Source organism: Nocardia sp. NPDC051321, from assembly GCF_044455225.1.
In the GTDB taxonomy this organism is placed as follows: Bacteria; Actinomycetota; Actinomycetes; order Mycobacteriales; family Mycobacteriaceae; genus Nocardia.
The window spans coordinates 342,527-399,937 of the sequence record NZ_JBITEM010000001.1 but is presented as its reverse complement, the minus strand read 5'-3'; the positions used below and the strand labels follow the sequence as shown (position 1 = coordinate 399,937).

Below are 57,411 nucleotides of genomic sequence, written 5' to 3'. Positions count from 1 at the left end.
CGAAGGAGCGCTCGACGGCGTACTTGATGTCCTGCGACTTGATCGGCGTGCCGTCGGCATATTTCATGCCGTCCTTCAGCGTGTACTTCCAGGTCTTGCCGCCGTCGGAGGCCTCACCGGTATTGGTGGCCAGGTCGCCAACCAGCACCATCGTGCCGTCGTCGTTCTGCTTCAACACGGTCAGGCGCCGGTGCATCAGCCGGAACGCCTCGTCGTCCGGTGCCGTGTATACCTTTGCCGGGTCGTAGTCCGGGAAGTCGTGCCGCCACGTCAGGTTGAGCGTGCCACCGCTGCGGCTACCGGCCACATCGGCGGCCGGGCCGTTGGACTGCTTGCCTTCCGGGTCAAGGGTGAGCTTGTTCGTCGTGGACCTCGGCTGGTCACCACTACCCACGTTGGTGCCGCCCGCCGAGCAGCCCGCAGCTGCCAGCAGCGCGGCCGCGGCCAGCGCGGCGGCCTGCGCCAGATACTTTCTCTTCATTCCAGTTCCTGCCTCCTCTTGCCGCCGAAAAGCCCGGCGACCCAACGGTTATCGGCTTCCCTTCGGGTCAAGGGCGTCGCGCACCGAGTCCCCGAGCAAGTTGAACGCGAGCACGAAAAGGACCATCCCGATACCGGGGAAGACCAGATAGGTGATGTCGGAGGAGATCAGGCCGGATCCGTTTTGGACCATCACGCCCCAGTCGGGCGTCGGATCCTTGATGCCGACGCCGAGGAAGGACAGCGCCGCCTCCGCCGTGACATACGCGGGCAGGTCCAGCGTCGCAAGCACCAGGATCGGCGTCCACAGATTCGGTAGCAGTTCCCGGACGATGATCCGCCGGGGACCGGCTCCGGTCACCTTGGCCGCCTCGATGAACTCGCGCTCCCGTAGGGAGAACACCTGGCCGCGCAGCAGCCGGGCGTTGCGGGTCCAGCCGAACAAGGTCAGCAACCCGATCAGGCTGGCCGCCCGTACCCAGGGCGGAACCTCCTGCCCCGTTGCCTGGTAACCAGCCCAGGCGACCGGCATGAAGGCGAGGATGAACAGGGTGGACGGGATGGACAGTAGGACGTCGATGACCCGGCTGATGAGATAGTCGGTCCGACCGCCCACGTATCCGGCGGTCACCCCGAGCACGGCGCCGATGATCGTCGTCAGTAGTACGACGGCCAGCGAAATCAACAGGGAGGTACGGATTCCGTACACCAGCACGATGAGCACGTCGCGGCCGGTGTGCGGCTCGATGCCGAACCAGAACTGGCTATCGATACCGCCGTTGGGCTTGATCGGGAAGCCGGTGTCGGTGAGCAACCCGTTACTGGTCGTGGCGTACGGCGTGTTCGGGTCCTTGCCATACACCAGGGAGATCAGCGGCGCGCCGAGGCCGATGACGAAGAAGAACAACACGACGGCACCTGCCACCAAGCCGGTCTTGTCCCGCTTGAACCGCAGCCAGGCGAGTTGCCGGGGTGAGCGGCCGAGCGGGCCACCCTTGGCGGTGGGCACGACGTCGGGTGAAAGCTCCTCCGTGAGCAGTGTCGCCACGCTTTCCCCTTTGATCACCCCGAATCAACAATGGGCGAAACGTACGGCCCGTACCCTCCAACGTCAACCCTGACGCACGTTTACTTAGCAAAGTGTGCATATAGACCGGGCGGTCGCCGCACCGACACCACAAACAGACCACCATTGCGTCGGTTTTTGTACCAGAGGCCAAGTCGGCCGAGTATCCTTTCACCCACCACTGTGCCGAAACCACCTGACCCTCAACAGTTCTCAGCAGGGAGCTCGCAGCGGTACGGCTGCTGTCGTCCGGCGGATCCAACTGGGTATTTCCCCAGTTGCGTTTCCCTGCTAGTGCTCGCGCCAGTAATTGATGGGCGCCAGAGCTCGGGCCTTAGTCTGTCTGCCGATCGTCTCGAAGTGCCTGGTGCAATTCTTCGTTGATGCGCTGGGCGTCGGCGAGTTGGTCTTCGAGAATGACGATGCGGCAGGCGGCATCGAGCGGGTTGCCGTCGTCGACCAGTCTTCCACTACACCCCTCGGGGATTTCATGCCTACAGGCCCCGGCGCGGTGAGCGCCGGGGCCTGTGGTCGATATTTCTGTTGTCTCAATTCCGACTATCGGCCGGTAAGGCCGGTGTCGCACACCACGTCCGGACATGTTCACAGGGACGCGAAGTGCGTATGTATTTGCTCGTAGACCACCTCCCGGCTCGTAGGGTGCGCACCCCGCGCCAACTAGCGGCGCGGCCCCGCGTGGACGCTCATCGTGACGCCTCCAGCGCATTTCTTGCGGGGTTCTTCGTCCCCTCCGGCGGTACAACCATCTACTACTTCAACTACACCCCAGCCGGAGGGGACGGCCGAACCTAACATCTTCCGGGCAGTTCATCTCTGCCTCGGCCACCGGACTTCCTACTCTCTGAACAACAGCGACATTACAACAGCCCGCACCAGTTGTCTACACTAGCGACTACAGATTTTTTGTGTCGCCAACTCGTGCCGCGTCAGCCGCTAGCCCTGCCCCTGGTCGATCAGGATCGTTGGGCCAGGCCATGCCGCACGAGGCTCATCAGGTAGTGAGAGTCGGCGCCGTCGCCAGTAGCAACCGGACGCGCGCTTGATGCCGCTGTCGCCGGACCATCGCCGTGGCCGCTGTTCAAGGTCATCCCCTGCCCGGCGATCGACCCGGACGGGTTCGTCCACCACGGCCTCGCCGAGGTGCGTCAATCGTGCCGACGCCGAATTCGTCGGGCATGTCGAGACCGATTTGGCTGTCGACCCCGCCGATCGGGAAGCAGTCGCTGGCTGGGCAGATGCCATCTTTGCGGGAACGGTCGAGGAGAACCTGCACACCGAGGTGCCGGAGGGCGGATTGCCTGAGACCCAATGTCGGTCGCGAACGAACTCGAGGGGCAGAGAGTTGACCAGCATCGCCTCGATCAACGCCACCGGCTTCATCGTCGGGTGGTGGTTCGCATTCGGCTTGTCGAACTCGAGCATCCGCAGCATGTTTCGTTGAACGATCTGCTATTTCTTGGGTGGCTGTAGCCCGAATCCTGCCATGCACTTGTCGGATTGCCGGAAGGAGAAGATGATCTGGGCCGCTGGTCGATAGGAACTCATTTCGACCGGTTGACCCGGCGCTTTGCGTTCAACGGCGCCGGTCGCCTTTAGGTCCGGATACCGTTTTTTAACGTCATCTTGCGTTATGCATTGCCCGCTCTTGGTGTCGAACGACGCGAACCAGTCGTCACCGCTGCCCGCGGCGGTGATGTTCGTGATCTCGACTCCGGACAGCGTGACCGGCCCCCCTGAGTTGCGTCGCGGGTTCTGTTCTTCTGGTTTCAGCTCGATGCCAAGCAGTTTCGAGACCCGGTCGGGAGTCAGCGGAGTGTTCTGCTCGGCGAAATCGACGAACTGCCACAGGTCCATCGACCGCACGTCGTTCGGCTGCTCCTTGCCGTCGCTGTTTCCACATGCAGTCACGGCTATCACCACCACCCCTGCGATCATGGTCAGGCTGGACAGTGCTCTGCGGGGCCGTGTTCGACTCGCCATCAGCAGCCCTCCTCGTAGTACTGCCGATAGGTTTTCGCAGCACATGTTGATGGGTGCACATTATCGGCGTACCAATTACCGATCTTCTGCGCAGCCTTGTCGTGAGCGTCCTGGGTGTAGCCGCTCTTGGCGTATTCATCGTAGGCATCGTTGAACATTTGCACCACTTCGGGTGTGTCGGCTCCAGCGATCGTGATATCCGGGCCGCCGGCTGCCAGGATTTCGCGCTGGACGCGGATGTTGTTTAACGTGGCTGCACCTTCGCTTTGCAATCGACTATCCACACTGTCCCCACTCGGATACAAGACATGACCGAATTCGTGCGCCAGCGTCTGAACCAGGACTGGGCCTGCGTCCTTTTCGCTCGGATCTACGACGATCGTCTTGGTTCGATATTCGGTGTAGTCGCCGCCACCCGGGTCGCCGTATTTCACCTGCCACCCTGATTTGACGAGTTGGTGCCATTGGTCGCTCAGGGTAGGCGAAAGCTTCGCTGTCTCCCATGTCTTCGGCCCGACCGGGATTTCAGCCGGTAGCGGGGGCGGCGGAGGAACGGTGTTACCCGGTTGCAGGACCGGCCCCGGTTGGTTCACGTCCGGACCCGGCTGATTCACTTCCGGCCCCGACGACTGTGGTGTGGGAGCGCCTGCGCGGGCGCCACCGCCGCCACTCGCGGAACATGGTGCCACAGGCGCGTTTCCCGGCAATGCCGGAGGCACGTAGTCGGTGACGGGCACGATCGCCTGACACGGGTCGGGCGGCGGGAGCAGCGGCGGCGGGGTCAGTGCCGCGGCAGGCGGTGGCGCCGGCGGGGCGGACGGCGGGCCGGTGGGCATCGAGGGTGTCGATGGCAGCGTGGGGGCTGTTGGTTCTTCGATCTCGGGGAAGTTGCCCCAGCACGGCCAGCCGGGATGCATTTCCTGCCATTGTGGGCATGGCACGTTCGGGTTGATCGGTTTGGCGTCCGCATCGGGAGTTCCGTTCGCGGCGACTATCAGGCCGATACCGGCGGCCAGGGCCGTGACCGCGACGACGATGCTGACGCGACGTCGGACCGACGCGCGCCGCATGGCTGTCCTGTGGGGTGACATCGGTTGTCTCACAGGTAGATCGGGTCGCCGTAGACGGCCAGGGAGTTGTCCGCGGTGGGGGTGGAGATGTTGACTTGTGCGTAGGAGCGCAGGCTCACCGGGCCCATACAGCCGTCGATTTTGAGGTGGACCTGGTCGGAGGTGATCGAGCCATGGGGTCCGGCCAAGGGCTTGGTGGCGAACGGAATGGTGGTGATGGTGCCGGGTTTAAGGTTCACCGTCGGTGCGATGCTGGCACTACCGCCCACACCAAGAGTGGTAATGCCGATGCTGATGTTCGGGCCGATAGCCAATCCGATTGTCAGACCGTTGGTTACGTCGACTTGGCAGCCGATCTGATAACCAAGTGAGATCGTTCCGGTGTTCACCGGTGCGGTACCCGTGCCGTCGATGTCGGTGATCGCTTTGAGGCTGACGAATCCTTCCCTGGTGAACGGTGTGGCGGCGAGATTTGGGTATCTGTCGAGGTTTTCGTCGGTTTTGCTGATCCGGATCTGCCAGCCGTCGTCGGTGGTGGTCTCCCGTGACTTATCCGCTAGCGGTTCGGCAGCGGCGGTGCCGCTACCTATCGCGCTGACCATCACGCAAATCAGCAATCCGAAAAGTCCTGCCTTTGAGCTGCGAATACGCATGAACGCCCCCGTGCGCAGATTATCGAGCAATCAAATGAAATCGAATTGGCCTGAGCCACAGGCAAATTCGCCAGAAGGCCCCCCCTTAGGAACCCACGCCAGCACTCTAGCATGAATATGATTCGTGTCCATATTATTGTCGCGTCAAGATAATTGGGTGGCCTCTATCTCCCGCTCATCCGCGAGCCAAGGAGATGCACGTCGGGCACCTGACAACCGGTTAAGCACCAAAAGTGGGCCAGACTCACAATGACGGACGAAACCAGGCATCACCTGACAAACTCCAAGGCACGTACACCTCAGACAAAGCTGTCCCACTCGAGAGGCGTGAACACCGGCTTCGTGCCGACAGCGTCCCGCAGGACAGTTCCATCATCGATGAGTCCTGACACGGCTGCTGACTCGTGCCGGCCGCGGCAGCATCGGCCGATCGTCGCGGCCGTCGCCCATGCGGCCGCGACTATCGGCGACAGCACACCTACAGCAGACCCGCCCGATCATCGGTCTGACCTGCCATTTGTGGATGTTGTACGTGCCCCCAGTCGGACTCGAACCGACACTCGATGGATTTTAAGTCCACTGCCTCTGCCAATTGGGCTATGGGGGCGTCCGAGACAGCGTACCGAGTCGTACGGGTGTACCGGAATTCCGACTGTTCAAGCTGTGCAACGTGTCGGCATCCTCCTGGAAAATGTCGGGCAGTTGACCAAAAGGGTGGTGGTGCGGCGGACGTTCGGGGGGAGGATGTTATCGCCTGGGCGGCAGCGGGATTCGGGCGAGGTCGGTGGCTACGTGGATGGCGCCGGTGAAGTGTCGCCTGGCTTCGGCGAGGTGGTCGGACAGGTCGCGGTAGCGCTGGGAAAAGTGCGTGAGAACTAGCGTGCGTGTGTGCGCGTCGGCGGCGACGCGGGCCGCTTGGCCCGCGGTGAGGTGGCCGTACTCGGCCGCGAGGTGCGCGTCGGCGTCGAGAAAAGTGGCCTCGATGACGAGCATGTCGGCGTCGGCGGCGAGTTTGCGGACGCCGTCGCAGAGGCGGGTGTCCATCACGAAGGCGAAGCTCTGGCCGGGGCGCGGGGCGCTGACCTCGTCGAGAGTGACGGTGCGGCCGGATATTTCGAGGTGACCCTGCTGTTGTAGCCGAGTGATGATCGGACCGCTCAGTCCGTAGGCACGTAGGCGGTCTGGCAGTATGCGGCGGCCGGGTGGTTCGGTGAGCCGGTACCCGAAGGTGTCGACGGGGTGCGAGAGCCGCACCGCCGAGACGGCGAACGGCGCGCCGGGGAAGTCCACCGGGCCCGCGCGATCAATAGGGCGAGGGCGCAATTCGGCCCGCCGGTAGTACGAGGTGGCGTTGACGAGCCGGTCGTAATATTCGGCACCCGAGGCGGGGAAGCACACGTCGACCGGATGCGGCACCTGGTCGAGATTGATTCGCTGGACCACACCGGCCAGCCCGAGGCTATGATCCCCGTGGAAGTGGGTGATCGCGATCCGCGTGATGTCGGTCGCCGAAACCCCGGCGTAGGTCATCTGGCGCTGCGTCCCCTCCCCCGGATCGAACAGCACCCCCTCGTCCTCCCACCGCAGCAGATACCCATTGTGATTGCGCTGCTTGGTCGGCACCTGGCTGGCAGTCCCGAGGACGATAAGTTCCCGCTGCGACACGTTCGCCACGCTACCCCGCGGGCCCTGCCGCAAAGTACCTGCAAAGTTCGGATTCTCGCTGGATGCCGGGACGCGGAAGAGCGCGGGAGGTTTGCCGGTGCGCAGCGTAGGCGCCTGGGGTCTGCTCACGCAGGGTTGCCGTGGACCTTATGCGGCATCGCCACCGAAATGACAAGTCACCAAATTTCACTCAATTGTGTGCCGACTCTTTGCTACCGCCTTCGCGCACCGTACTGCGCCTCGACGCCCGCATCTCGATGTAAATAGTTAGCGAACCGAGTACGTTCGGAAAATAAATCCAACGCGTTCAACTTGCTTGACATGTAGTGCCAGAGGTTACATAGTGGAGCCAACATCTATCCGATCAATCAGATCCAATTCAGCGTGCTCATCAGCCCAATGGTCGGGCGCGCGACCAGCACTGTACAGCCGTGACAAGATCGACCGGATGATTCGATAGGCCGGTAAGCAAGGGGGCGCGTTGCAGTACATGACTACGGTGCCGATCGCGGCGGGGTGGCCGAATTATTCACGCACGTAAACGGCATCATCTCGATGTGCGAGGAAAGATTGCAGTACCGCGAATCGTGCCGTCGAAGCGCGCGAGCCGCGGGTCGCAGCCGACCTCGAGTAACAGCATAATCTGCTGAAATATCCCAGCGCCAACAATTCTTTCGAATACCTCACGGTCGCACCATAATGGCGCGCGAGATTGGATCTCAAAGGAGGTGAATGGCGTGGAATACGGTCACTGAATTAGTTTTGCCAGCGCCACCCGACTGCACCGTGTCGTCGGGTGGCACCGGCCAACGCAGAGGCATACGAACGGGGGACATTTGAAATTCGAGCCGTTGTCACCGAAATGGCTGGACGACCCATACGTATTGTATTCCCAGATGCGTGACACTGCGCCGGTGATCCGCGACGAGCATCTCGACGCGTACCTGCTGACCCGCCATGCCGAATGTGTCGAGGTACTTCGAAACGCGGCCGATTACGCCACCGATCCGAGTCGGCTCGCCAAGGAGTTCCCGGCCATCAGGAAGAGTATTCAGCTGATCGATCCGCCGGAAAGCACGGCGCTGCGGAAGGCGATCGCAGCCTCGGTCCATGCCGGGCTGTCCGCAATGGCTGCCACCGTCGGCAGCCTCACCGACATCGTTGTTCAGACACTTTCCGGCTCAACCCGCGCCGACCGGCCGGTCGATCTCATCAAGGAGTTCTCCAGGCCGTTGTCCCTGCGGGTGATATGCGCCGTGCTCGGCGTCCGGCAACCGGATCCGGCGTGGTTCGCCGAGGTCAGCGACCGCCTCATCTGCGGAATGGACTACGGGTTCCGGCCCGAGGCACTGGAACCCAGCCTGGCCGCCAGACGCGAACTGTCCGAACTCACCGACTCATGGCTGGACAAGTATCAAGATTCCGCGTTCTTCAGTACCCTGCTCGGGAGTGTCGCGGCCTATCCGCACGACGTCCTCGCGAATACGGTGCGGGTGGTTCTGCACGCCGGATACTCTTCCATCAGCGGACTCGTCGAGAATCTCCTCCTCCATCTGCTGGTCGAACGCGACACATTCGAAAAACACCGGGAACGGCTGCTGGCCGCCAAGAGCGCGCGCGCCACCGCGGTCGACGAGGTCATCCGGTACGACAGCCCGGTGCAGGTGACAAAGCGGCTCGCCATCCGAGACCTGGAATTAGCCGGTATCGAGGTGCCGCGCGGCGCGACCGTACTGGCACTGGTCGGGGCAGCCAACCGGGACCCGGCAACCTTCGCTGACCCGGACCGTTTGACTTTGACCCGAACACCGAACCCGCACCTCGGCTTCGGTCGAGGCCCGCACACATGTCTGGGCGCCAACCTCTCCATAGAGCTGGGTGCCGTTGTGCTCGAGACGTTCCTGACGGAGCATCCGCACGCGACGCTAGCCGCCCGCCCGGTCCGCCGGGAGACCGCGAGCATCCGGGGTATCGCCAGCTTGCCGGTGCGGTTGGGGTGACGACGTGATGTGTTGGAAACCCGGCACTTTGACCGATCCGCCGCAGCGGCTTACGAGCGCGGCACCGGGTCGTGGCTATGTCTACTGAGACCGTCCAGCCTGCCGCCACCCAACCCGGCACCGACCACGTCACCTACTGTCGCGCGGTACGTGCCCGCTTCCCACTCGGCCGGGAGGGGCGGCACGGCCTGCCGACCTTCCGGCGCGCGGTCGTCATCGTCGCCTCCTCGCGAGGCGGCAGCAGCCTGCTGTATGAACTGCTGCGCTCCACCGGAGCCTTCCTCAGTCTGGGCGGCGAGCACAGCGTGCTTTACAAGCTGCACGGGCTCGGCTTGCCGGATAGCGCGGACGTCCACGACGGTTCGATCACCGACCGCGCCGACCTGGCCGCCTTCCATGCCGACCTCGCGGCGAATGTCACGACCGGACCCGAGCCGATCCTGATCCACCCCAGGGACTGGGATCCCGCGACACTTGCGGACCGATTCGTACGGGTGCTCGCCCAGCAGTGGCCGCACTGCCCGATGTCCGTCGAGACCACATGGGAGATCGCGTACGACGCGATCGCGCGGCGACTGCGGCAGGGGGCCGTGAGCCGATCCCAGCTGCTGATGACGACCGTGCACGCGCTACGGATGACCGGTTGGCCGATCGACCCTTGGTATTTCGACACGGACCCGATGATCGTCGCTGCCGCGTTTCGCAGGCTGACGCCGCCCGCGGGCCCACCGCCAGGACTCGCCCAGACCGTGGAGGCGCCACCCTTCCTGGTGCCGAGCCTCGCCGCGCTACCCGGCCCGGCCGATCTGGAGCGCCCGCTGTTGCTCAAGGCGTCCATGGATGCCTACCGGCTCGCCGCGTTGCCGTACTTGCTCCCCGGGTCCGAACTGACCGTCATCCACCTGGTCCGAAACCCGGCGGCCGCGGTGAACGGCTTGATCGACGGCTGGCTCGACCGAGGTTTCTTCTCCTACAACCTGAGTGCGCGTGCCGAGCTGCGCATACCCGGCTATTCACGAGCAGCAGGCTGGACAACGAAGTGGTGGAACTTCGACTTACCGCCCGGCTGGCGGGACCTGGTCGACCGGCCACTGCCCTGGGTGTGCGCGAAACAGTGGAGTGCCGCGCACACGCACATCCTCGACGCGATCGAAGCTACCGCGCTGCCCGCGCTGCGCGTGCGGGCCGAAGACATCATGGGCGAGGCCACCCGGCAGGCGACCATCGACGCGATCCTTCGGCAGTGCCACCTGCGGGCCCGGCAACCGGCGCGGGCGGGGGTAATGATGGCGAGCCAGCGACCGGAACCGGGCCGGTGGCGCAGGCGCCATGCCGTGCTCGCGCCGATTATCGACAGCAGCGAGGTCCAAGCCTGCGCGCTGCGCTTGGGATACGACCCAGCGGCCAGCAACGGGTGGAGATAACGGACCACGAGAGGAGACAGCTGTGAAAGTACTACTGGTCTCGATGCCCTGGAATCTGCTGGAGACTCCGTCGCTGCCGGTGGCTACGCTGCGGGTCGTCTCCGCCCAGCGGTGCCGCGGCACGCACGAGGTCAGCGATGCCTATCTCAACCTGGCGTGGGCCGAGTATTTGCGCAGCGCCACAGACGGTCGCATCGGAGTACCCGAATACGATTACGTGGCCAACGTCGGGGTCTGGCACGGCATGGGTGACTGGATCTTCACACCCGCCCTCTACCGCACGCCCGACTGGCGGCGCGACCGTTACGAGGCCTATCTGAAACGGCGCGGGGTGCACCCGGGCGCGTCCTTGGAGATGGCCGAGCACACCAGGGCGTTCATCGAACTACACGCCAAGCGGATCGCCGAGGAAGCGCCGGACCTGGTCGGCTTCAGCAGTACCTTCCAGCAGAACATACCGTCGCTGGCATTGGCCAAGGAGCTCAAGCGACTCCGGCCACAAACGACCGTCATCATCGGCGGCGGCAATTGCGACATGCCGATGGGGCCTGCCATTCACCGCAACTACCCGTTCATCGACTACGTGATGAGCGGCGAAGCGGAACAGTCCTTCGTGGATTTCCTCGACCACCTCGACGGTGAGCTGCCGATGAGTGAAGTGCGCGGACTGTCGTGGCGCGCTTCGAACGGCACCACCGTCACCAACCCACCCGCACCGTCGCCCGCTATGCACACGGTCCCAGCACCCGACTACACCGAATGGTTCGCCGCGCTGAACGCCAGCCCGTTACGCGACACGGTCCGGCCCCGACTCGTGTACGAGGCGGCCCGAGGTTGCTGGTGGGGCGAGAAGCACACCTGCACGTTCTGCGGACTCAACGGGCTCACCATGAAATTCCGTTCCAGGCCTGCCGAGCAGGTCCTGACCCACCTGCACGATCTGGTCGACAGGCACCGGGTGCTTGACATCGTGGCCGTCGACAACATCCTCGACATGGAATACCTGCGCACGCTCCTGCCGCGCCTTGCGGAGCTGAATTGGGACCTGCACTTCTACTACGAGGTGAAGGCAAACCTACGCGAGGACGACATCCGGCTACTACGCCGTGCCGGGCTGGTACATATTCAGCCCGGCATCGAGAACCTCAGCTCCCGAGTGCTCTCCATTATGGAAAAGGGTGTGCACGCTACCCAGAACGTCAAGCTGCTGCGCGACTGCGAAGACCATGACGTGACGGTCGATTGGAACTATCTCTACGGCTTCCCGGGGGAAACCGAGGACGACTACGCCGTTGTCCTACACCAACTTCCGGCACTCGCCCACCTGCAGCCACCGGGCGGCAGCGTGCGGATCCTGCTCGAGCGATACAGCCCGTACTTCCAGCGCCCTGAGCTGGGATTCCAGGAACGTCGTCCAGCCGCCCTGTACGACCACGTATACGACCTGGACCGCGACCAGCTCGAGGACATCGCGTACCAGTTCGACGCGACGCAGTGCGGCATCGGCACCGACTACGAGCGCACAGTCCGGACCGCGATCGCTTCGTGGCAACAGGTGTACCGAGCGAGCAGCCTGGTGGCACGGGAACTGCCGGACCGCACATTGATCATCGAGGACCGCCGAACAGGTTGGCCTGCACGCGATCTGAAGATCGAAGCGGGGCCGGCGGCGGAGCTGTTCCGGCATCTGCGCACGCCGCACACCATCGCGGGCGCCGCCCGCGCGACCGGGCTTACCCCGCAGATAGCCGGTGGCCTCGTCGACGAGTGGGAGCGCCAGGGCCTGGTGTTCCACGAGGGGGGCCGAGTCGTGTCGCTGCCTACCCAACGCCCAAGCATCAAGTCCGTGACCGATCGGTAGGCCACATGCTCCCAGCACAAACAACACCCGGAACCTTGGTCCACATCAATGTGCACCACACCGACGAGTTCCTCGCCTTCGTAAGAACTTTGCGCGACATGACCGCCCGGGGTGAGTCCATACGGTGGACCTGCGACGCTGCGCCGGCCGTGCTGTCCCCGCTGTACCACCTGGCGCCGCCGTTGTACCTCGAGTCCGGACTCCCGCCGACGGCATGGCGCGCACAGCACCGGCACTGCCAGTTCTATTACCGGCGCGGACCCGGGTTCGTGGTCATCTACGACGGACGTTCAGGCACCGACGTCGAGACCGTCCTTGACGATCCGGACCAACTCGCGCTCTTCGAACGGTTGCACCGTCCTGGAGTCGTGCCACCCGGGACGGCCGCGTCGGCGCTACACGCGGCAGGGGTGCTGTTCGAACTGAGCGGCAAAGCGGTCACCTTGCCGTATCGCCTTGCCCGCCTTGCACTTCCGACCGAACTGCTGTGATGCGACATGACAACACCGAGGCGGCACCGACCGATGAGTAGTTCCAGCGTGACAAACACCCTGACCTTCAGAGCCGGACCGGCAGCCTCGGCCGCGGAAATAATCGACATGATCGGCGCGGACGGGTACGCCTACGTCGACGGTATTCCGAACGATTTCGACCACCTGTCGCTGCTGTCGCTCATCGGTATCCCGGTACCGCAGTATCAAGGTGAACTCGTCCGGGACATCAAGCCGGATCCGCAGATGCAGGAGTTCGAAGTCTCCGCGCTGAACATGAAGCCACTGGTTCCGCACACCGAGCTCTTCGAGTTCGCTGGCTTGCCGCCGCGCTACATCGCGCTCTGGGCGGTTGTTCCAGCACACGGACCGGGCGGGGAGACAACTCTCACCGATGGGTACGAGTTGCTGCGGACCTTCACGCCGGAGGAGCGGGCGGCACTGGAGGCGCGTGAGTTCGAATGGCGCTCACCCGCGAGCCTGACGGCCGAGGGGGTGCAAAGGGCCGCGTACCACCCGATCGCTGAGCGCACGCCGTGGGGAACCGTATTGCGCTACTCCGGCCGGGAGATGCGCTGCCGAGGGCTTGGCGGCGAGTATGTGGATGACCCGCTCTTGACCGAATACCGGGACCGCGGGCTCCGCTTCTTCGAGCAGGCCTGCCACGCCGTCAAGATCGCCCGAGGCGCGCTCCTGGTGTGGGACAACTGGCGAATGTACCACTCCCGCAGCGGTTTCTGCGACCCTCGCAGACACCTGCGCCGAGTGATGCTCGACCAATTCGGAGCCGGTGACGCCAATGAGCTTTCTCGTGCCGGGTGACCAGGAGCCGCGCCCGGCAGCCACCGACCACGAGGCCGACTTCAATCGCTGGCTGAAGGACCATCGGGCAGACGCACAGCACTATTTCAACATCGACCCGTCCCGGCCCGGAGCCGCACTGGCAGAGATGGCCGAGTTGGGTGTGCCACTCGATACCTGGCCGTTCGTGCTGACTCCGCAGTTCCTCTCCCGCGGCACCCTCGCTGCCTTGCAAACAGCCCTGACCGCGATCTTCGATGGGATCGACACCGTGCTTCGGGAGAAGTTCCAGCACGATCCAGGCCGGATCTGCGAAGCGCTCCGGCTGCCACGGCGGGATCTGCACGGCATCGCCTCGGGTCAGGACTGGGCGCGCATCGCGCGACCCGACGTGGTCTTCGACAGCACGGGTAGTCCCTGGTTCGTGGAGCTCAACGCGGGGACACCACTGGGCGGTTTGGCAATGGGCACTGTGCTCGCGCGGATGTACGGCGCATGGCCCGCGGCCGCGGCGTATCTGCGCCGCGCGGGCGCGTCCCATGTCGATACCGTGCGGGCACTGGCCGAGCATCTGGCCGAGGTCGACCGTGTGGACCGGTCGTGCCTGATGGTGATCGGGTACTGGGGACACGAGGACGACAACATGCCGCCGCACTCGTACCGCGGCCTCGTCGACGCGCTGGGCCGGTTCGGCATCACCGCCGTGGCCGCGGCGGTCGAGGACCTCGACCTGGAAGGCGAGCACATCAGATATGACGGGAGGCGAGTCGATGCCATCTATCGCTTCTTCGATGAGAGCGACGGCTCCGCGGGTGTCAAAGACGATCTCTGGCGGCAGCTGATGGAGCATGTGTGCCGTGACTCGGTCTCGCTAATCGGCAAAAGAGGGGGAGATGTCTTCCTGGACAAGGCAATGCTGGCGATGCTCTCCGAGGCGGCGGGGTCTGATCGCCTCGCGTCCTCGGCGGCTCGACGAATCAACGCCGCTCTGCCCTGGACCAGAATGCTCGACGAGGTTGCCGATACGATCGTCCGGCAGCGAACCACGTCCGTGTTGAAGCCTGCCGACGGCTGTTGCGGCGAAGGTTTGATCTTCGGCCCGGTCACCGAGCAGCGCGCCTGGGAGCAAGCCATCGAGGACGCCGTTGCGGGAACGGGTCGCTGGGTGGTGCAGCGGGTGGTGCCACCACCGATCGCGCACCTGGCCAGTCCCGGCCCGGATAGTGTGGCGTTTTCCGAATACTCAACGCAGACTGGAGTTTTCGCCATCGGCCGGAGGTTCGCCGGAGCAATCCGGCGGTGTAATTCGACCCTCGGCCTGAACGTGACCCCGTCCCTCGGAGCGGCCCAGGGAAGTGTCCATGTCCTCTGAGAAGTGGTCGGTGACCCGCCCGGCCGACGCCCCCGCACGGTCGGATTTTCCGCTGGAACTGCACACCTATGCTGAGGATTTCGTCCAGTTGATGCTCGAACTGGTGCGGCAGCGAATGGCGAACGGGCCTCGGCCGCTGGGAAGTCCGGGCGGCCGGTCGGAGCTGGCGGCAGCGCTGGAGGGCGTGATCGGCGCAACCGGACGTGACCCCCGGGACGTGCTGCGAATCTACCAAGAGGTACTGGAGCCGACCTTCGTCGCGATGGACAATCCGACGTTTCTCGCGTTCTTCCAGGGAGCGCCGAGTCAGGCCGCCACGCTCTTCGACATGGTGGTCTCCAGTGTGGCCCTGCGTGGCGTCACATGGCTCGGCGCGTCGGGCGCGGTGGCCGCGGAAAACCAGGTGTTGAGCCTGCTGGCCGCGCGCGCGGGACTGCCGGAAACCGCGGGGGGATGCTTTCTCAGCGGTGGTTCGGTGGCCAATCTGTCCGCACTGGTGGTGGCCAGGGACACCGCTCGCCTGCGACTCGGTCTGGACGATTCCCAGCAGGTGGGTATCGCCGTCAGTGACCAGGCGCATCCTTCTGTGCTGCATGCCATTCGGATAATCGGCGCCCGGCCGATCATCGTCAGCACGCCGAGCCATCGACTGACGGCCGCCGGACTGCAGGATGCGCTGCGGGAGTGCGCGGTGCCACCGGCGGCTGTCGTCGCGACTGCAGGCACCCCCAACGCCGGGCTGGTCGATGACCTGACAGGGATCGCGAACATCACGTCGCGCTCTGGTATCTGGTTCCATGTCGACGCGGCATACGGCGGCGGAGCGGCGCTCTTCGATCCGGATTCCCGAGCGCTGTTCGCCGGGATCGAGCGGGCGGACTCGTTGGTCGTAGATCCGCACAAGTGGCTGTTCAGTCCCTATGACTGCAGTGCGCTGATATACCGTCGGCCGGAGTCGGCCCGCGCCGTGCACACCCAGCGGGCCGCCTACTTCGACGTGATCCACGAAGCCGAGTACCTGGAGTGGAATCCGAGTGACTTCGCCTACCACAGCACGCGGCGACCTCGCGGGCTTCCGTTGTGGTTCGCACTCGCGGTCTATGGGACCGACGCCTTTCAGGCTGCCGTGCAGACCAGTCTGCGAACCGCCGAAGAACTTGCGGCACTTGTGGACTCGACGCCGTACCTGGAGCTGGTGCGGCCGCCGGAGCTGTCCGTCGTTTTGGTCCGCCGCCTTGGCTGGCGAAAGCAGGACTATCAGGCCTGGTCGGAAGGCCTGCTGGAGCGGCAGGAAGGCTTTGTCGCCCCGACGACCTGGGAGGCGGAGACGGTCGCGAGACTCGCCATCCTGAATCCGCGAACGACCATCGCCATGCTCGAGAAAATCCTCGCGAGTATGGCTTGACACCACGGAGACGCTCATGAGCTTTCTACCGGCCCGCCCGGACTTCCGGCGGTTCTGGCTCGCTCGGGTGATGTCCTTCGCGGGCGACCAGATCGCCCAGGTGGCCTTGGTCGTGCTGGCCGCGCCGGAGGGGCCGCTGGCCACCAGCATGGTTCTGCTCGCACTGTCGCTGCCCCGCCTCATCGGTCCGTTCGCGGGGGCGTTGGCCGATATGTACTCCGCGAAGAAGATCATGGTGCTGACCGACCTCGGTCAAGCGGTTCTGTTTTTTACGGTGGCGCTGATTCCGTTCAACCTCGCGGTGAACATTCCGATCATCGCCCTGGCGACTCTGCTGAACACGCTGTTCTTGCCTGCCGGGCGGCGATCCATTCCCGCTATGGTCGCGGGCGAGGAATTGCCGAAAGCCTTCGCGGCGATGGCGATTTGCTTCAATGCCGGCTTCGCGGCGGGCCCACTGCTCGGCGGCGCGCTGCTCGCCGTTGTCGATACGCGCGCGGTCGTGCTGGTCGACGCGTTGACTTTCCTCGCCTCTATTGCGCTCATAGTCCGCCTCGACCTCCCGGCGACGCCGCGTGCCGAAGAGCATCGGGTCGGATACGGACGCACCTTGCTCGTCGGCTTCCGGGAACTACTCAGTAACCGGGCACTCGGCTCGGTGGCGCTCGGACTGTTCTTGGTGGTCTCGTTCGCCTCGATGACCACCGCGTCCTTGGTATTCCTCGCGCGAGATGAGCTGCACGGACCCACCTGGTCCTACGGCGCCCTCATCGGGGTCTACGGCGTCGGAATGCTACTCGGCCCGGCAATCTTCCTCGGCCGCGTCCGGATTCGAAACCCACTGCGGGTATGGCGCATCGGGGAAGGACTGTTCGGGCTGGGCGCGGTGACCCTGGGCGTGGCGCCATGGTTGGGCACCGCCTTCGTGTCTCAGGCGGTGGCAGGTACCGGCAACGGGATCGGCAATGTCGCGACCGACCTCGTCGTCCAGTCCGCCACCCCTGAGCACATGCTCGGCACGGTCAGCGGCGTCACCATGTCCATTCCGTTCGCGGCGAGTTCCCTTGCCTACCTTGTCGCCATCCCGCTCATCGACGCCCTCGGCCCCCGATGGGTGACCGTGATATCCGGGGCAGGCGTGTTGTTGGTCGTCATACTGATACACGCGCTGGCCGTCGACTCGAGACCGGTCGAGGCGCTCGACGAGACAGCCTGAACGGACTCGGGTCGGTTCAAGCTGTCTCGCGGTGGGCTACTCCGCGGGAGTGTTGCGCAGCACCGAATGACGACGGCTGTAGGCGAAATAGATGATGAAGCCGAGCGCCATCCAGACGATGAACCGAATCCAGGTCTCCACCGACAGATTCAGCATCAGCCAGAGGCAGGCCAGCACACCGAGGATCGGGACAACGGGCACCAGCGGAACCCGGAATCCGCGCGGCAGGTCGGGGCGGGTGCGGCGCAGGATGAGCACGCCGACCGAGACCAGCACGAACGCGAACAGCGTGCCGATGTTGACCATTTCCTCGAGCGTGCCGAAGTCGACGAAACCGGCGAGCACCGCACAGACGACGCCGACGATCGCGGTGATCCGCACCGGCGTGCCGAACTTGCTGGTGTGCGCCAGCTTTCGCGGCATCAGCCCGTCGCGCGACATGGCGAACAGCACGCGGGTCTGCCCGAGGAACATCACCATGACCACCGTGGTGAGTCCGGCGAGCGCGCCGACCGAGATGATGTTCTTCACCCAGGTGTCGCCGTGAATCGCGAAAGCCGTTGCGAGCGTGGCATTGTCACCGGACAGCTCGGTGTAGGGCACCATGCCGGTGAGCACAAGCGTCACCGCGACGTAGAGGATGGTGACGATCAGCAGCGAGCCGAGGATGCCGCGCGGCACCGCCTTCTGCGGGTTCTTGGTCTCCTCGGCGGTGGTCGCGACCACGTCGAAGCCGATGAACGCGAAGAACACCAGGCTGGCCGCGGCGAGCAGGCCGTACCAGCCGAAGCTGGTGTGCCCGGCGCCGGTCAGGAACGAGAATAGCGACTGCCGCAGCCCGTCGCCCGCTTCCGCCGGCTGCGACGGCGGAATGTAGGGCGTCAGGTTTTCCGACTTGAAGTAGGTGATGCCGACGATCAGCACCAGCGCGATCACGGCCAGCTTGATGGCGACCGCCACCGCCGACACCCGCGAGGACACCTTGGTTCCGGTGGCAAGCAGCACGGCCAGGACCGCGATCAGCAACACCGCGCCCCAGTCGAAGGACACCGAGCCGATGTGCGCGATCGGCGTCGTGCCGATCACCTCGCCGAGGTACTGCGACCAGCCCTTGGCCACCACCGAGGTGGCCAGCGCGAATTCCAGGATGAGGTCCCAGCCGATGATCCACGCGACGAGCTCACCGAAGGTGGCGTAGGAGAACGTGTACGCGCTGCCCGCCACCGGAACCGTCGACGCGAACTCGGCGTAGCAGAGCGCGGTCAGCCCGCAGGCGATCGCCGCGAAGACGAACGCGAGCGAGACCGACGGTCCGGCCACGTTGCCCGCGGTGCGTGCGGTGAGCGTGAAGATGCCCGCGCCGATCACCACCGCGACGCCGAAGACCGTGAGGTCCCACGCGGTCAGGTCCTTGCGGAGTTTCGAGTCCGGCTCGTCGGTGTCCTTGATCGATTGCTCGACGGATTTGGTGCGGAACAACCCGCCCCACCGAGCCGGGTCCTGTGCTGTCGCGTCGTCCGGCTTGCGGATCGCCACACCTTCTCCTCTACCTCTGATCGTGCTGTCTAGCTGTCTATGGCCGGGGACGCGCTAATGCACGCCCTCCATGTACTTGCTGATCCGCGGTGCGATGGCGGCCACGATCAGTCCGGCACAGACCGCGACGGCGCCGGTGATACCGAAATAGGCGAATTCGTGGTCTTGGTCATAGAACCGGGCCAAAGTACCCGACATCGATGTGCCGATGCCAACCGAGAAAAAGTACAGCGCCATCATCTGTGCCCGGAAAGCTTCCGGTGCGAGCTGGGTGGTGACCGCAAGACCGATGGGCGAGAGCAGCAGTTCCGATATCGCGAACCCGGCCATGACGGCGACGATGAGCAGGATCGGCACCTGCTGCCCGCTGATGAACGACAGCGGCACGAACAGCATGAACGCCAGTCCCATGCCGATCACACCGAGCGCGAACTTGCGTGGCGTACTCGGCGCGCGCGAGCCGAGCTTGGTCCACATGATGGCGAACAGTGGTGACAGCGTGATGATCCAGACCGGCTCGACCGAACTGATCCAGTTCGACGGCGCGGTCCAGCCGAACAGGCGCCAGTTGATCCGGTTGTCGGAGTAGCCAGTGAGCACCGTGAAGATCTGCTGGAACAGCGACCAGAACACCGCGTTGGCGATGAACAGCGGGATGAACGCGCGCACCCGGCTTCGTTCGATCGGCGTCACCTTGGCGCTGGTCAACATGACGACGAAGTAGACGGCCGCCGCGACGGCAATGACGCCGGTGGTCACGTCGGGCAGATTGTCCAGCGTCACCAGACCGGTCAGGAAGGCCGCGGCGACCACCACCGCGGCGACGGCGAGCAGGCCGACGATCGGGCCGATCGCGTTGCGCGGCAACGGGTTCGGCACCTCGCGGCCGTGCGTGCCGAGGTTGCGCCGGAACACGGCGTACTGGATGAGCCCGAGTGCCATGCCGATCGCGGCGGCGCCGAACGCGTAGTGGAAGCCGAGGTGGTCGTGCAGCAGGCCGGTGAGCAGCGGGCCGCTGAAGGCGCCGAGGTTGATGCCGAGGTAGAAGAGGGTGAAGCCGCCGTCCGCGCGCGCGTCGCCCTTCTCGTACAGCGTGCCGAGCAGCGACGACGCGTTCGCCTTGAGCGCGCCGCTGCCGAGCGCGACCAGCACCAGGCCGACGCCGACACCGATGAGGCCGGGCAGCACGGCCAGCGCGATATGTCCGGCCACCACTACCACGCCGCCGTAGAACACCGTCCGTTCCATGCCGAGCAGCCGGTCGGCGATCCAGCCGCCGAGCACCGTGGACAGATAGACCAGGCCACCGTAGGCGCCGACGATGCCGAACGCGGTGCTCTGGTCCAGCCCGAGCCCGCCGTCGGTCGCCGAGTAGTACAGGTAGTACCCGAGGATGCTGACCATTCCGTAGTACGAGAACCGTTCCCACAGCTCTACTCCGAAAAGGTTGGTCAATCCGATGGGGTGACCGAAGATGGTCCGTCCGGCAATCGGTGAATCAGCCGTTTTTACTTCCGACATCCTCAGACCTTCCCATGTTTGCGACGATTCTTCGGCATCAACGCCCAAATCTCGAAGATCATCGCAGCGTCGCGCACGGTAGCGGATCGTGCCAGACTGCTAATCGGAGCGTTTCTTCAGGCCCTAGATGGGCATCCGGGAAACGGCACGCCACCGCGCCGCCCCGGCCACGACAGTCCGGCACGACGACGAAAGTGACGCACGGATGGATCCGGTAGAAATCACGGTGCCCGCCTCGGTCGAGGACACGTTCGCGGTGCTGGCCGACGGCTGGCTGTACCCGCTCTGGGTGGTCGGCGCCTCCCACATCCGCGATGTCGACGCAGGCTGGCCCGCCGTCGGCACCCGCATCCACCACAGCGTTGGACCGTGGCCGCTGAACCTGTCCGACACCACCAAGGTCCGCGAGGTGGACGCGCCACGGATGATCGAGCTCGAGGCGCGGCTGTGGCCGGTCGGCTCGGCGTGGATCCGGTTGGAGCTGACCGAGATCACCCCCGACCGCACCCGGATCAGCATGTTCGAACGCGCGATCAGCGGCCCGGCGGCACTGGTGCCCGACCTGGTGCAGAAACAGGTGCTCGCGCCGCGCAACAAGGAATCACTGTCCCGGCTGGCCGATCTGGTCACCGGCCGGGCGCGCGAAGCCAAGTCCGGGTAGCGCGTCAGGCGATGGAGAGCGCGATGCCGTCGAGGATGTCGTGCTCGGAGACGACGAGCTCGGAAATGCCCGCGCGACGGGACAATTCGTCGGCGAGCACCTCGGCGATGACGGCACCGCCGCCGATCACGTCGACCCGGCCGGGGTGCATCGGGCCGAGCGCGGCGCGCTCGTCGTGCGTCATGCCGATCAGCCGATCGCACACGGCCCGAAGCTGTTCCAGCGGGAGGTGGGTGAGATGGATCTTCCCCGAATCGTATTCGGGCAGATCGAGGGCGACGGCGGCCAGCGTGGTCATGGTGCCCGCGACGCCGACCCAGGTGCGCGCGCCATCGACGGGCACCCTGGCGAAGGCCTCGGCCAGCCGTTCGGTGGCGAATTCCCGTGCCGCGCTGACCTGTTCGGCGGTCGGCGGGTCGCCGGGCAGGCAGCGTTCGGTGATCCGGACACAGCCGATGTCGGCGGAGAACGCGGCTTGCACGCCCGCGCTGTCACCGAAGACCAACTCGGTCGAGCCACCACCGAGGTCGACCACCACGAAAGGCCCTGCCTCGCTGGACAGTTCGCCGACCGCACCGGTGAAGGAGAGCCGCGCCTCCTCGTCGCCGGTGATCACCTCGGCCTCCGCGCCTGGCACAACGGTGCCGAGTTCGGCGCGGGCCATGGCGAAGAAATCCTCGCGGTTGGACGCGTCGCGGGTGGCGGAGGTGGCCGTCATGCGCACCCGGGTGACCCCGGTCTCGCGCATCAGCGCCACGTAATCGGCCAGCGCGACCCTGGTGCGTTCGATCGCGTCAGGTGCCAGCGAACCGGTCGCGTCGACCCCCTTGCCGAGCCGCACGATCCGCATCTCGCGGTGCACATCGGCCAGCGTGCCGTCGGCGAGCACGTCGGCGATCAATAGTCGCAGCGAGTTGGTCCCACAATCGACGGCGGCTACCCGATTATTCATGCCTGTGCTCCGCTTTCCTGGACGCCGACCCGCTCGTACTTCGGCCAGTCGGCCGGAATCGCGGTGCCGCGCAACCCGTTGTCGGCGGCCAGCGCCACCGCCTCGTCGCCGAACGGATTCACGCCGGGGCCCTTGGCCAGCGCGTGCGCGATCAGCACGTGCAGGCACTTCACCCGCTCAGGCATCCCGCCGCCGGTGAAATCGGTACCGAGGGACTCGATCTCGTCGCGCTCGGCCAGATAGCTCTGGTGCGCGGCGAGGTAGGCGGCCGCCAATTCCTGGTCGCGGCCGAGCCGTTCGGTCATCTCACGCATCACGCCCGCGGATTCCTGCCTGCTCGCTTCGGCGGTGAGCCGCGGGTCGGTCAGGTAGTACAGGGTGGGGAACGGGGTGCCGTCGGGCAGGCGCGGCGCGGTTTTCACGACGGCCGGGATCCCGTCCGGGGTGCGATAGGCGACGGCGAGCACGCCGCGCGGTTCGCGGCCGAGCTGCTTGGCGATGATCGCGAGATCCTGGTCGTTCGTCACCTGGGTCCTTCCGGTCCTGGCGGCGGCGCGACGGGCGGTGCCTGCGGTGTTGCCTTGTCGGCCGCGGGGGCGGGTTGTGGTTCGGAAATGCTGCGCCACAGCTCGGTGTACCAGGGGTCGGGCTCCCGGGACCTGGTCACCGCGGTCGGCGGGGCGGCGGCTTCGATGCCGGGCACCTGCACGATGTAGGGGGTCTCGCCGGGCAGCACCAGCCGCAGCCGCTCGCGCGCCTCGGACCGGATGTAGGCCGGATCCTGTTGCTGCGCACGGCGATCGCGCAGCCGCTGCAGATCGGACTCCAGCTCCGTGCGCTGCTGGGCCAGCTGTGCGGCCTCGGCCCGCTGGGTGAAGTAGGTGCGCATCGGCACGGCCAGGGTGAGCGCCAGCGCGCACACCACGATGGCGAGGATCACCGCCTTGCCGGTGGACAGGCCGAGGATCGTGCGGTCGTGCTTGTCCGCGCCGTGGCCGGTGCTGCGCAGGCCGACCTGCTGCGGCGCGGCCTTCTTGTCGTCGGATCGCCTGCGCGCGGTGCGTTTTACGGCCGCGGGCCTGGCGGCCGTCTCCGTGTCGGAGCCTGCCTTGGGCCGCGAGCTGGCGGAACGCGACGTGCGGCGGTCCCCACGCCCGGCTGGACTGGTTCCACGCGCACGTCGCTCCGTCATAGCGTCCCTTGTTTACTAACCCTCGAATGCGAAGCGCGGGAACGCGACATCACCCGCGTACCGCGCGGAGTCACCGAGCGCGTCCTCGATGCGCAGCAGCTGGTTGTACTTGGCAACCCGCTCGCTGCGCGCGGGCGCACCGGTCTTGATCTGGCCGCTGCCCACCGCGACCGCGAGGTCGGCGATGGTGGTGTCCTCGGTCTCGCCGGAACGGTGGCTCATCATCGTCTTGTAGCCGTTGCGGTGCGCGAGCTCGACGGCGTCCAAAGTCTCGGTGAGCGTGCCGATCTGGTTGACCTTCACCAGCAGCGCGTTCGCGGCGCCCTTGGCGATGCCCTCTTCCAGGCGCTCCGGGTTGGTGACGAACAGGTCGTCGCCGACGATCTGGATCTTCTCGCCGATCTCGTCGGTGAGCGTGACCCAGCCGTCCCAGTCGTCCTCCGACAGCGGGTCCTCGAGCGAGACCAGCGGGTAGGAGGCGAGCAGTTCGGCGTAGAACCGGGTCATCTCGGCGGCGCTGCGGACGCTGCCCTCGAACTTGTAGCCGCTACCGGTCGTGTAGAACTCGGTGGCCGCGACGTCCATCGCCAGCGCGACATCGCTGCCGAGCTTCAGGCCGGTCTTGCCGATCGCGCCGCTGATCAGGTCGAGCGCCTCCCTGGTGCCGGCCACGTCGGGGGCGAAGCCGCCCTCGTCGCCGAGGCCGGTGGACAGGCCCTTGGCCTTCAGCTCCGCCTTCAGCGCGTGGTACACCTCGGCACCCCAGCGCAGCGCCTCCTTGAAGGTGGGCGCGCCGATCGGGGCGACCATGAATTCCTGGACGTCCACGCTGGTGTCGGCGTGCGCGCCACCGTTGAGGATGTTCATCATCGGCACCGGAAGCACGTGCGCGTTCGGGCCACCGAGGTAGCGGAACAGCTCGAGGCCGGAGGACTCGGCGGCGGCGCGAGCCACCGCGAGCGAGACACCGAGCAGGGCGTTCGCGCCGAGGCGGGACTTGTCCGGGGTGCCGTCCAGGTCGAGCAGTACCTGGTCGACGGTGCGCTGCTCGACCGCGTCCAGGCCGATGACGGCCGGCGCGATCTCGTCGAGCACACCCTCGACGGCCTTCTGTACGCCCTTGCCGCCGTAGCGTTCGCCGCCGTCACGCAGCTCGACGGCTTCATGCTCGCCGGTACTCGCGCCGGAGGGCACAGCGGCCCGGGTCAGGGTGCCGTCGTCGAGGGCGATCTCGACCTCGACAGTGGGGTTTCCGCGAGAATCCAGGATCTCGCGAGCTCCGACCTGTTCGATGATGGCCACGAAAACGACACTCCTTAGGCTGCGGGCACGGTGGGTATTACGGAAATTGCCGTGCGCTGCGAGCCTAGCGTCCGCTGAGCTGGGCGGGTAACCGGCACTCCGGTGGCCGAGGTCATACCCGGCGGCCGACGCTGTATGCCGCGGCGCGGTCGCGCACGGTCAGCAGGTAACTGGTGGATTGGTTATAGGTGAGCAGCGCCTTCTGCCAACCTTGTTCGGAGGTCAGGTCGCCGCCGCTGGCGCACAGGTACCGGGCCGCCGTGAGGGCCGCGTCGTCGATGTTCTGCGGGTCGGCCACGCCGTCACCGTTCGCGTCGACGCCCCAGCGCTTCCAGGTTTCCGGGATGAATTGCAGCGGGCCGATCGCCCGATCGAACTCCGGATCACCGTCCATCGCACCACCGTCGGTGTCCCTGACCAGGGCGACGCCCGGCGCACCGTTGAGCGGGATGCCGATGATCGGCGGACGCACCGTGCCGTCCTCGTCGATCCGCGAGCCGCCGTGCGAGCCGTGCTTGCTCTCCACGCTGGCGATGCCCGCGATGGTCGTCCAGGCGATGCCGCAGTCCGGCTTGGACCTGGCGAGTACCGCCGCCGCGTAGCCGTAGGCCTCCAACGCCACCGGCGGAATGGCCATGCGGTCCGCCTGTTCTTCGGCCCAGCCGCGCAACTGCACCGCTGTGCGACCCGGACCGTCCAGGTCGAAGAGCGGCAGCGGAGTACCAGGGCCGGGCGGGATGCCCTCGGGAATCGGCGGGAGATCGCGGTCGATCCCACAACCGGCGAGCGCGAGGGTCACCAGGACGGCGGCCACAGCGCCGGTCTTCTTCAGGAGCACTCCACCTATCATCCAGGTTCGGCGGACTACCTCGGAAAACTCAGCCGAGCAGCTCGCGGGTCGCGAGGTGCGCCGGAGCCGCGAGTATGGCGCGCGTCTCACCGGATTCGACGATTCGGCCGTGGTCGAGCACGACCATGCGCGGGCAATGCGCGGCGACCAGGGCCATGTCGTGGCTGATCACCAGCAGGGCCATGGCGCGATCGGCCATGATGCGATCCAGCAGAGTCATGATCGATGCGGCGGTGGCGTGATCCAGTGCGGAGGTGATCTCGTCACAGATGAGCACCGCGGGTTCGGCGGCGAGCGCGCGGGCCAGGGCGACTCGTTGCCGCTGTCCGCCGGACAGTTCGTGGGGGTAGCGCGACGCCAACTCGGGGGCGAGTTCGACGGCGGCGAGTAGGTCGCTGACCTGTTGGGCCAGTTGGCGTCTCGGGACGCCCCCGATGCGTCGGAGTGGTCGGCCGAGGGTCTGCGCGACGGTGCGGCGCGGGTTGAGTGCGGATCGCGGATTCTGGGTTACCAGCTGAATGCCGTTGCCGCCGTGCGCGGTTCGACGGCGACCGGTAACGGGAATCGGCGCGCCGCGCAGCTCGACGGAGCCGATCGCGGTGCGGTGCAGCCCCGCGATCACTCGGGCCAGGGTCGTCTTGCCCGCACCGGAGACGCCGACGACGGCGAGTGCTGCCGACGAGGCCAGTTCGAGGTCTATTCCGGCCAGAACCTCGCGGTGATCGATCGAGGCACCGATACCTTTGGCGCGCAGCAGGAGTGGGGTGGAAGTCGCAGTCGACGAGGCGCCTTCGAGCGGACCGGCGGCGCACTCGGGTAGCGGACGGTCGTCAACCCGCGCCGCAGCCTTGCCGCTGGCCGCGATATCCGCTGGCGTTTCATGTTCCGCTGAACCGTTGATCGCGGGGTTCTCGTTGCCGATACGCAGATGCTTGTAGGCATCGACTCCGAGAGGCGTCGTCGCAAGTCCGGTGCCGAGCTCGATCACGTTGTCGGCGATGGCATGCACGGTTGCGGTGTCGTGGCCGGACAGCAGGATCGCGGTGCAGCGTTCGGCGGCAATCTCGGTCAGCAGGCGCGCGATATCGGTGCGCAAGGCGCCGTGCAGACCGGCGAGAGGTTCGTCGAGGATCAGCACGCCGGTCCGGCGGATCAGGGCGCGGGCCAAGGCGACTCGGCGTTGCTGACCGCCGGAGAGCTCGCCGGATCTGCGGCGCAGGTGTTCGGCGGAGAGGCCGACCAGTTCGAGGGTCTCGATGATGGTGTCACGAGAGGCATGTCCGGCGACCTCGTGCAGCAGTCCGTGCACGCGCATCAGCGGATTCAGAGCCGACGCCGGGTCTTGCCCTACGTACGCGACATGGGTGCGCCGGAATCGCTGCCGGGCAGCGGGATCGAGCGCGAACACGTCGTGGCCCGCCACCGAGACCGAGCCGCCGCACCGGGCAGCGCCGGTCGGCAGCTGCCCGAGTAGCGCTCGCATCAGCGTTGACTTGCCCGAGCCGGAAGGTCCGGTGAGCGCGGTGATCTTTCCTTCCGCGATCTGGAAGCTGGTGGGCCCGAACAACTCCAGCCCCGTCGAACCGCGCACCGACAATTCGTCGACCACCACCGGCACGCTCGCGGGCTGCCCGAGCCTCGACGCTCGATCGTCCACACCGTTCGACGGGTCCGCACCGAAGCACCGCGGGACCGCCGGGCCCAAGGCGTCGAAGTCGATTCGTGCATCGACCTCGAGAGCAGGATCGTTCACCGCAACTCACCCGTCGTCCGACGTACGCGAAGCATGCTTGTCGGCTGACCTTCTTCTGCCACCACGTCGTCGGCGCCGAGCACCGCCGCGATCGCGGACGACGGCCGCGCGGAATGTTCGTTCATGCTCGCTCCCCCTTCCCCAACGCGGTGACGGCCAGGTTCACACTCACCGCGACGACCGCGATGGCCAGACTCGGCGCGAGCACGGCCCAGGGGTTGAGCAGCATGCCGGAGGCGTTCTCGCGCACCATGACCGCCCAGTTACTCGCGCCGAGGGTGGTCGGCAATTGCAGGAACGAGGCGGTGCTGACCAGGTAGACGGCGGCAACGAAACGGAGGCCGAGCTGGGCGGTGACCACCTCGCGCAGGTTCGGGATCACTTCACGGAAGACCAAGTGCGGCAGGGTTTCACCGCTGGCCTGGGCCGCCTCGACGTAGCCGGAGGCGGCGACACCGGCGGCTGCGGCAGCGAAAACCCTTGCGCAGTAAGGGGTGCCGAAAAGGAGGGCAACGACCAGCAGGCCAACGGCACCCGCGTCCGGCCAGGAGGTCAGCACGAGCAGAATGCCGAGGACGGCAGGCAGCAGCATGGCGAAGTCGGTAGCAAGCTCGATGAACATGCCGACCCTCGGTCGCAGCGCGGCGATCGCGCCGAGGACGCAGGACAGTGCGGTCACCGTCACGGCGATCACGGCGGCCAGCAAGAGCAGACCCCAACCGCCGTACAGCAATTGGCTCAGCACATCGCGGCCCAGCCGGTCGGTGCCGAGCCAGGCGTCGGCACCGGCACGGCCGAACGGGATACCGACGGGAGTTTCGGCCGCGTGCGGCGCCAGTACCGGTCCGAGCACGGCCAGCAATGTCACGAGTACGGCAGGCAGCACCGTCAGCAGCCGAAGGCGTTGCACCCGACGGCGGTTGGCCCGTGTCTGCGCCGAGGTAAGCAATTGTTTCATCCGCGACCTCGCAACGACCAGGCGCGAATGCCATCGGCGACCGCGAGCATGCCCATGATGACCGCCCCGGACAGCGCGACCACCGAGGCGATCAGCGACACATCGCGATCCGCCACCGAACCGGCCAGCACCGCGCCGAGGCCCGGATAGTTGAAGATGGTCTCCACCACCAACGATCCGCCGAGCACCATCCCCACGGTGGTCGCGAAGCTCGCCACGATGGTGGGCAGCGCGAACGGCAAAACATGCCGGAGCAGCACGGCACGCGTGGAAATACCGTCCAGCACGGCACTTTCCACGTGCGGAGCCTGGGCCGCGTGCACCATCGCGGCGCGCACGACCCGGGTATTCCAGCCGATCTGCGGGATCGCCAGCGCGAGCACGGGCAGCACCAGCATGTCCGGACTCGCCGGAAATCCGGAGCGACCGGTGATGGTGACAGCGGGCAACCAACCGGCCGCCAGCGCGAACACCAGGATCAACAGGGTCGCCACCACGAATTCCGGTATCGCCGCCGCCATCGTCGTCGCGGGCTGTAGCAGCCGCATCGCGGTGTTCTGCCGCGCCGCCCACCAGATACCCAGCAGCAGCGACGCGAGCACCGTCAGCGTCAACGCGAGGCCGCCGAGCAGCAGCGTCGGCGGGAACTTGTCGGCGAGCAGGTCGTTGATCGAGCGCCCGCGCGCGGTGTGGCCGAAGTCGCCGGTCAGCACCCCGGAGATCCAATTCCAGAAGCGTTGCGGCAGTGGATGGTCCAGCCCGAGCTCGTGTTCCTTCGCCGCGATCCGGTCCGGCGTCGCGTCCCGTCCGAGCACCGCCCGCGCCGTGTTGCCCGGCAGCAGGTCGACGACCACGAAGACCGTTGCCAGCAAGGCGATCAGCAGGGCGATGCGCCGGACGAGCAGGCGCGCGAACGGAATCACCCGCCCAGCCAGGCTCGTTCCAGCTGCACCCTGGCGAAACCGCCGAGCGTGGGCAGGTCGTGCACGCGGACGGACGCGATATCGATGCCGTCGGCCATGCCCCACACCAGGTAGCCGCCGCGATCGTGCTCGATCTGCTGCACCTCGCGGCAGGCTTGCGCGTAGTCCGAGTCGCTTTGTGCCGAAAAGGCTTTCGCGGTGGCGGCATCGAATGCCGCGTCCTTGAAGTCGGTTTCGTTGCGGTTGGAACCGCTGGACATCAGATTCTTCGCGTAGAACAGTGCCGAATCGTTGGTGCCCCACGAGACGGTGTACAGCGGTGCCTTCAGCCAGGTCTGGTCGTAGAAGGCGTTCGACTCCTGGGTGACCACCTCGAGGCGAACGCCGATATCGGCCAGCTGGGTCGCGATGACCTTGGCCGATTCGACCTCGCCTGGCGCCTCCGCCTTGGTCACCAGCGGGTAGCTGCGGCCGGTATCGAAATTGGCTTCGCGCAGCAGCGCTTTCGCGCGGTCGAGGTCGCGGGTGCGCTGTGCGATGGACTTGTCGTACATCGGGTCGGCGGTGCCGAGAATGTCGTTGGCGATCTTGCCGTATCCCGAATGCACCTGATTCACCAGTGCGTTTCGATCGACGCCGAGCCGCAGCGCGGTGCGCACCTTGGCGTCGGCGAACGGCCCGTCCGAGGCGCGCATCGCGACACCGAGCATGGTGTCGTCGGCGCGCCGGACCACCCGCAGGTCGCCGCGGCCCTCCGCCGTCCGGCCCGCGATCGCGCCGACATTGGAGGCGAGGTCGATCTGCCCGCCGAGCACGGCATTGCCCAGCGCGGTGACGCTCTCGAACATGGTGACCTCGATGGCGTCGAGCAGCGGTGCCGGGCCGTGCCAGCGCTCGTTGCGGACCAGCCTGGCATTGCCATCCTGGTACGACTCGAGCCGAAACGGTCCGGTACCAATGGCTTTGCCGAAGTCGGTGGTGTTCTTCTTGACGGTGAACGTCATCAGCCGCACCAGCAGCGGCAGTTGGGTGTTCGGCTCCGGCACGGTGAGCACCACCCGATTCGGCCCGTCGGCGGTGATGTCCTCCACCGCGACAGGCATTTTCGACGCACCGCCGACGGTGCGCAGCCTGCGCAGCGACCACACGACGTCGTCGGAGGTGACCGGACTGCCGTCGTGGAAGGTCGCGCCGTCGGCGAGGGTGAAGGTCCAGCGGCGGCGTTGCGCGTCCGGCTCCCATCGAGTTGCCAAGCGGGGCGCGACATTCGGGTCACCGCCGGGCACGGTGAGTGCGTCGTACACCAGCGAGGTGATCAGGAAGTCGCTGTCGTTGCTCAGATTGGCGTGCGGATCGCGTTCGGTGCGCGCCGCCGTGCCGAGCGCGCCGACCCGCAAGGTGCCGCCGCGTTGCGCGGGCCCCGCCGACTCGGTGTCCTTCGAGCAGGCTGCGACGAAGAGCACAGCTCCGATGCCGAGACCCGACTGCAGGAGCTGCCGTCGATTCAAACCCATTGCGCTGCCTTCTTCCTGGACGAACACCTTCGCGCGGTACGCAATCCGCTGACGCGAACCGCCGATACGATCAGGACAGGCTAGCCTAAATGGTTGAACGCCACGCCGCCGCAGGTTAAGCGGCACTTCACCACATTTATTCGTTTCTGCTATTTTTGTCCGACTCGCTTAGGTAAGCCTTGCTTAACGCGCCGAGACAAGATAGCTTCGCAGATCGACGTCAACTTTTGCTTTTTCGACCGATGCGAAGAAGGGAATATCCCGGTGAAAGGCGTTCTCTCCGAACGTAAGACGCTTCACCCACTGGATATCGAACGCCGTGAACTCCCCGCCGCCGCTGGGCGTGCGGTGCGTGAGCTCGCGCGAGAGATATCCACCACCCTGCATACAACGCTGGGCGACGAAGCCGCGATGGCCGCCACGCTCACCGATCCGGCCCTGATCGCGCAGATCGACGCCAGGTTCACCGAATTACCCGCCGACGTCCGCCGCACCGTGCGTCCGCCCGCCACCGCGGCAGGCGCGACCATCGTGAGCAAGCTCCCGCTCACCGATGACGAATTCGGCCCCACCCCGCCGAGTTGGCGCGAGGCCGCCGAATGGAGCGGCACCGCCGCCCTGCGCGCCCACTCGTTCGAGCTCGATCTGGTCATGCTGCTGCTGGCGCGTTCCGCCGGTGAGCCGTTCGGCTGGCAGGGCCAGCAGGGCGGACGGCTGGTCAACAACATCCTGCCCTCGCCCGGCCACGAGCACGAACAGTCCGGCGCGAGCAGCGCGACCCTGCTCAGCCCGCACTCCGAGGACGCCTTCCACCCCGAGCGCGCCAACCTGCTGATGCTGGCCTGCCTGCGCAATCCGGACATGGTCGGCACCACGGTGTCCTCGGTCCGGCGGGTCGAGCTCACCGCCGGCCAGCGGCGACTGCTCAGCGCGCCGACCCTGCCGATCCTGCCCGACGTCTCGTACGGCGCTGGGCACGAACGGTATTCGGCCGCGCCGCTGCCGACGCTGTGGAGCTCGGCCGGACCGGACGAGACGACGCTGCGCTACGACCCGGCCTACACCCCGCTCGACGACGCCGACGCCGAATTCCGCGCCGCCTACGCCAGGCTCAGCACCGAGCTGGAACGCGTCTGTGTCACCGCCGCACTGGCGCCCGGCGAGGTCTTGCTGGTAGACAACGATGTCGCGGTGCATGGTCGAGTACCGTTCACCGCGCGTTACGACGGCACCGACCGCTGGTTGAAGCGGGTGAACGTGCGCCTGCCCGATCGACCGCGGCGGGCCGAAGAGGCCGACGAGAATGGGTATGGGCAACGGATCGTCGCCCCGTTCCGAGCAGCAGTGAATTCCGCGTTCGTGTCCGGCGGCCGCGAACCAGCCCGTACGGACGGACACCGGGAGGATCATCCGGTGGCGACAGAGCGGGAAGCAGCACATGATCGAGGACCCTTTGAACACCCGTGACCGCAGCACCCCGTTACGGGTGCTGAGCCGAAGCGACCTGGCGGGCGTGCCGATCACGCCCGGCGATGTCGTGCGCGCGGTCGAAGAGGCGTATCTTGCGTTCGCCGCGGGCGATTCGGACAACCCGCGCAAACTCAGCGTGGCCAACCCGGACGGCTGGTCGGTGTCCTACGCGATGCTCGGCCGCGACGGTCGCCGCCGCGTGGTCGCCATGAAGACGTCGTACAAGTTCGACCCCGGACACGACCGCAGCACCAAGCGCTACTACACGACCATCACGCTGTACGACGACAGCACGGGTGCGCCGATCGCGATGATGGACTGCTCCCGGGTCGGCGCGCTGCGCACCCCGGCCGTGTCCGCGCTGCTGGTGCGCGAGACCGTTCGCCGCGGCGCGGAGAGCGTGCTGTTGATCGGCACCGGCACCCAGGGCCGAAACGCGTTGCCGCACTTGCTCGCCGCGAACCCGCAGCTGCGCAAGCTGATGCTGTACGGCACCCATCCAGAGGGGCTGGACGCGGTGCACCGGCACCTCGCCGAGTACTACCCGCACGCGCTGCTCGAAACGGTCGAAGACCCGAAGGTCGCTGCCGCCACCGCCGACGTGGTGCTTGCCACCGCCGGTCCCGGCACCGAGGTGGCGCTCGAATCCAGCGATCTCGCACCGGGTTCCACGGTGGTGCTGGTCGGTTACGGCCTTGCCCCGTCCACGCTGGTCGACGCGGACCGGGTAATCGCGACCAGTGCTGAGCAAATGGGGTTGACCGGTACCGACATGGCCGGGCCGGATGGGACGCTGCGTGCGGTGGACGCGGAACTGCCGCAGATCCTGAGCCGTCGCGCGGTCGCGCGCCGCTCGGACGACGAGCGCATCTTCGTCTACAACAGCGGGCTCGTGCTGACCGACATCGCCGTCGCGCACGCCCTCGCCGAGCGCGCCATCGCGGAGGGCCGTGGCACGGAGGTGCCCCTGTGGGACTAGACGGCGGCGGGGTCGGGGTGACGCGCGGTTCGATCAGCGCCGCCCCGGTCCCGGCGTACCTGGACGAGTGGGTGCGCCGCGCGTTCGACGACCCGAATCTGCTTGGCGAGATCAGTTTTGCGCTGCGCGGACCGTTCCACGTCGTGTACCCGCCGCTGGTGGGCCGCAATATCCAGGGTTTCCGCACGGTGTTCGAGCAAGCGGGGATCGATGGCGTCGTCTACTACGGCAAGAAGGCGAACAAGTCGCCCGCCGTCGCCCGTGCCTGCGCGGAACATGGTGCGGGCGTGGATGTTTCCAGTACCGGCGAGCTGACTGCCGCACTCGCCCAAGGTGTTCGCGGCGACGAGCTGATGGTGACCGGGCCGGCGAAGTCCGACGACCTGCTCTGGCTCGCCACCCGGCACGGCGCGCTGATCGCCGTCGACAACCTCGGCGAGCTCGAACGTCTTGCCGCACTTGGCACCTCGGCTGCGCAGGCCAGGGTCGTGCTGCGGGTACTGCCCGCCGCGTCGGCCAGCCGGTTCGGCATGACCGACGCCGAGATCGACCAGGCGTTGACCGCACTCGACGGCCGCGAATCGATCCGCCTGGAGGGCTTCAGCTTTCACCTGTCCGGCTACGACGCGGTGGCGCGAGCCGAGCTGGCCTGCGAGCTGATCACCCGCTGCCTGCACGCGCGGGCCCTCGGCCACCCCGCGACGACGCTGTCGATCGGCGGCGGATTCGGCGTCGACTACGTGCCCGCCACCGCGTGGACGGAGTTCACCGAACACGTCGACCGGCAGTGGTTTCACTCGGGCAAATCGTTCGACTCGTACTACCCCTATCACTTCCCGGCGCCCGGCCCTGCCATGCTCGCCGCCATCCTCGAACACGACGGGCTCGCACAGCGGTTGCGCGACAACACCATCCGGCTGGCGATCGAGCCGGGCCGGGCGCTGCTCGCGCACGCCGGGTTCACCGTCTTCCGAGTACAGGGCAGCAAAATCCGGCACGCCGACGGCTCGCCGTATTGCCTGCTCACCGTCGACGGCACGAGTTTGAGCCTGTCCGAGCAGTGGTTCGACAGCGAATACCTGCCGGACCCCCTGCTGTGGCCCGCGCGGCCGGGCACCCCGACGCCGACCAGCGTCGGCGCCGCCACCTGTCTCGACTCCGACATGCTCAGCTGGCGCCGCATTCCGCTACCGCGTGCCGCCGCAGCCGGCGACCTGCTGATCTACCCCAATACCGCCGGTTACCAAATGGATTCCAACGAATCCGCCTTCCATGACCTGCCGATTCCGCCGAAAGTGGTGCTGCACGACGCGCCGGTGCTCACCCACCGCGCAGGCTCCGCCAGCTGCCATCCCCCAGGCAATCGGTTCCGCTGGACGCTCGACGGCTGACACCCACCACCTGACTGAGGAGAAACTCCATGCCGCTCGTCACGCGCGTGACGGATCTGATCGGCCGCACGCCGCTGTTCGAACTGGCGGCGACCTCGACCGGCACCCGGTTACTGCTCAAGCTCGAGCAGTTCAACCCGACCGGCGCGGCCAAGATCAGGATGGCCCGCGAGATGGTCCTCGATGCGGAGCGTCGTGGTTTGCTGAGAAGTGGCGGGCATATCATCGAGTCGACGTCCGGGAACACCGGACTCGGTCTCGCGGTAGTAGCTGCCGAACGTGGGTATCGCTTTACCGCAGTGGTCGATCATCACGCGTGTAAGGACAAGTTGCGGGCTATGCGGGCAATGGGTGCGGAATTGGTGTTCGTCGCCGACGACGGCGACGACAACCTGGCGACCTCGGCGCGGGAAGACCTGGCCGAGGCGATGGCGGCGGCGCGGCCGGACGCGTACTTCACCGAGCAGCACAACAACGACGCCAACGCGGTCGGCTACTACGCGGTCGCCGACGAATTGCTGGACGACGTGGAGCGGGTCGACATCCTGCTCTCCTCGGTCGGCACCGGCGGTTCGCTGTTCGGCACCGCGACCCGGCTGCGCCAACTCGGTTGCCCGGCACGGGTAATCGGCGTCGAGCCGGTCGGCTCGATCGCGTTCGGCGGCGAGGGCGGCCCGTACTGGCAGTCCGGCACCGGCACGCCGCCCGGCGCCACCATCGGCACCGCGGTGGACTACTCGCTGCTGGACGAGGGCGTCAAGGTGACCGACGTCGACGCCTTCGCCACCGCCCGCGCGGTGGCCGCCGAGCTCGGCCTGATGATCGGCGGCTCGGCCGGCGGCTCGGTGCATGCCGCGCTCAGCCGCCTCGACGAATTCCCGCCCGGCTCAACGATCGTCACCCTGGTCTGCGATGGCGGCGAGAAATACCTGGACACGGTCTTCGACGATGCCTGGATGGCCGAACGCGACCTGCTCGACCCCGCCGCCGAAGCCGAGGTACGAACGATGCTGCGGCACTTCGCCCCCGCCACCCGCCCCGCCGAACTCGTGCCTGCGCGATGAAGCGCCCGGTGAATTTGTCGGGCTATCGTGCGGACAGTCGGCGGCTGACCGCGCTTGCCACGCCGATCGCGATGACGCAGTTGGCGCAGATCGCGGTGTCCACCACCAACATTGTGCTGATGGGCACGCTCGGCGTGCAGCAGGTGGCCGCGGGCGGGCTGGCGATCGCGCTGTTCAATCAGATTCGCACCATGTGCGTCGGGCTGATCACCGCGAGCGGCAATCAGATCGCCACCGCGGTGAGTTCGGCGGGTAAGCGTGGCGAATCCCCCGATGATGAGATCAAAGATGTGCTGCGGTCGAGCTTCCTGATCGCCACGCTCGCCGGAATCGTCGGTGGCGCACTGCTCATCGGACTCGGCTGGGCCCTGCAGTGGCTCGGCCAGGACGCGGGCGTGCTGGCCGACGCGCGGCCGTTGATGGTCGCGCTCGCGCCAGGTCTGTTGCCGTGCTTGTGGTTCCAAGTGTTGCGGCAATACACGGTGGGCATGCAACGCCCACAGGCGCTGCTGCTGGTCACGCTCGGCTCGGTGGTGCTGAATCTGGTACTGGCCCTTGCCTTTATCCATGGCCGCGCCGGAATGCCCGAGCTCGGCCTCACCGGTATCGGTGTGGCGACCTCGCTGGTCTTCCTGATCACCTTCGCCGTGTTCTGGGCGATGGTGCGGCGCGATACCCGGCTAGGCGCGACGCTGCCGGTGCGGCCGTGGCCGGTGCGGCGCTCCACTGTTCTCGCCGAGCTGCGGCTCGGCGGGCCGATCGCGCTCACCTATGGCTCTGAGGCCGGCATGTTTTCGGTGCTCGCCCTCGTCATGGGCAGCATCGGCCCGGCGGCGCTGGCCGCGCACAACATCGTCTACCAGATCATCTACATCGTGTTCCAGGTCGCCATCGGCCTGTCGCACGGCGCGTCGATCCTGGTCAGCCACGCCGTCACGCGCGACGAGTATCAGCACGCGAAGGCGCTGGCCTGGCTGGCATTGCGCCACGTCGCCATCGTGGCCGCGATCACCGGTGCGGCGTACGTGATCGCGCCCGATCTCGTGCTGCGTCCGTTCCTGAACTCCAACGACACCGACACCATTCAGATCGCGCACACCCTGCTGCTGATCGGCATCGTGCTGCAGTTCTTCGATGCCGCGCAGAACATCGGCACCGGACTGCTGCGCGGGCTGAAGGAGACCAACGCGGGCTTCCGGCTCTCGGTCATCGGTTATTGGTGTGTCGGCCTGCCGGTGGCTCTGCTGCTGGCCTACCCTGCCGGCCTCGGCGCGGCGGGCGTCTGGTGGGGTCTCACCGCGGGCTTGGCCACCACGGCGGTCCTCATGCTCCGCCGGTACTTCGCGCTGCTCGACAGCAGGGAACGCGACCGCCCGCCGGTGATCACAGCGGCGCCGGAAAGCCTCAGCAGCCCAAGCTGATCCACGGCGCCGCGGGAATTCGCGGCGCCGTGCTCGTCGGGATCAGATATGCACGCCGTAATCGCGGGCGATACCCGCGAGCCCGGAGGCGTACCCCTGGCCGATGGCGCGGAACTTCCACTCGTTGTTGTGCCGGTACAGCTCGCCGAACACCATCGCGGTTTCGGTCGAGGCATCCTCGGTGAGGTCGTAGCGGGCCAGCTCCACGCCGGTCGCCGCGTCGGTGACCCGGATGAACGCGTTGCGGATCTGCCCGAACGACTGGCTGCGCGCGTCGGCGTCGTGGATGGAGACCGGGAAGAAGATGTTGGTGATGGTCGGCGGGGTGGCGCTGAGGTCGACGTTGATCACCTCGTCGTCGCCTTCGCCCTCGCCGGTGAGATTGTCGCCGGTGTGCTCGATCGAGCCCTCCGGCGAACGCAGGTTGTTGTAGAAGACGAAATGCTGATCGGACAGCACCTTCAGGTCGGGCCCCGTGGCCAGCGCACTGGCGTCCAGGTCGTAGTCGGCGCCCGTGGTGGTGCGCACGTCCCAGCCCAGGCCCACCGCGACCTTGCTCAGGTTCGCTGCCTGCTTAGACAGCGAAACATTTCCGCCTTTGGCCAATGTGACGCTCATGAGTCCCTTCCCTGCGGCCCGGTCGCGCCGCCTTCATTCCCGATTATTGTCGTGAGTCCCGGAATCGTTATGCGGGTTCAGTTTTGGTCGTTTGCCCAGGTATGCAGGACACGCACGCGGCCTTCCAGGGCGTGCAGTTCAGCCGGGTCGAGCACGTTGCGCTGGATGCCGTTGGCCACCGCGAAGGCCGACTGCCGGTGGTCGTCGATCGCCTGGACATCGATCCGGACCGCCACGTAGTCGGCGGCGTCGGGCATCTCCTCGGCGATGACCCGCGCCGTGCCCCGCGCGCACAGCGCGACATTGCCGCCGCCGAGGATCAGCAACGCCACCTCCGGGCGTTCGCGTAATCGGGCGAGCGAACCCCGATCGAACTTGAGACTGATCAGGATCTGCCGATCGCCGGCCCGCACCGGCCAGGACACCGGGATGGCGTGCGGCCCCGGATCGGTGGTCACCAGCACCGCGATCGTCTCCTGGGGCCATTCCGGTAGCACGTCCAGCTCGGGATGATCGCCGTGATCTGTCGAGTGGTCTTGACGTTGCACGTGGCTCGCTCCGGCTACCATCTTCGTCACCTCATGGATCGTCGAGCGCGACGGGCTGTGCCGCGCTTGCTAGCAGTCTAAAGTGCTGGGCCGCTTGTCCGCTGGCGCTGCACCCTATGTCCGGACTGCTCTCAGCGGACTATCAGGCCGAGGCGAGCGCGGGTATCGGCAGCGTGGCCGCCCAGTCGCGGGCCATGTCGCCGGCCCGGATTTCGGTCGACGCGTCATGGCGTGCGTGCTCGCCGATCTGGCTGGCGCCGCACTCGATCAGCCGCTCGGCCGCGATCTCGCCGCCGCGGTTGAAGGTGTCGCCGTAGATGCTGTCGCCGAGGCCGAAGACCGCGAAGCTCAGGCCGGTCAGATCGGGCGCGGCCGCGGCGAGCTCGTCGAAGAACGGTTCCGCGCCGGTGGGTAGGTCACCGTCGCCGTAGGTCGAGCACACGATGACGTGGAAGTCGTGCACGTCGAGGTCGTCCACGGCGAAGTCGCCAAGGTCGTACACCGAAACATCGTGCGCGCACAGCGCGTCGGCGACGCTGTCTGCGACGGTTTCGGCCGTGCCCATCTCGGATCCGAACAGAATGACGACGCGCACAGCGGTGCACTCCCTTCTCCAAAAGGTTGGTGAGGCTAGCCTAATTAAATTGCCTCTTCGTCGCCACTCTCTCGCCGTCCACGGCTGGGCCGGGCATGATGCCTGTCACGGCAACTGACCAGCCCATTCGCCGCGAGACAGCCGAGAACAGCCTCCTGACCGGCCATTACCAGGCCAAGCGCGGCCCTCGGGGCGCACAGACGGCCCCAGAGGCAGCGGAACGGCAGCGGGTGGGACGGAGTGTCCCGATTGACGAAATGTCACCGTCGATGCATCATTCGTACAGTCCCCATTGTTGTCTGGGACATCTTCTCTTTGCCGGCCGATGATTGTCCGGCCCAGCGTGCTGTCTCCCGTGCGCACGCTCGGTCGTAGACTCGCCCGCGCGCACGGTTGCGGCACACCCATCTGACGCTATGCGTTCTGCCGTGAGTGAGGTGAAAACGAATGGTTTACCTGTCGTCTACATACCGAGTGATCAATTCGTTCCTGCGCTACGGCATCGTGCCCCACTTCTGAATGCGACCGCGCCGGGCGCGGCGCTACACAGCCGACGGTGCGTCCGTCGGCCGTGCGGCCGCTCGGCTCCCTGCGCGGTGCCTAGGTAGTTGGCCCCAACGGAGCACGAACGAATGTGGAGAACAAGCTGATGATGGACATGGGGGCAGTGAATCCCGCAGCGGTAGAGCTGCAGACCCGGCCGATGGCGGGCAATCTCGTCGTATCAACCTCGATGATCGAGGATTTGGGCTATCTGCGCGCCGAGCTCGCGGCGGCGGAGGTGCCGTTCCTGCTGGTGCGCGACCGCGGGCAGCGGCTCGTACTGGCCACCGACGCGGCACATCACCTGATGGTGCGCCGGGTGACGGCCGGCGCGATCGCCGCCGGCTTCGCGTGTGAAGAGGTGCAGCACAACGTCTTCCGAATCGGGCGCGACAGCGATCCGGCGCATCGGGTCGACCTGGAGCTGTGGCAGTACCACGGCGACACGGTCGAGTGCCCGCGCCCGAACGCGTTGACCCGCACCATGTTCGACCTCGCCGATGTCGAGCAGACGCAGGTGCTGCTGTTCGATCGAGCCTGGCCGACCCTGGTGGACATGTTCGCGCCGCAGCCGAGCGACGTCAGCTTCGACATCGACCTGGTGTTCTCCTGGGTGGACGGTTCGGACCCGGAGTTCCGGGCCCGCCGCGCGGGCATGCTCGCGCAGGTGGTCGTCGGCGAGGGTGACGACGCGGACGCGCGCATCCGGCAGATCGACGAGCTGAAATACGCACTGCGGTCGGTGGACAAGAACGCGCCGTGGATCCGGCGGATCTTCATCGCCACCGACTCCGCCACGCCCGCCTGGCTCGCCGACCATCCTCGGGTGACGATTGTCCGTGCGCTGGACCACTTTTCGGACACCAGTGGGCTGCCGACCTTCAATTCCCATGCGGTGGAAAGCCAGTTGCAGCACATCGAGGGGCTCAGCGAGCACTTCCTGTACTCCAACGACGACATGTTCTTCGCGCGTCCGGTGCGTCCGTCGATGTTCTTCACCTCGGCGGGCATCAGCCGATTCATCGAGGCGGACACCAGGATCGGGCCCGGCCGCAACAACGAACGGCGCAGCGGCTTCGAGAACGCCGCGCGGGTGAACCGGGAACTGCTCGCCGAGCGGTTCGGGCACATCATCTCCCGGCATCTCGAGCACACGCCGGTTCCCTTGCGCCGCAGCGTATTACTGGAGATGGAAGACGAGTTCGCCGCCGACTTCGCGCGGACCAGGGTCAGCCGATTCCGTTCGGCCACCGACATTTCCGTCACCAACTCGCTGTATCACTACTACGCGATGCTGACCGGACGTGCGGTGCCGCAGGAGACGGCGAAGGTGCGCTACGTCGACACGACGAGCCGCAAGGGGCTCTCACTGCTGGACGGGATCGCGCGGAAACGCAACGTCGACTTCTTCTGCCTGAACGACGGAAGTTTCCCCGAGATCTCCGAAACCGAACGGGTGCTTGCGGTTTCGGCGTTCCTGTCGCGCTACTTTCCGGATCCGGCGCCGTGGGAGCGGCTCAGCGCACCGGCTCGTCGTCCGATTCCGGAGTCGTCGCCCGGCGCCGCATGACATGCGGGATGCGCGCGGCGGGCGGGATCACGATCCCCTCCGCCGCGAGCGTCTTGGCCGCCTCCGCCGTGGTCGACGGGTTGCCGACCGTCGCGCCGCGGTCGATCGGGACCACCGAGTGCACCACGGTGTCCGGATAGATGTGCACGTAGTTGAAGGCCTGCGCGCCGTCGCGACCGCGCTGGCCGCCCTGCTCGACGCCGAGGTCCTGGCTGTAGCAGGTCGCCGACGCCACCGAGACGGGGATGCCCGCGAACGTCGCGTTCGTCGAGAAGTGCAGGTGACCGGCCAGGATGGCGCGGACGTCGCTGCCGTCGAGCACGTCGGCCAGCTTGCGCTGGTCGCGCAGCTCGACGGTGACCGCGAGGTCGAGCACGCAGGGCACGGGCGGGTGATGCATGGCCAGGATGGTGCCGAACGGGGCCGGTTCGGAAAGCACCGAACGCAGCCAGTCCAGTTGTTCGTCGGAGATCTCGCCGTAATGGTGGCCGGGGACAGAGGTGTCCAGGGCGATGATGCGCAGGCCGTCGATCAGGTGGACCCGGTCCAGCGGCGCGGTCGAGGCGCGCTCGCCGAGCAGCTTGCGGCGCAGCAGACTGCGGTCGTCGTGGTTCCCCGCGACCCATACGATGGGCGCTGGCAAACTTCTCGCGAATGGCTCGATGAGCGCCTTGAGCTTGTCGTACGCCGCGGGCTCACCCTTGTCGGTGAGATCGCCGGTGAACACGATCGCGGTCGGCTGGATCCGACTGGCCGCGGCCTGCTCGAGTAACTGGCGTAATCGCTGGTCCGCGTCGACGTCACCGTATAGATCGCCGTCGCCGGCGATCACATGGGTGTCGCTGAAGTGGAACAACACATGATCCGGTCGCGGGTGCTCCGCGACTCTGCTGATGTGCACCGGACCGAACGTCCTCCCCGGCGGTTTGCCCGCCATTGGCTTCGGGTTCCACCGCCAGAATAGCGAAGGACTACTGACAGGTTTCCCGACGGACGGTGACGACATGCTTGCGGGAAGGTGAGGTTTCTATGTCGAAATCCCGCGGAGGTGCTCGGACGTTAACCGGATGGTGGTTCGTTAGTGACGCGGTTCATAGGGATCGGCGTGCATAGCACACCAGGGGGCGCGCCTTTCGGCGTTGGATTTATGCCGCTCGTAGGCTAGTGCGCTCGGCCGATGGCGTCGGCGGCCCGGATGGCGTCGATGGTCATCGCGGCGTCGACGGCGAAGGGTTCGTTGTGCATCGACTCGTTCGGCGCGGTGGCGCGGGTCGCGATCGCGGCCAAGGTCGCTTCGTCGGCGTCGGCCAAGCCCAGCGCGGCGAGCGTCGTCGGCAAGCCGACCTCGGTGCAGAAGCCGAGAACCGTGTCGATCTCGGCGGCGGGCGCACCCTCCAGCACCAACTGCGTGATGACGCCGAAGGCGACCTTCTCACCGTGCAGGAACTCATGGGTTTGCGGTGCGGCGGTCAACCCGTTGTGCACCGCGTGGGCGGCGGCCAGACCCGAGGATTCGAAACCGAGACCGGACAGCAAGGTGTTGGCTTCCACGATCCGCTCGAACGCCGGAGTGATGGCGTGCTCGCGCACGGCGGCCAGCGCCTGCGGGCCATCGGCCAGCAGCGTGCGGTAGCAGAGCTCGGCAAGGGCGGTCGCACTGCGCGTGGACGCGCCACCACGCAGATTGCGCACCTGCGCGGCGGAGCAGGTGCGCGCCTCGAACCAGGTGGCGAGCGCGTCACCCATGCCGGCGGCGAGCAGCCGCGCGGGTGCCTGGGCGATGACGGAGGTGTCGACGAGAACGAGCGCGGGGTTGCGGCGCAGCAGTTGGGAAGTCTCGACTTCGCCTGCGTCCGTGTAGATCACGGACAACGCGCTGCACGGGGCATCACTCGACGCGGTGGTCGGACAGCTGATCATCGGCAGTCCGAGATCATCGGCGACAACTCGCGCCGAGTCGAGCACCTTTCCGCCGCCGGCACCCAACACCACGGTGCTGCCGTTTTCCCGCACGCCAGCGGTGATCCTGGCGATCTCCGCCCTGGTGCACTCCCCGTTCGAAAGATGCACGGAGTAAGCGATTTTCGCGTCCGTCAACGACCGATCCCACGCCTCGGTCAGCAACCGCTGCGCGCTTCGCCCCGCCACGATCGTGACCGGCCCGCCGATCCCGAGCCGCGTCATCTCCGCCCCGAGTTGTTCGGTCGCCGCGCGGCCCTGCACGTAATGCCCCGGCGAAGAAAACACACTCAACATCCGAAACCTCCCGATCCCGGGCCGAATCCGGTGCAACCACAGCCCGACCGCCGTTATTCGTTCCGCTCAACGCTACCCGCACAGGTCATCGTCGATCGGGAGTCACACATCGACCGGCCAACGCGGCGCTAAGTCGTCAGAAAGATCAGCTCATCGGGCGGCCCGGACACCAGCAAGTCACTCAGCAACGATCGCAAATCCCTGGGCACCAGCCGATCACCGGTCGCGCTCATCTCATCCAAGGTCCACCAGTGGTGGCCCTTGACCGTCTCGCGCTCGTTCTCGGTGAAACCCGAGGTGTCGACGTCGAAACTGTCTACCCGGACGAGAAAGTAGTGCTCCCGGCAGTCGTACGAGACGCCGCCCCACGAGGCAGTCGCCCGCCGCCGCCACACCTCCGGGCCCAACTGGACATCGGTGAGTCCGGTCTCTTCCCATGCCTCCCGGACCGCCGTCTCCGCCAGCGTCTCGCCCTCTTCGATCCCACCGCCGATCGGATACCAGTAGCGGTGGCCGTCGAAGTCGTCGTGACTGGCGAACAGTAGGAGGCGGTCCTTGTCATCGACTAGTAGTAGGCGGACGCTGGTGCGCGCGACTGGTTCGACTTGCTCGGCTGTCGGCTTCACGGAGCCCCCTTCTCGGTGGGCCGCGAGAGTCGAAAGTTCCTGCGGCCGAGCCGGTTACGACCGGTTGAACTCGCCAGTGGTGATGCGGGCGGTGAAGGTGTCCCACTCGGTGGGAGTGAAGACCAGTGCTGGGCCGGTGGGGTTCTTCGAGTCGCGGACGCCGATCAGGTCGCCGTCGAGGAAGGCGACCTCTACGCATTCGCCGCCGCCGGAGCTGTGACTACTCTTGAACCAGTCAGCGGTGGTGAGCTCGACATTCATACTGCAAACTCCTTCGCTGTCCGCCGCAACAGAATCCGTGAAGCCGCAGCGTCGAGCGCTGCCTGTCGTATTGCGTGAGACGCCGCGCGGTACACCCTCGTGTCTTGGTCTCTTTCAAGGTACATGTCGCCAGTGCACCCCTCGATGTAAACGACAGTCGGGGAACCCACCTTGTCGTTGGCATCAGTACCAAAGTCCAGAATCACGTACGGTCCGACTGGAGTGCCGATCGGAAATCCCGCTTGGAAGGGAAGGATTCGGACAGTCACGTTGTCCCGCGTGCTGGTATCGGCGAGGTGCCGAAGCTGACCGGACATGACCTTCCGAGATCCCACCAAGGTCCGCAGTACCGATTCGTGCAACACCATGTCGACGGCTACCGGTTGGGCACGGCGCTCGATCATGCTCTGACGCTTGATCCTTAGCTGGACCCGCCGATCCAAGTCTTCGTCCGATTCATCCGCGAAGTAGATGCGGTCAAGTGCACGAGCGTATTCCGCAGTCTGGAACAGGCCGGGGACTAGGTCCGGCCGGAAGATGGTCAGCGAAGTGGCCACAGATTCGAGCTCGACGTACATGTTCAGGCTCTTACGAATCACATCATCGAACGTATGCCACCAACACTTCTCGTCGGATTGCCCGGCCAGTGCAACCATTGCCGCCGTCATCTCGTCGGCGAATTCGTAGATGCGGCACAGCTCTCGGATATCGAGCTCGCGGAGCGCACTGCCACCTTCCCCTTTCTCGATGCGAGAGAGCTTGCTCTTGCTCCACTGCATCATGGTTCCAACCTGCTCGAGGGTCAGGCCGGTCGCATTGCGCCCGTCACGGAGATACCGCCCGAGCTGGCGCCGTGGGAGAGTCGAGCCTCCATCAATCATGTCACGCCCCCTACTGTCGTCTTGTCTTGGGAAACAAGCGGTCTCAGGGTGGCACTTCCTCTGGGAATTCGGAGCACTTTCCGGAGAATTCTCGCCACGGGATTGTTGTCTGACCATTCGATGATGTTCTTGTTGTGCGCCGGTCAGGAATAGAGCAGGAAATCAAAAGTTCCTGACTGGCGCATTCCAAAACAACCAATTGCAATGCGAGGTTCCCATGAACAATGTGGCGTTCGCGGATACACCCACCACCCGATGCGCCTATTACCGGCGAACTTGCGGCCTCCCAGCCGGAATCCACCCGGAAATCGGCCGTATCGTCATCAAGGCCGGCCTCGTCGGCGGCATCACCATGCCCGCCGCACTCGGCCAGCGAGTACGGGACGACCTGCTGCACAGGCGATTCACCCTCGGGCCGATCGTCGCGCACATCCGCTCGCGTCGCTGGACCTACCTCGTGCGCCCCGACCTACCGAACGACATCCGCCTCGCCCCCGACCTACTGCACCTCAACGTCTCGATCGTGCCCTTCGGCGGCGAAATCGCCCTGCCATCCCCCGCTGACGGCCCCGCATACCGGCAATGGGTGATCCCACCTCGCGACACCTTCCGCCCGTCCGGACTGACGATCATCGCGGCGGTGCAGGCCTGCGCACACCGGGAGCCCCTCCGTTGAACAACCCGTTCCCCACGAAAAACCAACTGCTACAAGCATGTCGAGGTGAAGTGCCGACCGACCACCCGTTACTCCACACCGCCCGCACCCTCACAGTCCTGCACGAACATCGACTCTCCGAGGATTGCTGCGCACACGAGGAAACAGACCGGCAACGCACCGACCTGATCCACTCCATCGACACCTGGATCGACAAACAACTACCGCCCTCCCACGGCGCTGCCTCGGTACACACAGAAACCGTCGGCGAGGTGATCGACCGCCTCGCCCAGTTCACCGCCGCCGCCTACGCCGCGCTCATCAGCGCCTGCGAATGGGATCTCTGGGACGCGTGGGAGCGCCTCGCAGAACTAGCAGTCGGATACGAAGATCTCGCCACCGATGTCCGCTCAGGCCGTCGCCGACTGCCAGGCTGCCACTAGACTCGATCGCCGACGACCCCTGGCCAGTACGAATGTCGACCACCATCTGTTCGTAACACTCGGGTTGCTTGCAGTCGCTTCGAGCCGAGCGGTAGGGTCTGCCCCATAGTTATGGGGGGAGGGCATACCCCTCATACTCATGTCGTCAGCTGGCCGCGAAGGGGACGCCGATGTTGAGCAAGGGAAATAAGCTGCGCGCGATAACCCTTGCTTTGGGTGTGACGCTCGCTCTGGCGGGATGCCAGGACGGCAAGGACGGCCCGCCGAGCACGTCGACTTCAGGCAAAGCGACCAGCGCCACCGCGCCATCCTTGGCTGCGGACGTGCCGCACGGGTTCGATCCGTGCACCGGAATACCAGCTGATGTGCTGGCCTCTGAGAATCTCAAGGCCACCGGGCGCGCTGACACGGACGCGCCGGGAGGGGTTATGTGGAGAGGTTGCGGTTGGGTTGTCCGCGGCGGGGGCGGTTATGCAGTAGCCATCACGGCATCCAACCTCACCCTCGACATGGTGCGAGCCAAAAACTTCAGGGATACGAACGAGTTCACCGCTGGCAGTCGCCGAGCCATATCTACCCACCAGGCCAGCGACGACGAAGCATGCGTAGTCAACGTGGAGATGAAGGGCGGAAGCCTCGACTTCTCTCTGGATAATCCGAAGTCGAATCCCGCCACCGGCAATATAGATGCTTGCCAACTGGCCCGGACGCTCGCGGACAAGGTCGCACCGAGTATTCCAGCGAACGCGTGACGATCGGCTGAACCAATTCAAGGGGAGGAAAACGATGGCCGATCAACCGGCGCCGAGCCCGCTCGCAAGTCTTATCACCGAAGCCAAAGACGGTCGGCTGGCGGTACGCATGGACCCAGAAGGTTTCGCCAAGCTCGATCGTGAGTGCACGGACTTCCAAGAGACGATCCGAAAAATCCAGCAGAGCATGAGGGACATCGGCCGAATCGGTACCTGGGGTTTCGGCGATCATCCCGGCTCCACGCTGACGTCGGCACCCACGATGGCCAACCGTTTCCGTGCGAAGGCCAGTGATCACCCAGGCGGCGACGATTTCAAGACAGTGCTCGAGGAGCATTGGCGCGCCGTCGAGGACATCCGCCAGCTACACGCCGCCATCCGCGACCGGTATATCGCGCAAGACACCGAATTCGCAGCCCGATTCAAGGCGGAGATCGCCCGGCTAGACCAACTACCCGACCGCAACGGCCAACCCGGCGTCACCGGCCCGATCCCTGGAGACAACAAATGACCGGGACCGAGCCGCCCCAGATTCCCCCTCGCACCGAAAACCCAGAGGGCTTCCGGCACACGGAGATCCGCGATGCCTTCGCACCGGTCGAAACCACCACTGCCAACGACGCCGCCACCAAATACCTACAGGCGCAGCAAAAGTGGACGCAGGGGTTGGACACGTTCCGCCAGCGCATGATGTCGTCCATCGCCGAGTCGTGGGAAGGTCAAGCCGCAGAGGCTTCGAAAAAGGCGATCATCAACTACACGACGAAAGCCGACCAGCTCACCAGCACGTTCAGCTCGGTCAGCAAGATCATCACTGACACCGCCCAGGCTGCCGTTGACGTCAAAACGGGGATACCCGAACGCAAAGACAACCCGCGTTGGTACGACCACAACGCTTGGCCATTCTTCCGCTCCCGCTTTGAAAATAAGCGGGATGATGCAGAGGAAGAAGCCCGAACCATCATGCGCACCTACTACGTCGATGGGTTAGCCCAGGCCGATAAGTCGCTGCCGGTATTGCCACGCCCGGTCGATCTCGTCCAGCAATCCGACGTCCCTCCCGTCGTCCCCGAAACCCACCCCTCCGGCACCATCAACAACCCGGTCGATCCGAAGAACAACACGGGCCAGCCCAACCAGCCAGGCCAAACTCCTGACGACCAGAAGAAGGACGAGTCCGGAAACCCCACGGAGGACAAGTCCACCTCCAATCAGCCCACTCAGAACCAGAGCACGACCGACCCGTCGAAACAGCAGACAACCGCGGCGAGCACCACCGCCGCCGACACGACCGCACCGAAATCTCCCAGCTCCACCACGCCGACATCGCCGACCACCACGCACCCGACAACCCCGGGCGTTCCGACGGGTCTCACCCCGCGAAGTCCTGGCAGTCCCGGGAGCACCGGCAGTCCTACGAAGCAACCAGCAAGTCCGGGCCGAAGCATTCCCGGCACCGCTGGCAGCCCGGGTGCGACCGGCAGGCCAACGGTCCCCGCCGGCGCCACCGCAGCTCGCGGCGCGGCAGGCTCCCCCGGCATGATGTCCCCCGGTGGCGGCCGTGGAAAAGGCGAAGACGACTCCGAACACCAGTCGCCCGACTATCTCAAGACCGACGAGAACACCCTCGAACTCCTCGGTGAAACGCCTCCGACAATTCCGGGCGGCGTGCTCGGCGCGAGGTATGCCGCGGCCCAGGTAAAGCCCGCAGAGGATCCACCCGGCACCGATCGATAGTCGATCGACTGCACCGGACGAGAACAAAGCTACTGCGCTACCCGCATTACTGAATGGATCACACATGGCTGAATGGACTTGGGAACCAGACGATTTCGCCGCCCTCTGGTACAGCGACGCCAACGACCGCTTCCCACGCCCACTGCACTACCTCAGCCGCTTCCGCTACCTCGAAGATTTCGACGCGCATCGCCAAAAGGTCTGCAACAGCTACTCCTTCGACGAAATGGAACAGATCCGTCTCGCCATCCACACCCTGACAACCTCGGACATCCGCATCGAAATCCTCGGCGGCACAACACGAACAAAGAACGCCGCGGTCCGCCAGTACCGCCTTCTCGCCGCCCGCAATCCCCAGCACGCCGTCGTTCTCTCCCAATCCGTCATCGACGATACCGACGGCCCGATCCGCCTGCGCATGTGCCGCCACGAACACCTCCCCACCCGAATCATCAATTGGCTCTTACCCGCCAACCCCGGCACCCAGCCCCCAGCCACCTTCCACGCGGACGACACCAAACCACCCCGCGACGGCCACTACACCGAAGACACCAGATCCACCCCCCGCGAACGCTATCGCCGCCTCCTCGGCCGCCCCTCCGACGGCGGCGGCAGCGCCGCCCTCTACACCGGCTCAATCCTCGACCGTACCGAACCCTGGGAAACCTTGCAGTGGTACGACATCACCGACGACGGCCGCTACACCGAAGTCCGCAAAATCGACCAGATCAAGATCCGCCCCACCGCCCCCCAAGACCTAGCGGCCCAGTTCTCCGCCTGGATCGATAAGGCTGTGCAACGGCTCAGGGAGGACGAAGACGATGCCTGGTAATCGCTGCTCGAAGTCCGTTATACAGCACATTCTTTCGCTCACCGTGGTCGTCGCATCCCTGTCAGCACTCACATTGTCAGCTGGCTGTGGCCAGGACTCGGACGCGCCGCAATCGCCGCTTACCTCAACCGCCCGGTCGACCGCCGGATCGAGGGTACCGAGGCCGACGGCGCCACCCGGTCTCTCTCTGATCGAATTGCCGCCCCCCAAGATCGACGTGCCGCCGGGAGCGGACCAGCCTATCGCCACCAAATACGGGCTCACCTATGAGATTCCGCCAGATTGGGCGAACGAATACAGCGTAGTTACCGGCTGGGAAAGCGATCGTGGAGAGATCAGTCGATACAGCACGGCCGCCAGGTTCGGTGCAGGCTACTGCCCCGAGGATAAATTCGAAGGTCTCGCGGTAGCCGGTGCCACCGGACGCAACGGAGTCGACCTCGACACCGCTGCTCGCGACCATGTACATCTCGCCGAGCGGATCTTCGCATCGAGCGGTGAACGGTTCAAGCCCAAGGTCCAGTACGTGGGGCCGACGCAAATCACGGTAGCTGGCCGCCCCGCCGTGCGATACACCGCGATCGTGACCGACGTGCCGAAGGAAAGAAAGTGCGGGCCACCGACCGCGCTCTTCGACATCGTCGCCACCCCCGGTTACGCCACAGCCGAGGTCATGATCCTGATGATCGAATTGCACCAAGGCCTGCCCGGCACCCTCGATCCGACAGTCACCGATCGGATCATCGCATCCCTGCGCCCGAGCGAAGGATACGGCGGATGATCACACAGGTTTCGCAAGTCGGCAAGTTACTGGATCCATCAAGGTAAAGCCTGAATGTCCATTATGGGGGGTAGAGAATCACTGACATCGAATCAGAAACAACAACCATGAACCACCGACTATTTAAAATAGAATCATAATTGAGGGGACCGGTCTTCATTCATGTTCAAAGTAGAACCGAAGGACTTGTTCGGCGTTGGAAATGTAACCAACATTCTGGGACTGTCCGAGCGGGAAGCGGCGATGTTGGCAAGGGCTCCCCAGAGCTTCTCCTACAAAGGCGATGGCGGGTTCGATGTGCCCGGATTGATCTCGGTTGTCGGCATCGATAAGGCTGTCTCGGAATTTTCGGCGGCGATGGAATCGCGACTCAACAGTCGAATCACTGGGCTCGACTACATCTCATATGAGCTCAAGCGTGCGGCATGGCGATACACCGCTCAGGACCACGCTGCCGCAGACAAACTCGCCGAGTCGCATTCAAAGATTGAAAACTATGGCGGATACAATGGGTTACACGTCGACCCGATGACAGACGCTACCCCATTCTCCCCCGGCGACCACCCGGACACCGAAGTACCGGCTCCACGCACAACCGACATTCGCGCCGCGATCGATCAAAGCAAGGGCATCCTCACCGAAATCGACCAAGCCGTCCGAGAAGTTACCGCGTGGGTTAGTAAGCATGTAGTGGATTTTGCCGGCGAAAAGGGATGGAGCCCGCTGGAACAGGTAGTGGGGCCACTGGTTGGAAACTGGGCGGAGCTGGAACGGGCAGGCGAGTGCTTCAAGAAAGCTGGCGCAGCATCGGAAACAGTCGCCGCGAGTCTCACTGCGAGAAATTCCGATCTAGCCCACACCTGGCAGGGTAAGGCTGCGGACTCATATCAAGATTTCGGCGGTCGACTCGCTAAAGCGATGGCCTGGGAGGGCCCCATCGGCCGGATATCGGAAGCCGTGCTCAGTGCGATGGTGGACAAAGCAATGGCGGCCATTGTAGATCTACTGAACTATGTGAACAAGAAATTCAAAGAAGAAATTGTCGACCAGGCTCTCAAGTTCATTCGAGACTCTGCAATCACGGCAGCGATTCCAGGCGTCGGCTGGATGGCCGCAGCAGTCAGGGGCGCCACGAAGGCTTATAACCTCGGCATGGCTATCTTTCATATTTACGAAGAAGTCACAGCAATGATCGATAAGATCCAAGAGATGATTCGTTCCGCTAAAGCCGTACTCGAGGTGCTGGAGAATCCGGAGGCAGCTGCGGAAAAGGAGATCAACCAACGTGTCGACAAAGTCAAAGAGAAGGTCGACAAGGCGGACAAGCTTGCTGGCCTGGGCCAGGACATTATAAGCGCCGGAGATATCACGGCGATAACCAGAGCGCCGAAGGATAAATACGCTGCAGCGACCGGTGCGGAAGCGTGGGCGGACTAATGAAAATAGACAGGGGCGATATACCGCCCGGGGCAGAGGCAGCAGTCCGGCGTTTCCAGAATGCGATGGCGGACGTCGCAACGCAGGCGGCACGATTGAGGCGACTAGCAGACGAACCGATCGAGCCGTTCGCGGGTGTCGACGAGGCGCGTCTGAACGCGATGGCGCGTATGCCGAGCGCGTCCCCCGAACTGGCCGCAGCCGCAGCCGCGATCTCACGCGGCGAATGCACTTGGCGCGAGATCGTGGAAGGGCTCCGACGACAGCCACCAGAGATTGTCAACCTGATCGACGAGAAGATCCCGTTCGCCTTCGCAACCGGTCGGCTCGCCCCACCCGGCGCACCTTCCTGGGATAGACCGCAGCCGACTTTCGACAGTAATAGGCACCCATACGACGACTTTGACGATGAAGACCAAGCCCCGGACAGCTGGCTCGAATGACGAAGGAGTCGTTGGTGCACAAATACACTGCGTTGGTTGCGGCCGTTGCCGTAGGCACCCTGGTCGCCGGATGCGGAAGCGATACGGCGACCGAAAAGGACTGGCGGAGCATCGATCCCTGCGCCCTGGTGGAGCCTGGCCAGATCTCCCAGATCGACTACAGCGGACCGAGTAACCCTGAACCCAACAAACCGGAACGCTCCAGCGAACAGAACGGAGTCAGGTGTACGTGGGGCGAAATCCCGCCGGTTCTATCGATTTACATTTTCAGCCTCCCGGATCGCGATGTCGTCAACTCAACGCCAATTCCGGCGTGGGCTGTGGTTCGTGAGCTCGACATTGATGGACGGAAGGCCACGGTCTCAGAGGAGCGGGGTGGCAGATGCAGTGTGCGGATGGTGTTCCGCGACGCAAACATGAACGTCGTGATTGCTCCGGCCACAGACAAGCGCACAGTGGATCTAGACGACAAATCGCATGCCAGTTGCGATGCCCAGCTACCACTCCTGAAATCGATTCTGGCCAAAGCCAACCTGCCCTGAGCTCAGGCTTCTGGCCATCCGGCGGCATTGCCACGGCTGTGGCATTGTCGACGTTCGTAGCGAGTTGAAGAATATCTCTAGTCACCCGAATGGATTCCCTCAGCAGAACGGAAAGATCATTGGCCGAATTCTGTCTCGACTCAATTCGAATCCTCAGGAGATTGGAAATTGGCAGGGTGACCTACATCAAAATTGGCGCCATTCTAGCAATTATTGTCGCCCCCGCGGTAGCGACGAGTTGCAGCTCGTCAAAAGATCCTGGCGGCAATACCACGGCGGCGGCCCCATCCACCACACAGTCGATCCTCGCTGAGTGCTATCCGACGCGGTCTATCGATCAGCCCGACCCAGCGGCATTCGCAACTGCGCTCCAGCTGCCGCCCCGTATCCAACTGTTCAGCGTAAAAGCCGATGACGCGATCAGTGCGCCGGGAAAGAAGGTTGTCTACGTCGACCTCTGTGTGCCCGACACAAGAGATCCTGATTCGCTTCGTTCAGTCGCGACTGACATCGCGCATACACTGAAAAAGACTGAACTGGGTAGACGTACAGCTGTGCTATACGTCACCGACGCAGGCACACGTGCGGTCACGGCCGATAAGTCGTTGGAAATAGTCGATCGCGAATTTCAAACTCATCCGTGGGATGGCACACCTTCCCCCGCCTCCGAGCTGCAAACATGGGAAATCGCCCGAGCAGGTTGATTCTCGAATACGGTCCAGCGGATATCAGTATCGGTTGGCAACGCCCTGAACCTCGTCAGACGAGCCGATCGAGCCGTTTGCGGGTGTGGACGAGGCGCGTCTGAACGCGATGGCGCGTATGCCGAGCGCGTCCCCGAACTGTCCGCGGCCGCAGCCGCGATCTCACGTGGCGAATGCACTTGGCACGAGATCATGGAAGGGCTCCGACGACAGCCACCGGAGATTGTCAACCTGATCGAGGAGAAGATCCCGTTCGCCTTCGCAACCGGTCGTCTCGCCCCACCCGGCGCACCTTCCTGGGACAGACCGCAGCCGACTTTCGACCGCAATCGGCACCTTTACGACGACTTTGACGATGAAGACCAAGCCCCGGAAAGCTGGCTCGAATGAAGGAGTTGTTGGTGCACAAATACAGTGCGTTGGTTGCGGCCGTTGCTGTAGGCACCCTGGTCACCGGATGTGGAAGCGATAAGGCAACCGAGAAGGACTGGCGGAGTATCGACGCCTGTGCCCTGGTCGAGCCCGAGCAGGTCTCCAAGATCGACTACAGCAGACCGAATCACCCTGAACCCCCGACACCGAAACGCGCCGACGACCAAGACGGGGTCAGATGCAAGTGGAACAGCGATGTCCTGCCGGTTTTGTCGATTTCCATCTACGACTTCCCGGACCGCGACGTCGTCAACTCGACGCCACCTCCAGCATGGGCCACACCGGTTCGTGAACTCGACATTGATGGGCGGAAGGCCAAGGTCTCCGAGGAGAAGGGCGGTAGGTGCAGCCTGTGGATCGTGTTCCGCGACGCCAACATGGACATCCTGATTGATCCGGACAGTGGAAAGACCACAATAGATTCAGAGGACCGGTCGCATGCCAGTTGCGATGCGCAGCTACCACTCCTGAAATCGATTCTGGCCAAAGCCAACCTGCCCTGAGCTCAGACTGCTGGTCATCCGGCGGCATTGCCACGGCTGTGGCATTGTCGACGGTCGTAGCGAGTTCGAGGTGGGAGTGGGCAATGGCGACGCCGGTTGAAGGTCACGATGCGGGTGGTTTGCGGCGTCGGGTCAGGGAGTTGTTGGAACGGGTTGGTGATGGTGTCGCGCCCATAGTCCAGGTTGATGATCCGGGGCTGCGAACTGTCGCGCAACGGTATGAGGGGCAGCTGGACGAGAAGGATCTGTCGGCGCTTGTCGAGCTGATGCGGCGGACGATGCATGCGGCTCCCGGCGTCGGGTTGGCCGCTCCGCAGATCGGTCTGCCTGTGCAGTTGGCGGTGATCGAGGACTCGGCTGCGGTCAGCGACGAGATCGCTACGACCCGCGAGCGCTATCCGCAGGAATTCCTGGTAATCGCCAATCCGACGTACACGCCCTCTTCACTGCGAACCGCTGACTTCCCCGAGGGCTGCCTGAGCGTCACCGGATACCACGCGGTGGTCCGCCGCCACGCCGATGTCACGCTGCGCTTCACCGATCTCGGCGGAACATCCCGGCTCGCGGAGTTCAGCGGGTGGCCTGCCCGCATCGTGCAGCACGAGACGGACCATCTCAACGGCGTCCTCTATGTCGACAAAGCCGAACCCGGCACACTCACCGAGATCGTGCATACGCCGCCCGTCTCGCCTCAGTGAACCCAGTACTTGTGCCAGTCGTCGCTGGAGAGCGGAAGTCGTTCCCCGCGATCGGATTCGGCGGCGTCCTCGGTGGCGCGGATGGCGGCGGCGAAGCTGAGGGTGGCTTTGCGGAGGCGTTCTTCGGCGCTGTCGTTGCCACCGAGGTGGACGACCTGTAGGTCGGTGGGGATCAGGTCTTCGGGCAGGCCCGCTTTGCTGCTGCGGTCGCGGATCTTTTCGGCGAGGGCAAGGGCGGGTTGGGCCATGGCGATTCCGTCCAGGCAGGAGCGGCGGGACTTTTCGGCGGATTTGCGTTCTTCCCAGGCACTTTCCTGCGCCGCGATCTTTTCCTCGAGGGTGGTGTCGGCGGCGAATTGGGTGTCGCGGAGGTAGGGGCTGCGGTTGACGAGTTTGGCTACCAGGGCGGCGGCTACGTCATCGACGGTGAATTCGCCTGCCGCTTGGGCGATTCGGGAGTGGAAGAGGACCTGGAGCAGGAGGTCGCCCAGTTCTTCTTTGATGGTGTCCGCGTCGTTGTGCTGGATGGCGTCGAGGAGTTCATAGGTTTCCTCGAGCAGGTAGGGGCGCAGCGAGTCGTGGGTTTGGGTTACTTCCCAGCCGCCGAAATTCCAGAGGCGGTCCATGACTTCGACGGCGTTGGTCAAACCGGCTGCCACCACCGCGGTATCGGACGGAATCCCGTTCGACTGGCTGGCTGCGGCGTGGCGGGCGGCACGCAGAACTGCCTCGTCGCGATCGGCACTCATGCCTGCGCCTCGCTGACGCTCGCACGTGCCGGGGCGCCTGTTCGCTCGCTCATCGGGCGGCCGAAACCTCGGTCGCGGTGGTGAGATCGACTGCGCCCTGGGCTTTTCCGTCCAAGGCGAGCAGGAGGTCGGCGACGAATTGCAAAAGCACCACGTCGCGGACTCGTTCAGCACCGACGCTGTCCTCGACGCGCGGCAGCGGCAGCGAGATCACGCCGCTGGCGGCGCGATAGCTGGCCGCGGGGTAGATGCGTTTGAGGCGCATCTGTTTCGAGTCGGGCAGGTGCAGCGGGGAGATCTTGAGTGTGGTTCCGGTGACCGCGATTTCGGTGACCTCGTATTCGCGGGCCAGCAGGCGCAGCTTCGCGACGGAGACCAGGCGGCCGACCTCGACCGGCAGCGGGCCGTAGCGGTCGACGAGTTCCTCGACGACGGAGGCCAGGGCCGAATCGTCCTGCGCGGAAGCGAGTTTGCGGTATCCCTCGAGGCGCAGCCGATCGCTGCCGATGTAGTCGGGCGGGATGTGTGCGTCGACGGGGAGGTCGATGCGCATTTCCTTCGGCTCTTCGGTGGTGATGGGCCTGCCGTCGGCGGCGGCGCGGTAGGCCTCGACGGCCTCGCCGACCAGCCGGACGTAAAGATCGAAGCCGACACCCGCGACGTGGCCGGACTGCTCGGCGCCGAGCACGTTGCCCGCGCCACGGATCTCGAGGTCCTTCATCGCGACGGCCATGCCCGCGCCGAGGTCGGAGTTCTGCGCGATGGTGGCGAGGCGGTCGTAGGCGGTTTCGGTGAGCGGCTTCTCCGGCGGGTACAGGAAGTAGGCGTAGCCGCGTTCCCGGCTGCGGCCGACCCGGCCACGCAACTGGTGCAGCTGCGAAAGGCCGAGTGCGTCGGCGCGTTCCACGAGCAGGGTGTTCGCGTTGGAGATGTCGAGGCCGGTTTCGATGATGGTGGTGCAGACGAGCACGTCGAATTCGCGCTCCCAGAAACCCTCGACGGTGGACTCGAGGGCATCCTCGTTCATCTGACCGTGCGCGACAGCCACCCTGGCCTCGGGCACCAGATCGCGAATCCGCTTGGCGGCCTTGTCGATCGAAGAAACCCGGTTGTGCACGTAGAAGACCTGGCCGTCGCGCAGCAGCTCGCGTCGGATGGCGGCGGTGACCTGCTTGTCGTTGTAGGCGCCGACGTAGGTGAGCACCGGGTGCCGCTCCTCCGGTGGGGTGAGGATGGTCGACATTTCGCGGATACCAGCCAGGCTCATCTCCAGGGTGCGCGGAATCGGCGTTGCGGACATGGTCAGCACGTCGACGTGGGTGCGCAGCGCCTTGATGTGCTCCTTGTGTTCCACGCCGAAGCGCTGCTCCTCGTCGACCACGACGAGGCCGAGGTCCTTCCAGCGCACACCGGTCTGCAGCAGCCGGTGGGTGCCGACGACGATGTCGACGGTGCCGTCGGCCATCCCTTCCATGACGGCGCGGGCGTCGGCCGGATCGGTGAACCGGGACAGCCCCTTCACGTTGATCGGGAAGCCGGCGACGCGTTCGGTGAAGGTCTGCAGATGTTGTTGCGCGAGCAGGGTTGTCGGCACCAGCACGACGACCTGCTTACCGTCCTGCACCGCCTTGAACGCGGCCCGCACGGCGATCTCGGTCTTGCCGTAGCCGACGTCGCCACACACCACCCGGTCCATCGGGACGGGCTTCTCCATGTCGGACTTGACCTCGGCGATGGCGGTCATCTGGTCGACGGTCTCGGTGAACGCGAACGCGTCCTCCATCTCCTGCTGCCACGGGGTGTCGGGGCCGAA

General features: G+C 65.4%; 57 protein-coding genes and 1 tRNA gene (2 of these 58 only partly in view). 28 read left to right on the top strand and 30 right to left on the bottom strand.

Annotated elements, in window-relative coordinates; genetic code table 11:
- The 8 genes from ACIA8C_RS01815 to ACIA8C_RS01780 form a co-directional block, all read right to left on the bottom strand.
- On the bottom strand, positions 1-481 hold the 5' portion of the coding sequence (locus ACIA8C_RS01815; RefSeq protein WP_397130344.1) for an ABC transporter substrate-binding protein. Its footprint begins 1,295 nt before the window's first position; the window shows 481 of its 1,776 coding nt (coding positions 1-481); it begins with the start codon at positions 479-481; its stop codon lies off the left edge, out of view.
- 48 nt (positions 482-529) lie between these two features.
- Complete coding sequence (locus tag ACIA8C_RS01810; protein ID WP_397130343.1) at positions 530-1,528, bottom strand: ABC transporter permease; 999 nt, start codon at positions 1,526-1,528, stop codon at positions 530-532.
- Between the two features lie 972 nt (positions 1,529-2,500).
- Complete coding sequence (locus ACIA8C_RS01805; protein ID WP_397130342.1) at positions 2,501-2,989, bottom strand: hypothetical protein; 489 nt, start codon at positions 2,987-2,989, stop codon at positions 2,501-2,503.
- Positions 2,990-3,016: 27 nt separating this feature from the next.
- Entirely contained in the window at positions 3,017-3,490 is a 474-nt protein-coding gene (locus tag ACIA8C_RS01800) for a hypothetical protein (RefSeq protein WP_397130341.1), read from the bottom strand.
- A gap of 56 nt (positions 3,491-3,546) precedes the next feature.
- On the bottom strand, positions 3,547-4,617 hold the full coding sequence (locus ACIA8C_RS01795) for a hypothetical protein (protein ID WP_397130340.1): 1,071 nt from the start codon (positions 4,615-4,617) through the stop codon (positions 3,547-3,549).
- Positions 4,618-4,646: 29 nt separating this feature from the next.
- Entirely contained in the window at positions 4,647-5,270 is a 624-nt protein-coding gene (locus tag ACIA8C_RS01790) for an MspA family porin (RefSeq protein ID WP_397130339.1), read from the bottom strand.
- Between the two features lie 533 nt (positions 5,271-5,803).
- Positions 5,804-5,877: transfer RNA gene (locus tag ACIA8C_RS01785), tRNA-Leu, on the bottom strand.
- Between the two features lie 140 nt (positions 5,878-6,017).
- Entirely contained in the window at positions 6,018-6,935 is a 918-nt protein-coding gene (locus tag ACIA8C_RS01780; RefSeq protein WP_397130338.1) for a ribonuclease Z, read from the bottom strand.
- Positions 6,936-7,831: 896 nt separating this feature from the next.
- Here ACIA8C_RS01780 and ACIA8C_RS01775 point away from each other — a divergent pair.
- From ACIA8C_RS01775 to ACIA8C_RS01740, 8 genes are all read left to right on the top strand, one after another.
- The gene (locus ACIA8C_RS01775) at positions 7,832-8,935 is read left to right on the top strand and encodes a cytochrome P450 (RefSeq protein ID WP_397130337.1); all 1,104 of its coding nucleotides are present in this window, start codon (positions 7,832-7,834) and stop codon (positions 8,933-8,935) included.
- A 77-nt stretch (positions 8,936-9,012) separates the two neighbouring features.
- Positions 9,013-10,359: a hypothetical protein gene (locus tag ACIA8C_RS01770; protein ID WP_397130336.1), complete on the top strand. Its 1,347-nt coding sequence runs from the start codon at positions 9,013-9,015 to the stop codon at positions 10,357-10,359.
- Between the two features lie 22 nt (positions 10,360-10,381).
- Complete coding sequence (locus ACIA8C_RS01765; protein ID WP_397130335.1) at positions 10,382-12,220, top strand: RiPP maturation radical SAM C-methyltransferase; 1,839 nt, start codon at positions 10,382-10,384, stop codon at positions 12,218-12,220.
- 5 nt (positions 12,221-12,225) lie between these two features.
- Positions 12,226-12,711, top strand: a complete 486-nt coding sequence (locus ACIA8C_RS01760; protein ID WP_397130334.1) for a DUF5825 family protein — start codon at positions 12,226-12,228, stop codon at positions 12,709-12,711.
- Between the two features lie 33 nt (positions 12,712-12,744).
- On the top strand, positions 12,745-13,533 hold the full coding sequence (locus tag ACIA8C_RS01755; RefSeq protein ID WP_397130333.1) for a TauD/TfdA family dioxygenase: 789 nt from the start codon (positions 12,745-12,747) through the stop codon (positions 13,531-13,533).
- Positions 13,511-14,884 (top strand): hypothetical protein, encoded by a 1,374-nt coding sequence (locus ACIA8C_RS01750; protein ID WP_397130332.1) that lies wholly within the window; start codon positions 13,511-13,513, stop codon positions 14,882-14,884. The genes ACIA8C_RS01755 and ACIA8C_RS01750 overlap by 23 nt, the downstream gene beginning before the upstream one ends.
- Positions 14,874-16,289: a pyridoxal phosphate-dependent decarboxylase family protein gene (locus tag ACIA8C_RS01745; RefSeq protein WP_397130331.1), complete on the top strand. Its 1,416-nt coding sequence runs from the start codon at positions 14,874-14,876 to the stop codon at positions 16,287-16,289. Before ACIA8C_RS01750 ends, ACIA8C_RS01745 begins: the two co-directional genes overlap by 11 nt.
- Before the next feature lie 16 nt (positions 16,290-16,305).
- Complete coding sequence (locus ACIA8C_RS01740) at positions 16,306-17,505, top strand: MFS transporter (protein ID WP_397130330.1); 1,200 nt, start codon at positions 16,306-16,308, stop codon at positions 17,503-17,505.
- 36 nt (positions 17,506-17,541) lie between these two features.
- Here ACIA8C_RS01740 and ACIA8C_RS01735 read toward each other — a convergent pair whose 3' ends face one another.
- Entirely contained in the window at positions 17,542-19,041 is a 1,500-nt protein-coding gene (locus ACIA8C_RS01735; protein ID WP_397130329.1) for an amino acid permease, read from the bottom strand.
- A 54-nt stretch (positions 19,042-19,095) separates the two neighbouring features.
- Entirely contained in the window at positions 19,096-20,562 is a 1,467-nt protein-coding gene (locus tag ACIA8C_RS01730) for a peptide MFS transporter (RefSeq protein WP_397130328.1), read from the bottom strand.
- Positions 20,563-20,689: 127 nt separating this feature from the next.
- Here ACIA8C_RS01730 and ACIA8C_RS01725 point away from each other — a divergent pair, with 127 nt between their 5' ends.
- Complete coding sequence (locus tag ACIA8C_RS01725) at positions 20,690-21,223, top strand: SRPBCC family protein (protein ID WP_397130327.1); 534 nt, start codon at positions 20,690-20,692, stop codon at positions 21,221-21,223.
- Positions 21,224-21,227: 4 nt separating this feature from the next.
- Here ACIA8C_RS01725 and ACIA8C_RS01720 read toward each other — a convergent pair whose 3' ends face one another.
- The 10 genes from ACIA8C_RS01720 to ACIA8C_RS01675 all read right to left on the bottom strand — a co-directional run bounded on the left by ACIA8C_RS01720 (position 21,228) and on the right by ACIA8C_RS01675 (position 30,667).
- The gene (locus ACIA8C_RS01720) at positions 21,228-22,175 is read right to left on the bottom strand and encodes an exopolyphosphatase (RefSeq protein ID WP_397130326.1); all 948 of its coding nucleotides are present in this window, start codon (positions 22,173-22,175) and stop codon (positions 21,228-21,230) included.
- On the bottom strand, positions 22,172-22,702 hold the full coding sequence (locus tag ACIA8C_RS01715) for a DUF501 domain-containing protein (protein WP_397130325.1): 531 nt from the start codon (positions 22,700-22,702) through the stop codon (positions 22,172-22,174). Before ACIA8C_RS01715 ends, ACIA8C_RS01720 begins: the two co-directional genes overlap by 4 nt.
- A complete protein-coding gene (locus tag ACIA8C_RS01710) occupies positions 22,699-23,367 on the bottom strand; it encodes a septum formation initiator family protein (protein WP_397130324.1) in 669 nt (222 codons plus the stop codon). Before ACIA8C_RS01710 ends, ACIA8C_RS01715 begins: the two co-directional genes overlap by 4 nt.
- 15 nt (positions 23,368-23,382) lie before the next feature.
- The gene (gene eno / locus ACIA8C_RS01705; protein ID WP_397130323.1) at positions 23,383-24,669 is read right to left on the bottom strand and encodes a phosphopyruvate hydratase; all 1,287 of its coding nucleotides are present in this window, start codon (positions 24,667-24,669) and stop codon (positions 23,383-23,385) included.
- Between the two features lie 112 nt (positions 24,670-24,781).
- Entirely contained in the window at positions 24,782-25,519 is a 738-nt protein-coding gene (locus ACIA8C_RS01700; RefSeq protein WP_397130322.1) for a lytic transglycosylase domain-containing protein, read from the bottom strand.
- Between the two features lie 28 nt (positions 25,520-25,547).
- Entirely contained in the window at positions 25,548-27,272 is a 1,725-nt protein-coding gene (locus tag ACIA8C_RS01695; RefSeq protein ID WP_397130321.1) for an ATP-binding cassette domain-containing protein, read from the bottom strand.
- Positions 27,269-27,397, bottom strand: coding sequence for a hypothetical protein (locus ACIA8C_RS01690; RefSeq protein WP_397130320.1), 129 nt, complete (start codon positions 27,395-27,397; stop codon positions 27,269-27,271). The genes ACIA8C_RS01695 and ACIA8C_RS01690 overlap by 4 nt, the downstream gene beginning before the upstream one ends.
- Positions 27,394-28,230 carry an ABC transporter permease gene (locus tag ACIA8C_RS01685; protein WP_397130319.1) on the bottom strand — a complete coding sequence of 279 codons (837 nt, stop codon included), beginning with the start codon at positions 28,228-28,230 and terminating at the stop codon, positions 27,394-27,396. The genes ACIA8C_RS01690 and ACIA8C_RS01685 overlap by 4 nt, the downstream gene beginning before the upstream one ends.
- Positions 28,227-29,153: an ABC transporter permease gene (locus ACIA8C_RS01680; protein WP_397130318.1), complete on the bottom strand. Its 927-nt coding sequence runs from the start codon at positions 29,151-29,153 to the stop codon at positions 28,227-28,229. Before ACIA8C_RS01680 ends, ACIA8C_RS01685 begins: the two co-directional genes overlap by 4 nt.
- The gene (locus ACIA8C_RS01675) at positions 29,150-30,667 is read right to left on the bottom strand and encodes an ABC transporter substrate-binding protein (RefSeq protein WP_397130317.1); all 1,518 of its coding nucleotides are present in this window, start codon (positions 30,665-30,667) and stop codon (positions 29,150-29,152) included. Before ACIA8C_RS01675 ends, ACIA8C_RS01680 begins: the two co-directional genes overlap by 4 nt.
- Positions 30,668-30,931: 264 nt before the next feature.
- On the opposite strand from ACIA8C_RS01675, the gene ACIA8C_RS01670 reads away from it, so the two are divergent.
- From ACIA8C_RS01670 to ACIA8C_RS01650, 5 genes are read left to right on the top strand one after another with little or no spacing between them, the layout of a single operon-like run.
- Positions 30,932-32,134, top strand: a complete 1,203-nt coding sequence (locus ACIA8C_RS01670) for a TauD/TfdA family dioxygenase (RefSeq protein WP_397130316.1) — start codon at positions 30,932-30,934, stop codon at positions 32,132-32,134.
- The gene (locus ACIA8C_RS01665) at positions 32,106-33,116 is read left to right on the top strand and encodes an ornithine cyclodeaminase family protein (protein ID WP_397130315.1); all 1,011 of its coding nucleotides are present in this window, start codon (positions 32,106-32,108) and stop codon (positions 33,114-33,116) included. The genes ACIA8C_RS01670 and ACIA8C_RS01665 overlap by 29 nt, the downstream gene beginning before the upstream one ends.
- Positions 33,107-34,507: an alanine racemase gene (locus ACIA8C_RS01660; protein WP_397130314.1), complete on the top strand. Its 1,401-nt coding sequence runs from the start codon at positions 33,107-33,109 to the stop codon at positions 34,505-34,507. Before ACIA8C_RS01665 ends, ACIA8C_RS01660 begins: the two co-directional genes overlap by 10 nt.
- Before the next feature lie 29 nt (positions 34,508-34,536).
- Positions 34,537-35,571 (top strand): PLP-dependent cysteine synthase family protein, encoded by a 1,035-nt coding sequence (locus tag ACIA8C_RS01655; RefSeq protein WP_397130313.1) that lies wholly within the window; start codon positions 34,537-34,539, stop codon positions 35,569-35,571.
- Between the two features lie 8 nt (positions 35,572-35,579).
- A complete protein-coding gene (locus ACIA8C_RS01650) occupies positions 35,580-36,992 on the top strand; it encodes an MATE family efflux transporter (protein ID WP_397130312.1) in 1,413 nt (470 codons plus the stop codon).
- A gap of 42 nt (positions 36,993-37,034) precedes the next feature.
- Here the strand turns inward: ACIA8C_RS01650 and ACIA8C_RS01645 are convergent, their stop codons facing one another.
- The 3 genes from ACIA8C_RS01645 to ACIA8C_RS01635 all read right to left on the bottom strand — a co-directional run bounded on the left by ACIA8C_RS01645 (position 37,035) and on the right by ACIA8C_RS01635 (position 38,753).
- Positions 37,035-37,610, bottom strand: coding sequence for a TerD family protein (locus ACIA8C_RS01645; RefSeq protein WP_150402134.1), 576 nt, complete (start codon positions 37,608-37,610; stop codon positions 37,035-37,037).
- 77 nt (positions 37,611-37,687) lie between these two features.
- Positions 37,688-38,179 (bottom strand): hypothetical protein, encoded by a 492-nt coding sequence (locus tag ACIA8C_RS01640; RefSeq protein ID WP_397130736.1) that lies wholly within the window; start codon positions 38,177-38,179, stop codon positions 37,688-37,690.
- Between the two features lie 121 nt (positions 38,180-38,300).
- Positions 38,301-38,753: a flavodoxin domain-containing protein gene (locus tag ACIA8C_RS01635; protein ID WP_397130311.1), complete on the bottom strand. Its 453-nt coding sequence runs from the start codon at positions 38,751-38,753 to the stop codon at positions 38,301-38,303.
- A gap of 649 nt (positions 38,754-39,402) precedes the next feature.
- On the opposite strand from ACIA8C_RS01635, the gene ACIA8C_RS01630 reads away from it, so the two are divergent.
- Positions 39,403-40,866, top strand: a complete 1,464-nt coding sequence (locus tag ACIA8C_RS01630; RefSeq protein ID WP_397130735.1) for a stealth family protein — start codon at positions 39,403-39,405, stop codon at positions 40,864-40,866.
- On the opposite strand, the gene ACIA8C_RS01625 is transcribed toward ACIA8C_RS01630, so the two are convergent.
- From ACIA8C_RS01625 to ACIA8C_RS01605, 5 genes are all read right to left on the bottom strand, one after another.
- On the bottom strand, positions 40,814-41,767 hold the full coding sequence (locus tag ACIA8C_RS01625) for a phosphodiesterase (RefSeq protein WP_397130310.1): 954 nt from the start codon (positions 41,765-41,767) through the stop codon (positions 40,814-40,816). The genes ACIA8C_RS01630 and ACIA8C_RS01625 overlap by 53 nt on opposite strands.
- A 260-nt stretch (positions 41,768-42,027) precedes the next feature.
- A complete protein-coding gene (locus ACIA8C_RS01620) occupies positions 42,028-43,122 on the bottom strand; it encodes a glycerol dehydrogenase (RefSeq protein WP_397130309.1) in 1,095 nt (364 codons plus the stop codon).
- Positions 43,123-43,250: 128 nt separating this feature from the next.
- Positions 43,251-43,748, bottom strand: a complete 498-nt coding sequence (locus ACIA8C_RS01615; protein WP_397130308.1) for an NUDIX hydrolase — start codon at positions 43,746-43,748, stop codon at positions 43,251-43,253.
- A 54-nt stretch (positions 43,749-43,802) separates the two neighbouring features.
- Complete coding sequence (locus ACIA8C_RS01610; RefSeq protein WP_397130307.1) at positions 43,803-44,009, bottom strand: DUF397 domain-containing protein; 207 nt, start codon at positions 44,007-44,009, stop codon at positions 43,803-43,805.
- The gene (locus ACIA8C_RS01605; protein ID WP_397130306.1) at positions 44,006-44,890 is read right to left on the bottom strand and encodes a helix-turn-helix domain-containing protein; all 885 of its coding nucleotides are present in this window, start codon (positions 44,888-44,890) and stop codon (positions 44,006-44,008) included. The genes ACIA8C_RS01610 and ACIA8C_RS01605 overlap by 4 nt, the downstream gene beginning before the upstream one ends.
- Before the next feature lie 217 nt (positions 44,891-45,107).
- Between ACIA8C_RS01605 and ACIA8C_RS01600 the strand changes: the two genes are divergently transcribed.
- The 13 genes from ACIA8C_RS01600 (at position 45,108) to ACIA8C_RS01540 (ending at position 54,849) form a co-directional block, all read left to right on the top strand.
- Positions 45,108-45,566: a DNA-directed RNA polymerase subunit beta gene (locus ACIA8C_RS01600; RefSeq protein WP_397130305.1), complete on the top strand. Its 459-nt coding sequence runs from the start codon at positions 45,108-45,110 to the stop codon at positions 45,564-45,566.
- A gap of 50 nt (positions 45,567-45,616) precedes the next feature.
- A complete protein-coding gene (locus tag ACIA8C_RS01595; protein WP_397130304.1) occupies positions 45,617-45,988 on the top strand; it encodes a DUF4254 domain-containing protein in 372 nt (123 codons plus the stop codon).
- Positions 45,989-46,158: 170 nt separating this feature from the next.
- The gene (locus ACIA8C_RS01590) at positions 46,159-46,740 is read left to right on the top strand and encodes a DUF3558 domain-containing protein (RefSeq protein WP_397130303.1); all 582 of its coding nucleotides are present in this window, start codon (positions 46,159-46,161) and stop codon (positions 46,738-46,740) included.
- A gap of 34 nt (positions 46,741-46,774) precedes the next feature.
- Positions 46,775-47,251, top strand: a complete 477-nt coding sequence (locus ACIA8C_RS01585) for a hypothetical protein (protein ID WP_397130302.1) — start codon at positions 46,775-46,777, stop codon at positions 47,249-47,251.
- On the top strand, positions 47,248-48,477 hold the full coding sequence (locus ACIA8C_RS01580; RefSeq protein ID WP_397130301.1) for a hypothetical protein: 1,230 nt from the start codon (positions 47,248-47,250) through the stop codon (positions 48,475-48,477). Before ACIA8C_RS01585 ends, ACIA8C_RS01580 begins: the two co-directional genes overlap by 4 nt.
- Positions 48,478-48,541: 64 nt before the next feature.
- The gene (locus tag ACIA8C_RS01575) at positions 48,542-49,309 is read left to right on the top strand and encodes an ESX secretion-associated protein EspG (RefSeq protein ID WP_397130300.1); all 768 of its coding nucleotides are present in this window, start codon (positions 48,542-48,544) and stop codon (positions 49,307-49,309) included.
- Positions 49,310-49,505: 196 nt separating this feature from the next.
- Positions 49,506-50,090: a hypothetical protein gene (locus ACIA8C_RS01570; protein WP_397130299.1), complete on the top strand. Its 585-nt coding sequence runs from the start codon at positions 49,506-49,508 to the stop codon at positions 50,088-50,090.
- Between the two features lie 162 nt (positions 50,091-50,252).
- A complete protein-coding gene (locus ACIA8C_RS01565; RefSeq protein WP_397130298.1) occupies positions 50,253-51,527 on the top strand; it encodes a hypothetical protein in 1,275 nt (424 codons plus the stop codon).
- A gap of 65 nt (positions 51,528-51,592) precedes the next feature.
- Complete coding sequence (locus tag ACIA8C_RS01560; protein WP_397130297.1) at positions 51,593-51,970, top strand: hypothetical protein; 378 nt, start codon at positions 51,593-51,595, stop codon at positions 51,968-51,970.
- A gap of 14 nt (positions 51,971-51,984) precedes the next feature.
- Positions 51,985-52,512 (top strand): hypothetical protein, encoded by a 528-nt coding sequence (locus tag ACIA8C_RS01555; RefSeq protein ID WP_397130296.1) that lies wholly within the window; start codon positions 51,985-51,987, stop codon positions 52,510-52,512.
- Positions 52,513-52,688: 176 nt separating this feature from the next.
- Positions 52,689-53,216 carry a hypothetical protein gene (locus ACIA8C_RS01550; RefSeq protein ID WP_397130295.1) on the top strand — a complete coding sequence of 176 codons (528 nt, stop codon included), beginning with the start codon at positions 52,689-52,691 and terminating at the stop codon, positions 53,214-53,216.
- A 386-nt stretch (positions 53,217-53,602) separates the two neighbouring features.
- Positions 53,603-54,151 (top strand): hypothetical protein, encoded by a 549-nt coding sequence (locus tag ACIA8C_RS01545; RefSeq protein ID WP_397130294.1) that lies wholly within the window; start codon positions 53,603-53,605, stop codon positions 54,149-54,151.
- A gap of 83 nt (positions 54,152-54,234) precedes the next feature.
- Positions 54,235-54,849, top strand: coding sequence for a peptide deformylase (locus ACIA8C_RS01540; RefSeq protein ID WP_397130293.1), 615 nt, complete (start codon positions 54,235-54,237; stop codon positions 54,847-54,849).
- Here ACIA8C_RS01540 and ACIA8C_RS01535 read toward each other — a convergent pair.
- Positions 54,843-55,475, bottom strand: coding sequence for a MazG family protein (locus ACIA8C_RS01535; protein WP_397130734.1), 633 nt, complete (start codon positions 55,473-55,475; stop codon positions 54,843-54,845). The two genes, ACIA8C_RS01540 and ACIA8C_RS01535, sit on opposite strands and share 7 nt — an antisense overlap.
- Before the next feature lie 172 nt (positions 55,476-55,647).
- Positions 55,648-57,411, bottom strand: partial view of a transcription-repair coupling factor gene (mfd, locus tag ACIA8C_RS01530; RefSeq protein WP_397130292.1) — the final stretch only. 1,851 nt of this gene lie beyond the right edge of the window; the window shows 1,764 of its 3,615 coding nt (coding positions 1,852-3,615); its start codon lies beyond the right edge, outside the window — the gene reads right to left on this strand; the stop codon is at positions 55,648-55,650.

Coding starts and splice junctions, on each gene's coding strand:
- ACIA8C_RS01590 (WP_397130303.1), top strand. CDS start 46,159: ATGTTGAGCAAGGGAAATAAGCTGCGCGCGATAACCCTTGCTTTGGGT.
- ACIA8C_RS01760 (WP_397130334.1), top strand. CDS start 12,226: ATGCTCCCAGCACAAACAACACCCGGAACCTTGGTCCACATCAATGTG.
- ACIA8C_RS01620 (WP_397130309.1), bottom strand. CDS start 43,122: ATGTTGAGTGTGTTTTCTTCGCCGGGGCATTACGTGCAGGGCCGCGCG.
- ACIA8C_RS01795 (WP_397130340.1), bottom strand. CDS start 4,617: ATGCGGCGCGCGTCGGTCCGACGTCGCGTCAGCATCGTCGTCGCGGTC.
- ACIA8C_RS01535 (WP_397130734.1), bottom strand. CDS start 55,475: ATGGACCGCCTCTGGAATTTCGGCGGCTGGGAAGTAACCCAAACCCAC.
- ACIA8C_RS01685 (WP_397130319.1), bottom strand. CDS start 28,230: ATGAAACAATTGCTTACCTCGGCGCAGACACGGGCCAACCGCCGTCGG.
- ACIA8C_RS01775 (WP_397130337.1), top strand. CDS start 7,832: ATGCGTGACACTGCGCCGGTGATCCGCGACGAGCATCTCGACGCGTAC.
- ACIA8C_RS01755 (WP_397130333.1), top strand. CDS start 12,745: ATGAGTAGTTCCAGCGTGACAAACACCCTGACCTTCAGAGCCGGACCG.
- ACIA8C_RS01770 (WP_397130336.1), top strand. CDS start 9,013: ATGTCTACTGAGACCGTCCAGCCTGCCGCCACCCAACCCGGCACCGAC.
- ACIA8C_RS01560 (WP_397130297.1), top strand. CDS start 51,593: ATGGCGGACGTCGCAACGCAGGCGGCACGATTGAGGCGACTAGCAGAC.
- ACIA8C_RS01750 (WP_397130332.1), top strand. CDS start 13,511: ATGAGCTTTCTCGTGCCGGGTGACCAGGAGCCGCGCCCGGCAGCCACC.
- ACIA8C_RS01720 (WP_397130326.1), bottom strand. CDS start 22,175: ATGAATAATCGGGTAGCCGCCGTCGATTGTGGGACCAACTCGCTGCGA.
- ACIA8C_RS01540 (WP_397130293.1), top strand. CDS start 54,235: ATGGCGACGCCGGTTGAAGGTCACGATGCGGGTGGTTTGCGGCGTCGG.
- ACIA8C_RS01710 (WP_397130324.1), bottom strand. CDS start 23,367: ATGACGGAGCGACGTGCGCGTGGAACCAGTCCAGCCGGGCGTGGGGAC.
- ACIA8C_RS01580 (WP_397130301.1), top strand. CDS start 47,248: ATGACCGGGACCGAGCCGCCCCAGATTCCCCCTCGCACCGAAAACCCA.
- ACIA8C_RS01575 (WP_397130300.1), top strand. CDS start 48,542: ATGGCTGAATGGACTTGGGAACCAGACGATTTCGCCGCCCTCTGGTAC.
- ACIA8C_RS01545 (WP_397130294.1), top strand. CDS start 53,603: ATGAAGGAGTTGTTGGTGCACAAATACAGTGCGTTGGTTGCGGCCGTT.
- ACIA8C_RS01740 (WP_397130330.1), top strand. CDS start 16,306: ATGAGCTTTCTACCGGCCCGCCCGGACTTCCGGCGGTTCTGGCTCGCT.
- ACIA8C_RS01745 (WP_397130331.1), top strand. CDS start 14,874: ATGTCCTCTGAGAAGTGGTCGGTGACCCGCCCGGCCGACGCCCCCGCA.
- ACIA8C_RS01690 (WP_397130320.1), bottom strand. CDS start 27,397: ATGAACGAACATTCCGCGCGGCCGTCGTCCGCGATCGCGGCGGTGCTC.
- ACIA8C_RS01565 (WP_397130298.1), top strand. CDS start 50,253: ATGTTCAAAGTAGAACCGAAGGACTTGTTCGGCGTTGGAAATGTAACC.
- ACIA8C_RS01730 (WP_397130328.1), bottom strand. CDS start 20,562: ATGTCGGAAGTAAAAACGGCTGATTCACCGATTGCCGGACGGACCATC.
- ACIA8C_RS01725 (WP_397130327.1), top strand. CDS start 20,690: ATGGGCATCCGGGAAACGGCACGCCACCGCGCCGCCCCGGCCACGACA.
- ACIA8C_RS01805 (WP_397130342.1), bottom strand. CDS start 2,989: ATGCTCGAGTTCGACAAGCCGAATGCGAACCACCACCCGACGATGAAG.
- ACIA8C_RS01675 (WP_397130317.1), bottom strand. CDS start 30,667: ATGGGTTTGAATCGACGGCAGCTCCTGCAGTCGGGTCTCGGCATCGGA.
- ACIA8C_RS01585 (WP_397130302.1), top strand. CDS start 46,775: ATGGCCGATCAACCGGCGCCGAGCCCGCTCGCAAGTCTTATCACCGAA.
- ACIA8C_RS01640 (WP_397130736.1), bottom strand. CDS start 38,179: ATGGTAGCCGGAGCGAGCCACGTGCAACGTCAAGACCACTCGACAGAT.
- ACIA8C_RS01790 (WP_397130339.1), bottom strand. CDS start 5,270: ATGCGTATTCGCAGCTCAAAGGCAGGACTTTTCGGATTGCTGATTTGC.
- ACIA8C_RS01700 (WP_397130322.1), bottom strand. CDS start 25,519: ATGATAGGTGGAGTGCTCCTGAAGAAGACCGGCGCTGTGGCCGCCGTC.
- ACIA8C_RS01630 (WP_397130735.1), top strand. CDS start 39,403: ATGATGGACATGGGGGCAGTGAATCCCGCAGCGGTAGAGCTGCAGACC.
- ACIA8C_RS01645 (WP_150402134.1), bottom strand. CDS start 37,610: ATGAGCGTCACATTGGCCAAAGGCGGAAATGTTTCGCTGTCTAAGCAG.
- ACIA8C_RS01655 (WP_397130313.1), top strand. CDS start 34,537: ATGCCGCTCGTCACGCGCGTGACGGATCTGATCGGCCGCACGCCGCTG.
- ACIA8C_RS01600 (WP_397130305.1), top strand. CDS start 45,108: ATGAACAATGTGGCGTTCGCGGATACACCCACCACCCGATGCGCCTAT.
- ACIA8C_RS01610 (WP_397130307.1), bottom strand. CDS start 44,009: ATGAATGTCGAGCTCACCACCGCTGACTGGTTCAAGAGTAGTCACAGC.
- ACIA8C_RS01665 (WP_397130315.1), top strand. CDS start 32,106: ATGATCGAGGACCCTTTGAACACCCGTGACCGCAGCACCCCGTTACGG.
- ACIA8C_RS01605 (WP_397130306.1), bottom strand. CDS start 44,890: ATGATTGATGGAGGCTCGACTCTCCCACGGCGCCAGCTCGGGCGGTAT.